At 61.3% G+C, this 57,671-nt stretch carries 54 protein-coding genes and 1 pseudogene (2 of these 55 only partly in view); 35 read left to right on the top strand and 20 right to left on the bottom strand.

Annotation, left to right across the window (positions count from 1 at the left end; genetic code table 11):
• The 8 genes in view from B5P46_RS14525 to B5P46_RS14490 are tightly spaced (at most 20 nt apart) and all read right to left on the bottom strand, a layout consistent with a single transcriptional unit that may run on beyond the window.
• Positions 1–1,700 carry the 5' portion of an ATPase, T2SS/T4P/T4SS family gene (locus B5P46_RS14525; protein ID WP_129419263.1) on the bottom strand. 199 nt of this gene lie to the left of the window's left edge, so 1,700 of the gene's 1,899 nt are visible here — the first part of the coding sequence; it begins with the start codon at positions 1,698–1,700; its stop codon lies off the left edge, out of view.
• Between the two features lie 20 nt (positions 1,701–1,720).
• Positions 1,721–2,674, bottom strand: a complete 954-nt coding sequence (cpaB, locus tag B5P46_RS14520; RefSeq protein WP_129419262.1) for a Flp pilus assembly protein CpaB — start codon at positions 2,672–2,674, stop codon at positions 1,721–1,723.
• The gene (locus B5P46_RS14515) at positions 2,671–3,591 is read right to left on the bottom strand and encodes a hypothetical protein (protein ID WP_129419261.1); all 921 of its coding nucleotides are present in this window, start codon (positions 3,589–3,591) and stop codon (positions 2,671–2,673) included. Before B5P46_RS14515 ends, cpaB begins: the two co-directional genes overlap by 4 nt.
• Positions 3,591–4,271 (bottom strand): TadE/TadG family type IV pilus assembly protein, encoded by a 681-nt coding sequence (locus B5P46_RS14510; RefSeq protein WP_129419260.1) that lies wholly within the window; start codon positions 4,269–4,271, stop codon positions 3,591–3,593. The genes B5P46_RS14515 and B5P46_RS14510 overlap by 1 nt, the downstream gene beginning before the upstream one ends.
• Positions 4,243–5,889 (bottom strand): pilus assembly protein TadG-related protein, encoded by a 1,647-nt coding sequence (locus tag B5P46_RS14505; protein WP_129419259.1) that lies wholly within the window; start codon positions 5,887–5,889, stop codon positions 4,243–4,245. Before B5P46_RS14505 ends, B5P46_RS14510 begins: the two co-directional genes overlap by 29 nt.
• Complete coding sequence (locus B5P46_RS14500; RefSeq protein ID WP_129419258.1) at positions 5,886–6,689, bottom strand: TadE/TadG family type IV pilus assembly protein; 804 nt, start codon at positions 6,687–6,689, stop codon at positions 5,886–5,888. Before B5P46_RS14500 ends, B5P46_RS14505 begins: the two co-directional genes overlap by 4 nt.
• A gap of 5 nt (positions 6,690–6,694) precedes the next feature.
• The gene (locus B5P46_RS14495; protein WP_129419257.1) at positions 6,695–7,258 is read right to left on the bottom strand and encodes an A24 family peptidase; all 564 of its coding nucleotides are present in this window, start codon (positions 7,256–7,258) and stop codon (positions 6,695–6,697) included.
• Between the two features lie 13 nt (positions 7,259–7,271).
• The gene (locus B5P46_RS14490; protein WP_129419256.1) at positions 7,272–7,475 is read right to left on the bottom strand and encodes a hypothetical protein; all 204 of its coding nucleotides are present in this window, start codon (positions 7,473–7,475) and stop codon (positions 7,272–7,274) included.
• A gap of 508 nt (positions 7,476–7,983) precedes the next feature.
• Here B5P46_RS14490 and B5P46_RS35275 point away from each other — a divergent pair.
• The 8 genes from B5P46_RS35275 (at position 7,984) to B5P46_RS14455 (ending at position 15,505) form a co-directional block, all read left to right on the top strand.
• On the top strand, positions 7,984–8,115 hold the full coding sequence (locus B5P46_RS35275; RefSeq protein WP_012763633.1) for a hypothetical protein: 132 nt from the start codon (positions 7,984–7,986) through the stop codon (positions 8,113–8,115).
• Positions 8,115–9,257: a CpaF family protein gene (locus B5P46_RS14480; protein WP_245456167.1), complete on the top strand. Its 1,143-nt coding sequence runs from the start codon at positions 8,115–8,117 to the stop codon at positions 9,255–9,257. Before B5P46_RS35275 ends, B5P46_RS14480 begins: the two co-directional genes overlap by 1 nt.
• A gap of 295 nt (positions 9,258–9,552) precedes the next feature.
• Positions 9,553–9,867, top strand: coding sequence for a response regulator transcription factor (locus tag B5P46_RS35520; RefSeq protein ID WP_129419254.1), 315 nt, complete (start codon positions 9,553–9,555; stop codon positions 9,865–9,867).
• Between the two features lie 185 nt (positions 9,868–10,052).
• The gene (locus B5P46_RS34910) at positions 10,053–11,171 is read left to right on the top strand and encodes an ABC transporter transmembrane domain-containing protein (RefSeq protein WP_245456165.1); all 1,119 of its coding nucleotides are present in this window, start codon (positions 10,053–10,055) and stop codon (positions 11,169–11,171) included.
• Between the two features lie 17 nt (positions 11,172–11,188).
• Positions 11,189–11,797, top strand: a complete 609-nt coding sequence (locus B5P46_RS34905) for an ATP-binding cassette domain-containing protein (RefSeq protein WP_245456163.1) — start codon at positions 11,189–11,191, stop codon at positions 11,795–11,797.
• A gap of 3 nt (positions 11,798–11,800) precedes the next feature.
• A complete protein-coding gene (locus tag B5P46_RS14465; RefSeq protein ID WP_129419253.1) occupies positions 11,801–13,150 on the top strand; it encodes an HlyD family type I secretion periplasmic adaptor subunit in 1,350 nt (449 codons plus the stop codon).
• A 116-nt stretch (positions 13,151–13,266) separates the two neighbouring features.
• Positions 13,267–14,322, top strand: coding sequence for a calcium-binding protein (locus B5P46_RS14460; RefSeq protein ID WP_129419252.1), 1,056 nt, complete (start codon positions 13,267–13,269; stop codon positions 14,320–14,322).
• A 184-nt stretch (positions 14,323–14,506) separates the two neighbouring features.
• Positions 14,507–15,505 carry a calcium-binding protein gene (locus B5P46_RS14455; protein ID WP_129419251.1) on the top strand — a complete coding sequence of 333 codons (999 nt, stop codon included), beginning with the start codon at positions 14,507–14,509 and terminating at the stop codon, positions 15,503–15,505.
• Between the two features lie 108 nt (positions 15,506–15,613).
• On the opposite strand, the gene B5P46_RS14450 is transcribed toward B5P46_RS14455, so the two are convergent.
• Genes B5P46_RS14450 through B5P46_RS14435 form a run of 4 tightly spaced genes read right to left on the bottom strand, consistent with a single transcriptional unit; the run spans position 15,614 to position 20,658 of the window.
• A complete protein-coding gene (locus B5P46_RS14450) occupies positions 15,614–16,168 on the bottom strand; it encodes a sarcosine oxidase subunit gamma (RefSeq protein WP_129419250.1) in 555 nt (184 codons plus the stop codon).
• Positions 16,161–19,118 (bottom strand): sarcosine oxidase subunit alpha family protein, encoded by a 2,958-nt coding sequence (locus tag B5P46_RS14445; RefSeq protein WP_129419249.1) that lies wholly within the window; start codon positions 19,116–19,118, stop codon positions 16,161–16,163. Before B5P46_RS14445 ends, B5P46_RS14450 begins: the two co-directional genes overlap by 8 nt.
• A complete protein-coding gene (locus tag B5P46_RS14440; RefSeq protein ID WP_027690120.1) occupies positions 19,115–19,396 on the bottom strand; it encodes a sarcosine oxidase subunit delta in 282 nt (93 codons plus the stop codon). The genes B5P46_RS14445 and B5P46_RS14440 overlap by 4 nt, the downstream gene beginning before the upstream one ends.
• Positions 19,397–19,407: 11 nt before the next feature.
• Complete coding sequence (locus B5P46_RS14435) at positions 19,408–20,658, bottom strand: sarcosine oxidase subunit beta family protein (protein ID WP_129419248.1); 1,251 nt, start codon at positions 20,656–20,658, stop codon at positions 19,408–19,410.
• Between the two features lie 87 nt (positions 20,659–20,745).
• Here B5P46_RS14435 and B5P46_RS14430 point away from each other — a divergent pair, with 87 nt between their 5' ends.
• The 16 genes and pseudogenes from B5P46_RS14430 to minE all read left to right on the top strand — a co-directional run bounded on the left by B5P46_RS14430 (position 20,746) and on the right by minE (position 36,134).
• Positions 20,746–21,705, top strand: coding sequence for a GlxA family transcriptional regulator (locus B5P46_RS14430; protein ID WP_129419247.1), 960 nt, complete (start codon positions 20,746–20,748; stop codon positions 21,703–21,705).
• 80 nt (positions 21,706–21,785) lie between these two features.
• Positions 21,786–22,469, top strand: a complete 684-nt coding sequence (locus tag B5P46_RS14425) for a helix-turn-helix domain-containing protein (RefSeq protein ID WP_129419246.1) — start codon at positions 21,786–21,788, stop codon at positions 22,467–22,469.
• An 88-nt stretch (positions 22,470–22,557) separates the two neighbouring features.
• The gene (locus B5P46_RS14420) at positions 22,558–23,466 is read left to right on the top strand and encodes a class II glutamine amidotransferase (RefSeq protein ID WP_129419245.1); all 909 of its coding nucleotides are present in this window, start codon (positions 22,558–22,560) and stop codon (positions 23,464–23,466) included.
• 38 nt (positions 23,467–23,504) lie between these two features.
• Positions 23,505–24,191, top strand: coding sequence for a GXGXG domain-containing protein (locus tag B5P46_RS14415; protein WP_003548139.1), 687 nt, complete (start codon positions 23,505–23,507; stop codon positions 24,189–24,191).
• Between the two features lie 14 nt (positions 24,192–24,205).
• A complete protein-coding gene (locus B5P46_RS14410) occupies positions 24,206–25,534 on the top strand; it encodes an FMN-binding glutamate synthase family protein (protein WP_003548137.1) in 1,329 nt (442 codons plus the stop codon).
• 83 nt (positions 25,535–25,617) lie between these two features.
• On the top strand, positions 25,618–26,925 hold the full coding sequence (gene glnT / locus B5P46_RS14405) for a type III glutamate--ammonia ligase (RefSeq protein ID WP_129419244.1): 1,308 nt from the start codon (positions 25,618–25,620) through the stop codon (positions 26,923–26,925).
• A gap of 192 nt (positions 26,926–27,117) precedes the next feature.
• A complete protein-coding gene (gene purU, locus B5P46_RS14400) occupies positions 27,118–28,002 on the top strand; it encodes a formyltetrahydrofolate deformylase (RefSeq protein ID WP_129419243.1) in 885 nt (294 codons plus the stop codon).
• A 172-nt stretch (positions 28,003–28,174) separates the two neighbouring features.
• Positions 28,175–29,308 (top strand): aminomethyltransferase family protein, encoded by a 1,134-nt coding sequence (locus B5P46_RS14395; RefSeq protein ID WP_129419242.1) that lies wholly within the window; start codon positions 28,175–28,177, stop codon positions 29,306–29,308.
• 11 nt (positions 29,309–29,319) lie between these two features.
• On the top strand, positions 29,320–29,925 hold the full coding sequence (locus B5P46_RS14390; protein WP_129419241.1) for a dimethylamine monooxygenase subunit DmmA family protein: 606 nt from the start codon (positions 29,320–29,322) through the stop codon (positions 29,923–29,925).
• Positions 29,922–30,887 (top strand): PDR/VanB family oxidoreductase, encoded by a 966-nt coding sequence (locus B5P46_RS14385; protein WP_129419240.1) that lies wholly within the window; start codon positions 29,922–29,924, stop codon positions 30,885–30,887. The genes B5P46_RS14390 and B5P46_RS14385 overlap by 4 nt, the downstream gene beginning before the upstream one ends.
• Positions 30,888–30,918: 31 nt before the next feature.
• On the top strand, positions 30,919–31,959 hold the full coding sequence (locus B5P46_RS14380) for a heme-dependent oxidative N-demethylase family protein (RefSeq protein WP_129419239.1): 1,041 nt from the start codon (positions 30,919–30,921) through the stop codon (positions 31,957–31,959).
• 40 nt (positions 31,960–31,999) lie between these two features.
• Positions 32,000–33,337, top strand: a complete 1,338-nt coding sequence (locus B5P46_RS14375) for an NAD(P)-binding domain-containing protein (RefSeq protein ID WP_129419238.1) — start codon at positions 32,000–32,002, stop codon at positions 33,335–33,337.
• A 112-nt stretch (positions 33,338–33,449) separates the two neighbouring features.
• A pseudogene (locus tag B5P46_RS14370) lies at positions 33,450–34,048 on the top strand (PAS domain-containing protein).
• Positions 34,049–34,256: 208 nt separating this feature from the next.
• Entirely contained in the window at positions 34,257–34,976 is a 720-nt protein-coding gene (minC, locus tag B5P46_RS14365; RefSeq protein WP_025397601.1) for a septum site-determining protein MinC, read from the top strand.
• Between the two features lie 85 nt (positions 34,977–35,061).
• Positions 35,062–35,877 carry a septum site-determining protein MinD gene (minD, locus tag B5P46_RS14360; RefSeq protein ID WP_018448670.1) on the top strand — a complete coding sequence of 272 codons (816 nt, stop codon included), beginning with the start codon at positions 35,062–35,064 and terminating at the stop codon, positions 35,875–35,877.
• A complete protein-coding gene (minE, locus tag B5P46_RS14355) occupies positions 35,874–36,134 on the top strand; it encodes a cell division topological specificity factor MinE (RefSeq protein WP_003548116.1) in 261 nt (86 codons plus the stop codon). Before minD ends, minE begins: the two co-directional genes overlap by 4 nt.
• Before the next feature lie 41 nt (positions 36,135–36,175).
• On the opposite strand, the gene B5P46_RS14350 is transcribed toward minE, so the two are convergent.
• The 4 genes from B5P46_RS14350 to B5P46_RS14335 all read right to left on the bottom strand — a co-directional run bounded on the left by B5P46_RS14350 (position 36,176) and on the right by B5P46_RS14335 (position 40,027).
• Entirely contained in the window at positions 36,176–36,556 is a 381-nt protein-coding gene (locus B5P46_RS14350; RefSeq protein WP_129419237.1) for a DUF6481 family protein, read from the bottom strand.
• 136 nt (positions 36,557–36,692) lie between these two features.
• Complete coding sequence (locus B5P46_RS14345) at positions 36,693–36,917, bottom strand: hypothetical protein (protein ID WP_129419461.1); 225 nt, start codon at positions 36,915–36,917, stop codon at positions 36,693–36,695.
• 227 nt (positions 36,918–37,144) lie between these two features.
• Complete coding sequence (locus B5P46_RS14340) at positions 37,145–37,354, bottom strand: cold-shock protein (RefSeq protein WP_003548109.1); 210 nt, start codon at positions 37,352–37,354, stop codon at positions 37,145–37,147.
• Positions 37,355–37,657: 303 nt separating this feature from the next.
• The gene (locus B5P46_RS14335; protein WP_129419236.1) at positions 37,658–40,027 is read right to left on the bottom strand and encodes a DUF1989 domain-containing protein; all 2,370 of its coding nucleotides are present in this window, start codon (positions 40,025–40,027) and stop codon (positions 37,658–37,660) included.
• A 249-nt stretch (positions 40,028–40,276) separates the two neighbouring features.
• On the opposite strand from B5P46_RS14335, the gene B5P46_RS14330 reads away from it, so the two are divergent.
• Positions 40,277–42,061 (top strand): APC family permease, encoded by a 1,785-nt coding sequence (locus B5P46_RS14330; protein ID WP_129419235.1) that lies wholly within the window; start codon positions 40,277–40,279, stop codon positions 42,059–42,061.
• Positions 42,062–42,170: 109 nt separating this feature from the next.
• On the opposite strand, the gene B5P46_RS14325 is transcribed toward B5P46_RS14330, so the two are convergent.
• The 3 genes from B5P46_RS14325 to B5P46_RS14315 form a co-directional block, all read right to left on the bottom strand.
• A complete protein-coding gene (locus B5P46_RS14325) occupies positions 42,171–43,202 on the bottom strand; it encodes an aldo/keto reductase (RefSeq protein ID WP_129419234.1) in 1,032 nt (343 codons plus the stop codon).
• A 237-nt stretch (positions 43,203–43,439) separates the two neighbouring features.
• Entirely contained in the window at positions 43,440–44,702 is a 1,263-nt protein-coding gene (locus B5P46_RS14320; RefSeq protein ID WP_129419233.1) for a flavin monoamine oxidase family protein, read from the bottom strand.
• Between the two features lie 63 nt (positions 44,703–44,765).
• A complete protein-coding gene (locus B5P46_RS14315; protein WP_129419232.1) occupies positions 44,766–45,188 on the bottom strand; it encodes a MarR family winged helix-turn-helix transcriptional regulator in 423 nt (140 codons plus the stop codon).
• A gap of 89 nt (positions 45,189–45,277) precedes the next feature.
• Between B5P46_RS14315 and B5P46_RS14310 the strand changes: the two genes are divergently transcribed.
• The 9 genes from B5P46_RS14310 (at position 45,278) to B5P46_RS14265 (ending at position 53,679) form a co-directional block, all read left to right on the top strand.
• Positions 45,278–46,168: a haloalkane dehalogenase gene (locus tag B5P46_RS14310; protein ID WP_129419231.1), complete on the top strand. Its 891-nt coding sequence runs from the start codon at positions 45,278–45,280 to the stop codon at positions 46,166–46,168.
• 85 nt (positions 46,169–46,253) lie between these two features.
• Positions 46,254–46,850 carry a class I SAM-dependent methyltransferase gene (locus B5P46_RS14305; RefSeq protein ID WP_129419230.1) on the top strand — a complete coding sequence of 199 codons (597 nt, stop codon included), beginning with the start codon at positions 46,254–46,256 and terminating at the stop codon, positions 46,848–46,850.
• 147 nt (positions 46,851–46,997) lie between these two features.
• Positions 46,998–47,672 carry a response regulator transcription factor gene (locus tag B5P46_RS14300; protein WP_129419229.1) on the top strand — a complete coding sequence of 225 codons (675 nt, stop codon included), beginning with the start codon at positions 46,998–47,000 and terminating at the stop codon, positions 47,670–47,672.
• Complete coding sequence (locus tag B5P46_RS14295) at positions 47,669–49,048, top strand: sensor histidine kinase (protein WP_129419228.1); 1,380 nt, start codon at positions 47,669–47,671, stop codon at positions 49,046–49,048. The genes B5P46_RS14300 and B5P46_RS14295 overlap by 4 nt, the downstream gene beginning before the upstream one ends.
• Positions 49,049–49,246: 198 nt before the next feature.
• Entirely contained in the window at positions 49,247–50,227 is a 981-nt protein-coding gene (locus B5P46_RS14285) for a 3'-5' exonuclease (protein WP_129419227.1), read from the top strand.
• 183 nt (positions 50,228–50,410) lie between these two features.
• On the top strand, positions 50,411–50,557 hold the full coding sequence (locus B5P46_RS14280) for a DUF1127 domain-containing protein (RefSeq protein WP_129419226.1): 147 nt from the start codon (positions 50,411–50,413) through the stop codon (positions 50,555–50,557).
• Between the two features lie 628 nt (positions 50,558–51,185).
• Positions 51,186–52,022, top strand: a complete 837-nt coding sequence (gene kduI / locus B5P46_RS14275) for a 5-dehydro-4-deoxy-D-glucuronate isomerase (RefSeq protein WP_129419225.1) — start codon at positions 51,186–51,188, stop codon at positions 52,020–52,022.
• A complete protein-coding gene (gene kduD, locus B5P46_RS14270; protein WP_281022975.1) occupies positions 52,019–52,783 on the top strand; it encodes a 2-dehydro-3-deoxy-D-gluconate 5-dehydrogenase KduD in 765 nt (254 codons plus the stop codon). Before kduI ends, kduD begins: the two co-directional genes overlap by 4 nt.
• A 155-nt stretch (positions 52,784–52,938) precedes the next feature.
• A complete protein-coding gene (locus B5P46_RS14265; protein ID WP_129419223.1) occupies positions 52,939–53,679 on the top strand; it encodes a FadR/GntR family transcriptional regulator in 741 nt (246 codons plus the stop codon).
• Between the two features lie 6 nt (positions 53,680–53,685).
• Here the strand turns inward: B5P46_RS14265 and B5P46_RS14260 are convergent, their stop codons facing one another.
• On the bottom strand, positions 53,686–56,973 hold the full coding sequence (locus B5P46_RS14260; protein ID WP_129419222.1) for a GH36-type glycosyl hydrolase domain-containing protein: 3,288 nt from the start codon (positions 56,971–56,973) through the stop codon (positions 53,686–53,688).
• Positions 56,974–57,317: 344 nt separating this feature from the next.
• On the opposite strand from B5P46_RS14260, the gene B5P46_RS14255 reads away from it, so the two are divergent.
• Positions 57,318–57,671 carry the 5' portion of a hypothetical protein gene (locus B5P46_RS14255; RefSeq protein WP_129419221.1) on the top strand. The gene runs 315 nt beyond the window's last position, so only the first 354 of its 669 coding nucleotides appear in the window; the start codon lies at positions 57,318–57,320; its stop codon lies off the right edge, out of view.

Raw genomic sequence — 57,671 nt, 5'->3', positions numbered from 1 at the left:
CGCCGGCCGTTCGCCAGGCGGTTGAGCTGCACGACGAGCTCGACGGCGGCAACGATCTGCTGGCGGATGGCCATCACCGGCAGCGAGCTCTGGCCCTGCAGCACCATCACCTCCAGGCGGGTCATCATGTCCTGAGGTGTATTGGCATGCGCCGTCGTCATCGAGCCGGCATGGCCGGTGTTCATCGCCTGCAGCATGTCGATCGCCTCCGCACCACGGCACTCGCCGACGATGATGCGGTCGGGGCGCATGCGCAGCGCGTTGCGCACGAGGTCGCGGATGGTGACGCTGGTCTCGGACTCCGCCGTCTTCGGCCGCGATTGCAGATAGACGACATGGATGCCGTCGAGCTGCAGTTCCGACGTGTCCTCGACGGCAACGACGCGCTCGCCGACCGGAATGAACTGCGACAGGCTGTTCAGCAGTGTCGTCTTGCCGGAGCCGGTGCCGCCTGACACGACAATGTTCTTGCGTGAACGGACGGCAGCCTCGAGGAAAGCGCGCATCGGCTCGCTGAGCGCGCCGGCGGTCACCAGCTTGCTGATATCGAGCCGCGACTTGCCGCCGAACTTCCGGATCGTCAGGCAGGCGCCCTTGACCGCCAGCGGCGGAATGACGGCGTTGACACGCGAGCCATCCGGCATGCGGAAGTCGGCCATCGCCTCGCTCTCGTTGATCGAGCGGTTGGAATCGACGGCGATGCGCTCGATCACCTTCATCAGCTGCCGCTCGTTGGCGAAGGCGAAAGGATACCGCTCCAGCAGGCCGAATTTTTCCACGTAGATCTCGTCATAGCGCGTCACCATGATTTCCGAGATCACGTCGAGATCCATCAGTTCGGAGATCGTCCCCCAGCGGTACATCAGCTCCTCGATATTGGAGCGCAGGTGCATATGGGCGATCTCGTAGCGGTCGCCGGCGTTGAAAAGAGCCTGCCTGGACTGGAAGGCGGCGCTGAAACGCGTGTCGAGCTGGGCGAAGTCCGAGCGGGTGGATTCGAAATTCAGCTTGAGCTGCAGGGCCGAAATCAGCGCCTTGCCGACGTCGAAAAGGCGGCGATTATCCTGCTCCTCGCGCGAGAGGCTTGCGGCATTCGACGAGGCGTCACGCCGCCCCGTGCGGGCGATACGTTTTGCCAGCCACCGATAGACGGCGTTTTTGATGACGAGGATGACGAGATCCTGCGGAGCGCCGTCGAGGGCCTCCTTGATGAACATGTCGAGGCGCTCGCGGATTCGGTTTCGCGTGTCCTCACGGCCGAAATCGGAAGATTTCACCAGCCGGTCATATTGCGTATCCTTCAGCAGCCGCTCGTGAATTTCCATCTGCAGGGCGAGCACGCGTTCCTGATCGGGAAATTGCGTGACCGCTTCGACGGCCGCGGCCGGCTCGACGAGCTCGATGGTGACGTTCGGCACCCAGATCGACATGCCCGCCGATACCGCAACCGGCGTGCCGGCCCGAAGCGGCTGGTCGTCGACGCGCGTCGGGTTGCGACCGTGATGCTGCACCGACCAGCCTTGGCCCGACTTCCGCAGCACGAATTGCGGCGAGGAGACGTGGCTGCCGCGCAGCCGCACCACGCCCGCCCCGGCGGGCAACGTCAACGTGCTGCTTTCGCCGACGAAATAGGTCTCGTTCGCCGAAAGCGGGATCACTTCCCGTCCGCTGCCGTCTTCATAGGAAATCTTCAACAGCATGGCTCATTCCCCCGCGACGGTCACATGCGCGTCCAGTTAATGCTCGGCAGGTCCTCGACGGTATTGTCGGCGGGGTTGCGCAGCACGAGATTGAGGCTGCCGTTCGACTGACCCATGGCAAAAATCAGCATTTCAGCTTCCGACGGCGTCACTTCGACGGTCACATTGTTGTAGGTGCTGTTGGCCTTGGTGACCGCGCCCTCCGCCGTCGTCGCCGCGCCGACGGCCAGCACTTTGACATTCTGCAGGAAGGTGCGGGTGACGACGCGGGTGCGCGAGCTTATGCCGAGTTTATAATCCTGCGCCTGTTTGCGGTAAGCGTTGACATCGTTCTCGTCGGCGCCTGGATACTGGGTGAGATAATTCTTCAGCATCTGCTCGACCGGCGACTGCGGCTGGGCTGGAGCCTGCGGCTGTCCGGCGGCCGGCGCCTGACCCGGGGCGGCAGGCTGACCTGGCACGGCAGCGGGCTGGCCGGGCGCTCCCGGCTGGGTCGCGGCGGCCGGCGCCACGGGCTCGACCGGTTCGTCGACCGTGCCGATTATATCGACATAGCTGCCCGGCTCGACGAAATGGCCGACGGCCGCGGCCGCGTTGACCGGAAGGGTCAGCGCCCGCTTGCCGGGCGCGATCATCGTCGTCAAACGTCCGCCGTCGGTATCGTCGAAATACTGGAAGAGCAGCACCGAGCCGGCCGGAATATCGCTCGCAGCCGTCCTGTCCTTCAGCCATTCCTGATAGGCGCTGGCGGCGGGAACCGCGAGTTTGGCGAGCGCCCCGAAGCTTTCCGGCAGCATCACCGGTTCGGCGAGCATGTCGGGCGTGATCGCCTGTCCCCGTGTGACCTTCCTGTCGGGCTGGAGCCGCATGAAGGCATAGGCCGTCTGCTCGTTCTTGACGCTCTCGGTCCAGAAATAGAGCAGAACGCCGGTGATGAGCCCGACGATGACAGCCGCGATGAGCTTCCAGTTCATGGTGTTATTCCTTCGACGAAGGGTTGCCTGATTTGAATGACTTCGACGGTCCGGCCGTCGGTTTTGCTTCTGACGTAAAGAACATTGGCCTCGACGCTGCCGCGTCGGCCATAAAGGGCAGTGACCCCGCCGCGCTGCGCCGGCGGCGTCTCGATGGAGAAGCCGTCGCGGGCAAGCAGATCGGCGCGCTGATCGGACCAGCGCGAGGCCGACAGCGTGCCTTTCGACACGACCGTGCGCGACGTGTGGCCCTTGTCGCGATCGCCGATATCGCTCAGCACCTCGACACCGGCCGGCGGACGCAGCGACTGCGGCAGCTTGCCGGCATCGGCCGGCGTCGCATAAGACGCCAGCGTTGCGGAAACATCGTCGAAGCGATTCATCAGCACTTCCGTAGAAGGCGCGCCGGCCGGACGGCGTATCATGATCGTCACGCCGGGTATCGGCCGACCGGCGGCGGGATTGGACAGATTCTTGCTGCGCAGGTAGGCAAGTGCCGCCTCGCCATCGCCGTCGAAAAACCGGACGACGATGGAAAGATCGTCGCGAACATTGCTGACCTTCGGAACAATCAGCATGTTTGCGGCAACCACTGCCGTCAGTTCGGCCTCATCGCCGCTTGCCGGAAGAGCCGGCCTCGTATTGGCGGCAAGTGTCTTCAGCCATTCATCGGTCAGTTCGGAAACGCTGCGGTCGCTCTGGTAGGGCGTGAACTGGAGCGGCTGACCGTTGACGACCAGATCGCGCGGTGACCGCTCCGGTACGCCGACGATACCGGCAAGAAGCGATTCCAGCGTCACTTTGACATTCTTGTAGACCTCGGCCTTGCCCGGTCCGGCAACAAGGGTGACGGCGAAACCCAAGGCAAGCACGGCAACGGTCAGCAGATGGGAAAGACGCTGTGAAGGCTGGCTCATCAGTTTTCCCCCGGAAAGATGCCGTCGAAAAGGTCGCCGGATTGGTCGGCAACACCGCGAATTATATCGCGAAGAGCAGGGTCATATCCCCGTTTCATCCTGTCGCCCTTGCTGGAGGCGAAGAGGGTCGAGTCGTCGACCGTGAACGTATCCTGCCACTTGACCCGCCTTATCGTATCGAAGTCATCGGAATCCCTGAACTTATAGATGCGGTCGGCGGTGGCGGTGACAAGCTGAGGCTTTTCATCCGTCAGATCGCCGACAAAGTCCCCGGGTTCGCGGTTGTCGCTGGCGGCTGTGTTCTTCACGTCTTCCCAGATAAAAGTCCGCTGCGGCTCGCCGCCGCCCTCATGAGAGGGTGTCCGCGAGCAGGTGAGGCTGTCGCGTCCAGGCAAGGCCGGCAGCGCCGGAATTGGAAAGGCACTGGAGAAATCCGACGTGCAGTCCAGCCCATTCGCCTCGGCGAAGGCGGCGTTGCGCATCGCAACCATGGTTCCGACCTTCTTGGTGGAAATCTTGTTCGCGTGGATGACGAAAATCACGATCAGCAAGATGACCGGCGCGGCGAGTACGAATTCGATCGAGGCAAGACCGCGCCTGTCGCCGTGCAGCCTCATCAGGAAGCCTCGGGCCGGAGCTCCGCCGGCATGTTCAGTGTGTGTTGACGGCAGCCCAGGCATTGGCTCCTCCCTGGTCGAAGACGCGCGTTAAGCCGGTAAAACTGTCGGCCGCCGGGCTCTGCTTGATGGTGTTCGAAACCTGGTCGATATTGTCGGCGAGTGTGGCGGGGGCAAGCGATGCGAGCCAGTCCTGCGTGTAGAGATCGAAGGCCGTGTAATTGTGAACCCAGCTCTGCGCCATGGCATAGGCGGACGCAGTCCTGTCTCTGAAGATCGCTCTCTGCAGACGGGCGCGTGGGCTACGGGACACGATGGCAAGCGAGCGATAATCCGTCATCTGGTCGCCAGGAGCGAACGGCGTGTAATTGCCAATAGTGCGACCTTTCAGCCAATAGGGACGCGGCAGCGACACCGGAGAGATACCGGAAACGGAGAGCGCGCCGCCCGTTACGCCGCAGACCTGGTCCCATATATCGTCGAAATACCGTGTGAAGGCGTTCTCATCCTTGGTCTGGGCATCCGAGTAACGCGGCGGCTCATCGATCGGAAGCTGGAACGGGTTGGTGACGCCGAGATCGATACCCAGCAGCTCGTCGACGGCCTCCACCGCGACATCGATCAGCAGCTCGGCGAAGAAGCCGAGGTCCCCCGCATTTTGCTCGATGATGGCCTTGAAGGGCACCCTGGTGAAATAGGCCGGACCGAAAGCCTCATAGAAGATATAGAAATTGACGAGCGCATCATCGATACCGCTCTCGTGATTGACGAAATCGCGGATATGGCCGCCATCTCCGCCACCGGCAGTCAAGGGGCCGGTCCCCTCGGCAAAGCCCCGATTGGCAAATTCGCCACGCACGAGCAGGCCGGGTCCGAAGGACTGCGTCCCCTTCGACATCGCCAGGCACATCTCGGCATAAGCCGAGCCGGCCGCCAGCGCACCGCGTTCGACGGGCAGATCGCCACCGGCCGCTTCCTCGGCTTGGTCACAGGTGGTGCAAGGTGGGTGGAACACGACATGGTCCGCACGGTTCATGTGCACCAGATTCAATGCTTCCTTGCCCACACGATCCGGAAAACTCTCGACCAGATAGTCGTTGAGCGCGTTCATGGCTTTGATAATGTCGTTTGATTTGCTGATCAGCCCCGGCGGATCATATTTTTCATGCGCGTTATAGATGTAGATGCCGGCTTCGAGAGCCCCTTTCATGCGCACGACCTGAAAAGCCGTGCAGGCAGCCTGGAGGATCTGTCCGATCAACGGAATCGGCACCTCGACCGGCCAGCTGGCACAATAGGGAGCGCCTGTCGGAAGCCGCCAATGCAACGGTCCATGCCCGGTCCCCATATAGCGTGTGAGCTGGCCGACGATCCAGGTGGAGCGGAAGCCAAGATCTATCATCGTCACCTCATAAGCGACAGAGGTCGCCAGGATGACGGTTGCCTGCGAAGAGGCGACGTTGTTCATCGCCATGATGTTGAGATAACGCGCTTCCCAGTCGGCATGGACGAGGGCGGCGGCATCGGCCGTGTCCTGCGTGCGCTGCTTGTCGTAGATCATCTGTCCCGTATTCAGGATCCAGACGATCATCAGGGCGAGCGCGATCGTCATGTAGAGAATGATCGGCGACAGGAAGCCGCGTTCGTCGCGGTGCAGACGCTTGATGAGGGTCGGTGTCATAGCAGGTTCACCTCCGCCGTCGAGATCGTGTAGTAGCGGCCGTCCTTCCTCTGGCCGCGGGCAAAGACCCAGCCGGCATATTCGAGCAGTAGGAAGCGCGCTTCCACCTTGGCGGTGACCGGCACATGCGGCGAGCGGTTGATGGCGGCATAGAGCGCCATCGGCGCGCGGTCGACGGTCACCGTGACGTTCTGCGGGTCGAACATGTAGCGGGCCTGGTTGCGCATCGCCCGCCAGTTCTTCGAAAGACCGGAGGCATCGGCAAGGCTTTTGAGCGCATCTTCCGGCGGCTGGCAGGCGCCGACGCATTTCAACTGGTCGTAGGGTGCGGCCGGGATCAGCGCCAGGCGGGCGGCAAGATCAGCCTTGCCGGCGGCGGCATCGTCGTCGCAGGTCTTGGCGTCGAGGCCGGCAAGGCTCCTGATGCTGATCGGCAGGGCCGGGCAGAAATAGACGCGGGCGCTGCGCGCCGCCGCATAGGCGGCATAATGGGTGAAGAGGTGGTTCTTGGCCAGGATCGTGAACTGGAAGACCACGAACATGAAGAAGACGAAGACCGGTGTCACAAGCACGAAATCCATCATCGTCGTGCTGCCGGAGATATCGCCGTGAAGCTCCGATATCCGGCGCCGGCGGGCGGAAAGCCGCGGCAGCAGCAGCATCGAGGCAAGCAGCATCATGGCGATCGCAAAGGTACCGAGGAGCGCGCCGTGATCCTCAGGGACCCAGAAGGTCCGCGAGTGCAGGATCGAACTCCAGAAGGCACCGTCGAAGATGGGGCGTTCGAGTTCAGCGCGCATTGCCGTTACCTCACGAGTGAAAGAGGGGTGAAATCGGGCATGAAAAGGCACCAGAGAAGTCCGAGAGCAGCGGCAACGCCGAAGCGGATGGTATGATGGGTTTCGCGCGGCTTCAGCACCGAAGCGGCGCCGCGGAAACCGGCGGGCAGGAGAAGCGCAAACAGTCCGACCGTTCGGGCCAGCACGTTCCACTGAACGCGCCGCGCCATCGAGAAAACGGCGATTACGCCGCCCGCCATCAGCGATGCAAGTGTGACGTCGATGGCGGGCCAGAGGCCAAGAATAGCGCCGAGCGCCGCCATCAGCTTGACGTCGCCGCCGCCGCAGCTTCCGGCTGCGAAGGCGATGATGAAGATCAGGCCGGCTGCAAAGAGGCCTGCGAAAGCAAGCCCTATCCCTGCGAGACCACCGCTGACTGCCGCCAACATGAACCCGCCAAGCAGGCAGGGATAGGTGACGGCGTTCGGGATATGACCGTGGCGATGGTCGAGCACCGCCGCGGTCATGGTGCAGGCGACGGCAAGAGCCGCCGCCGCAGGCATCAGGGTCAGATCGTAGTTCGTATCCATGGCACCGTTCCGCTTAATTGCCCGGCTCGGGAATTCTCTCGGCATCGGTAAGCGCATCGTTCTTTTCGCTGAACCATAGGGCGATCTTATTGCCGAATGCGAGCAGGATCAGCATCAGCGGAATGACGATCAGGGCGACGGCCAGGACGATCTGGGCCATGTCGCCGCGCTCGTCTTTGTGAAGTGCAATTGCGAGAGTCTTGAGTTTACCAAACATGTGATTACTCCTCATTCCCAGGTTTGTTTCGGTTCGAAGCCCTGGTGAAGGTGAACCAAGCATACGCTATCGATCCGAACGAGCATGTTGCTCGATCCAATGATATTTTCTGCTTCAGCTTATCTTCCCCGGCGGCCAACGTTTGTTGAGCAACACCATTAAGACCCAAGAGTGCGCCCAAGGCCAGCCCTCCGTCAAGCAAACGAAACGAAGGGTTCCAATTGTCTTGGAGGCATCGCCGGCACAATCGCAGTTGACGTCACATTTTCTCAACTAACCTCTTGAACAAGCTGCAGTTTTACCTGCATGGCCGAAGTTTTCATCAACCTTGCAAGGCCTCGTCTACTGCTCCATAATTGGTCAATTCTTTCAAAGCGATAGAAGAAACGGCGGGCGGCGATCATAATGACTGCCTGCGCGGGGCTCGGCCATGGCGTTGTTTGGCGATCTGGATTAAGCTTTCGTCAAATGGTGGGTATCGCCCGCCAGTCGATCCGGAGAGAGAACGATGGAAACGATGAGCAGCATCTTAATACTTGGATTGGTCCTCATTCCATTGATGATGTTCTTTCCGACTGCGGTTCAGATGATGGCGACGCTGTTCGGCATGAGCACGGTCCTGGTCGGGATGCCGCTCTGATGAAGGCCGTTTCCGACGACGCTGCCGAACAGGCGACCTTCCAGGTCCTGACCCGGGCGCTGGACAAGCTGCTCGGGCCGATCCGTTTTCTCCTCGATGATCCGAGCGTGTCCGAAATCCTGATCAACGGCACATCCGACATCTTCGTCGAAAGGCGAGGCAAGCTCGAACGCGCCGATGCGCGTTTCGCTAGCCGCGAAGACCTGGAATCGGCCGCGCGCAGCATCGCGCAGTTCTCCGGCAAGCGGCTGACGCCGGAGGAACCGAGCGTCGAGGCCCGTTTGCCGGACGGTTCGCGTGTGCAGATGATCCAGCCGCCCGCGTCCCGCACCGGGCTTTGCATCTCCATTCGCCGCTTTTTGAAAGAACATCGCAGCATCCACGATCTCGTCACCCAGGGCAGCTTGACCGACGAGTCGCTGACGCTGCTGCAGGCGGCCGTCGGGCTGCAGAAGAACGTCATTATTTCCGGCGGCACCGGCACCGGCAAGACGACGATGCTGAACGCGCTGTCGGAAGCCTTTGCCGACCACGAGCGCATCATCGTCATCGAGGACACGTCCGAACTGCAGATCCGCAAGGAGCACGTGGTCTATCTCGAAGTGACGAAGCCCGACCGTTTCGGCCGCGGCGGCGCCAGCATTCGCGACCTGTTCCGGTCGTCGTTGCGCATGCGGCCCGACCGGGTCATCGTCGGCGAATGCCGCGGCGGCGAGGCGCTGGATATGATCCAGGCGATGACGTCAGGCCACAGCGGCAGCCTTTCGACGGTGCATGCGAACACGCCCTATGACTCCCTGCACCGGCTGGAAACGCTGGCGTTGATGTCCGATATCGACATGCCGCTTCGGCCGCTGCGCGCTCAGATCGCCTCGGCGGTCGACGTCGTCGTGCAGATCGCCCGCTTCAAGCGCACCGGCCGGCGCCGGGTGATCGAGATTTCCGAGATCAAGGGCCTGAACAATGACGGCCAGTATATCGTCGAAAGCATCTACAAGCTCGAGGGCGACGGCCATTCCAATCCCGATGGCGCACTGCTGTGGACCGGTGTCGTGCCGAGCTTTGCCGCCGATGCGCTGGAAGAGCTGCAAGGCGCCGCGCGCCCCGAATGGGTCGGCGCCGCCGCGCTGCATACAGCTTAAACCTATTGGCGGACGCTACTTGAGAACTGTCTGCCCGACTTTCGAAGCTTGGTAAAACAACCAATTCCACCGGCCCCTCGTCGGTGTCCGGATGTGTCTCGTAGAGGATTATATAGGAGCCTCAACGAGCATGAATGCGGTGGGACGGACACTCAAAGTCGCTGTTCAAGCTGAGCAATAGGGAAACGCGTTTAACGGTACAATTGCAAATAGTAATCATTCAGAAGTTGAATTGCGATCCCATCCCGGCTAGTCCAAATAGAGCACCTAATCCGACGCGCCGGAGAGAAAGACGATGGATGGACTGCAAACTCTTCACGATGAAAGGCCTGCAGCTGACGGCGAACAACTAAGCCGCCAGGAGCGGAGATGCCTCCAACTTTACTTGAATGGGCTCAAGGATGCCGACATCGCAAGGAGGCTGAGCCTTTCGATACATACAGTACGCATGCATCTCACCCGTGCACGTCACCGCTTGCACGCGCAGTCGAGAGTTGAGGCTGTCGCCAAAGCCCTTAGAAGCGGAATCATTCATGCCAGCCTTCTACTTCTACTGAATTTATCGTTTGCTCTTGGCATGTTCCTTGACGAAATAAGCCCGATAATTTGATGAACGGGAGAATGAAATCCCAAATTTCGGAGAATGCCATTTTTGATGAAACACCATTTTAGGGCATAAAATCATACTATCAATCCTCAAAATACATGACTTGTCGTAGATTGCACGCAGCAAAAATTCATCCCACGATTTAATTATACCCTCGTTGGGGACGGGTATTTCGGGGACGTGCGGACATGCCAATTCACGATCGCGAAGCTCCTGGTGGAGCTCTCGGACTCCTTTCATGGCCCATTGCCGGCGCAGCGGTCTTTTCAGGAATTATCAACATTCTTGGCTTTACCGCTCCGCTTTTCATGTTGGAAGTGTACGATCGCGCCATTCCGAGCGGTAGCGTCCCCACCTTGGTCGCCTTGATGCTTCTTGCTGGCGGTCTTTATGCCTTTTCAGGTCTGCTCGATATCGTCCGGGGTCGGACGATGAATCGAATAGCTGGGACGATGGACGCGAAGCTCACCCAGCGGGTGTTCACCGTCATTGCAGGATCGCCGTTGCGTATGCGCAATGGCGGCGATGCGTTAAAACCCGCCCAGGAAGCAGATCAGGTTCGGGCCTTTCTTGCCGGGCCCGGGCCGGCCGCCCTTTTCGATCTCCCATGGATGCCCGTGTATCTCTGCGTCTGCTTTTTGTTGCATCCAATGATCGGATGGCTGGCGGCTGGCGCTATGATCGTGCTGGCAGGCCTGACCATTTTGACAGATTGGCAAACCCGCTCGTTGACGCGACAGGCCGCTGCGGCCGTCGCGCGACGCAATTGCTATGGCGAAGCCGCGCACGCCAATGCGGAGGCAATGGCGGCAATGGGAATGACGAGCCGCGCAACGGCCCGATGGGACGAGGCGCATTGGCGCTTCACAACGATCCAACGTCAGGTAGGCGATATTGCCGGCCTATTCTCGGGGATGTCAAAAACTGTACGCTACATGGTCCAATCGGGGTCATTGGCGCTCGGCGCTTTCCTCGTGATCCAGGGTGATATGTCGGCTGGCTCGATCGTAGCCGCTTCGATTATTGTTTCCCGCGCGCTGTCGCCAATCGAGCAAGTCATCAGCAACTGGAAGAATCTTTTGGCTGCGCGGCAGGCTTGGCATCGACTGAAGGAGGCGTTCGTCTTGTTTCCGGAGGAACAGCCACGGACGACACTGCCTCCCCCGTCATCATCACTCACAGTCGAAGCTGTTTTCACGTCACCGCCGGGGGAGCGCCGCATGACCGTGCAAAACGTATCGTTTCGCGCCGATCGTGGAACGGTTATCGGCATCATCGGTCCGAGTGCATCCGGCAATCGACCTTAGCACGCGCGATCACAGGCGTGTGGCCCTTGGCAAGAGGAGCCGTTCGTCTTGACAACGCAAGCCTTGATCAGTGGTCGAATGATGAACGTGGCCGACATATCGGCTATATGCCTCAAAGCTCGAATCTCCTTCCCGGCACCATTGCGGACAACATCGCTCGCCTGGAACCGGAACCGGACCATGCCGCGATCATCGCAGCAGCGCTGGCAGCCGGTGTACATGAAATGATTGTCGGGCTTCCGAACGGCTACGAAACTGAAGTTGGCGATGGCGGTCTCAACCTATCTGGCGGCCAGCGCCAGAGAATTGCCCTCGCCAGGGCGCTCTACCGCGACCCCTTCCTGATCGTGCTCGACGAACCAAATTCCAACCTTGATGGAGAAGGCGATGTTGCTCTCGCCAAGGCCATAGTAGGCGCCCGCGCCCGTGGTGCAATCGTGCTTGTCGTCGCCCATCGAAGCAATATCCTCGCCCTCGTCGACTTTCTGCTCGTCATGGAGAACGGCGTAGCAAAAGGCTTCGGACCCCGCGACGCGATTCTCAAATCTATCCAGCAACGTCAGCTAAAGCCGGCGCGTACGGCGCCCGGACCGGCTTTGACGGTCATTGATGGCGAGGGGGCATAAGAGATGAGTGGAGTTACGCGGCTCGATCCCATCGCCCATCGCTCGAAACCAGACAATGTGCAGACCCTTACGCGGTCGCTGCGCAGGCATTTGGTCGCCGGCGTCGCTGCGATCACGCTTCTATTCGGCGGGGTGGGTGGTTGGGCTGCCACGACGGAGCTTTCCGGCGCAGTGATCGCCTCGGGGCGTCTCGTTGTCGAAGGCAGCGTAAAGAAAGTCCAGCACCAGGTTGGCGGCATTGTAGCGGAACTGCTGGTGCGAGAAGGACAGGTCGTTGAGGCCAGCGAAGTCGTTGTTCGCCTCGATGCAACGGTCACGCGCTCGAACCTTGCGGCGGTCGCCACCAGCCTAAATCAGCTTCATGCGCGTAAGGCCCGTCTCAAGACCGAACTTGACGGGCTCGTGCAGGTGGAAACACCGCTGGCGTTGCACCAACGGCTTTCGCCCGAACAGGCGGAAGCCGCAATGGCGACGGAACGGAGACTGTTTCGGGATCGAACCGCCGCGCGTGACGGACAAAAGGCGCGATTGCGCGAACAGACCTCGCAACTGCGGGAACAGATCTCCGGGTTGGATGTGCAACAGCAGGCGAAGACACGGGAGATCGCGCTCATCGGCAAGGAGCTGGAGGGCCAGCATCGCCTGTTTGACATGGGGCTCACATCGATGAACCGCGTCAACAGCCTCGACCGCGATGCGACCCGGCTGGAGGGCGAGCGCGGTCAGCTGGTCGCTTCAATTGCGGCGACGAAGGGCCGTATCGCTGAAATTGAATTGCAGTTGCTTCAGGTTGATCAAACCATGCGGGCGGACGTGGCAACAGAGTTGCGGGATGTCGAAACAAAAGAATCCGAACTTGTCGAGCAAGAGGTGGCTGCCCTCGACCAGCTCAAGCATATCGAGGTCAAGGCGCCGATTGCAGGCACCGTCCATCAATTGTCGGTGCACACCATAGGCGGTGTGGTCACTCCTGCCGAGACGTTGATGGAGATCGTCCCGCGCGAAAGCCTGCTCACCGTAGAGGCTAGAATCCGGCCACAGGACATCGACCAGGTCGCACCCGGCCAACCTGCAACCCTCAAGTTTACGGCATTCAACAGGAATACGACGCCGGACCTGAACGGCTCCGTTCTGCGGGTCGCGGCCGATCTGGAGACCGACGACAGGACGGGGATCAGCTTCTACCGGGCGTCTATTTCCATTCCGGCTTCGGAACTGGGTCTCATCCAAGACCTCAAGCTCCTTCCGGGCATGCCCGTGGAGGCTTTTGTCCGAACCGATGACCGCACTGTGGTGTCGTATCTTATCAAGCCAATTCGTGATCATGCCGCGCGCGTCTTCCGCCACGACTAGTCGATCGGCTGTCCCGGCAGATGGGACAGCCCCAAAATATCTGAGCGAGGAAGTACCCCTTCGCGACGATGAGCAGGGCCATCGAGCCTACCCCAAACTTCAAGGAGTGAAATGCAATGGCGACTATCACCGGCGACAACAGTGCAAATTCTCTTCCGGGAACGAGCAGCCCGGACCTGATCTATGCCTATGACGGCAACGACACCGTCCTCGGCGGCGACGGCGGCGATTATATCAACGGCGGGCGAGGCAACGACAACCTCTACGGTGAGCTCGGCGATGATGTATTCGAAATCGGCGGTTTCGGCAGCGATATGGGCCTCAGCCCCGCAGGTGGCCTCAACAACGGTTGGGACAATTTTTTCGGGGGAGACGGATATGACACGATCCGCATCCTGCCGACGGCCGGCTACTCGTGGACGGCGATTATGATTAATTCGCTCAACAGCATCGAGGCGCTTGATAATACCAGCGGCGGACCCGGCTATGTCTTCTTCCAGGGCACGGTTGATTTCTCTTCGGTCGTTTCGATGACCAACATCACCCAGATCCAGGGTACGACCGGCAATGAGACCTTTATCGGCGGCGCCCTCGCTGAGACAGTGTTCGGTGATGCCGGCAATGACACGTTGAGCGGCAATGGCGGCAACGATCAACTCTCCGGCGATGACGGGAATGATAACCTCTACGGCGGCCTGGGGAATGATTTTCTGCTCGGCGGCACCGGAACCGACAACCTTTCTGGCGGCGTGGGAGATGATCGTCTCGAAGGCGGAGACGGAACAGATAACCTTTACGGTGATGACGGCGTTGACGTGCTGCTTGGAGGGGTGGGAACCGATAACCTTTACGGCGGCATCAACAACGACGAACTCTATGGCGGAAATGACGCAGACAAGCTTTACGGCGGCAGCGGGGATGATGTTCTGTATGGCGAGGCCGGCGCAGACCAGTTCTGGTTCCAGGTCGGCGAAGGCACTGATATCGTCTTTGACTATGTCGACGGAACCGACAAGATCGGCATCGGAGCCTCGATAGCAGGGATCAATCTGTACAACTACAACGGATCGGCACTGCTTGAATTCGTGGCGACGGGCGCGACATCAACGTATGCGTTGCTGAACGGCGTCGCCCCGACCGCCATCGACGGCACGGATTTCCTGTGGGCTTAACGTGATCGACGGGCCGCCGCCAATAAAATCTTTGGCGGCGGCCTTTATTCGCGCAAAGATTGCACACGCGCAAGACTATATTAATATTCGCATTGCAATCTAGCGGTATCCATAGATTCACGTTCGTTATGATGACGATCTCCAATAACGCCTCATGAGGATGGCGCTCAACAGAGAGGACATCATGGTTTCCGTTTCATCTTCCGCTGCTTCCGGCAATTCAACTGCGCTGACCCTTCTCAAGGGCTCTTCCCAGTCGGCCGCGGCGGCGACAAAACAGTCGGCCGCCAGCCAGATTCTGTCATCCATTTCCGGTGTCAATATTGATCCGCTGAAGCAGGCGGAAGGGCAGATCACCCGAATCCTGCTTGAAAGCGGCGGGCAGTTCATCATCGGCGGCGCGTTTTCAGACATCACCGGCACTGACAAGGACGACATTATCCGTGCAGGGCCGGGCAGCGGGGTGAACGGCGGGGACGGTGACGACATCATCAGCGGAAGCTTTCTGATGGATATCAGCGGTGGCACAGGAAACGATCAGATATCAGTCAGCACTGACAGCACGATCGACGGCGGCGGCGGCAACGACGCAATCTCTGTCGGCAATAGAAACACGGTGGCTGGCGGCGCAGGCGACGATACGATCTCTGCGGGGGGCAATAATACGATTGATGCGGGTGCCGGCAATGATACGATCTCTGCAGCATTCGAAAATACGGTGATTGGCGGTGTCGGCAACGATACAATTGGTGCCGCGCATCGCAATTCCATCGATGCCGGTGCCGGCGACGATACAATCTCTGCCGGGATCGGAAACACGATCACCGGCGGGACCGGGAATGACAAAATTACTATTAGCGGGCTCCAGGCTGAGAGTTACGGAAGCGGAAGCTCCGGATCGACCGTCAAGTTCGAGGTCGGCGATGGACAAGATTCCATAAGCCTGATCCAAAGCTCCTCCACCGTTGAGTTGGGAGAAGGCTTCACAGCTGAGAATACAAAGGTAACCATTACGGGCAACAAGGCTACGATTTCTTTCGACGGAAACGATAACGATGGAATCTCGGTGGATTTCTTCTTCGGCAGCGCGCTGACGCTCTCCTTTGCCGATGGCAATAGGCTGGAGGTCAAGCCAGGCGAAACGGCGATGCCGAGTTTCGTGTCATCATACGGACAAGTCTGACCAAGCGCCCTCGCCGAAAAGGTGGCGCGTTGCAAACCGTGCGATGCAACATTGAAGCCAGCATGGCTTTTCGGGCTCCAGCGATACGTGCTGGAACCCAGGCTCTCGTTATGATGACGATGCGCCGTCCTTTTCAGCGCTGGCCGCCATATGCGCTAGATCCTCCCAGAGGCTTTCGGCAAAGCTGCGCAGGACCGTAAGCTCGAAGCTGTCATCGCCGGTGCGGACGATCTGCACGGAGAGATGACCGATCATCGTCATTGCCGAATGGCCTTCCGGAAAGACGGAAGGATCGAGATCGACGGCAGCCCCCCTTGAGAGAAGTGCCCGCGAAGAACGGCCGGAAACGCCGATCCGCACGCGCCCGTGGCTCTGGTCCATGACGAAGGCCTTTCCCGCAAGCGCTGCCGCGAGAGCATCGAGGCTGGCGGGCACGAGCGGCTCGTCGCCGGCGACGAACCATTGCCGGAAACCCGCCCGGCGGATTGAACTTTTCGCAAAGCCTGCTTTCACCAGTTCCGCGGCGAGCGCGGACGGCTCGATTGCGCCGAGCACATGCAGGAGATGGCCCTCCGGCAAGGCTTCCAGCCGGACGCCTGACCCTGAGATGCCGTTATATGCCATGCCGGCCAGAACCGGTTTGTGTTGCGGAAGATCACGCATGGAGCTTCTCGTTTTCGGGATCGATGAAGACGGGATGGCAGAGCACTGCATCGGTGAATTCGTTGCGCAGGCCGTTCCAGACCGTCACCTTTTCACCGATGCGCTCCGGCCCACGCCTGACGAGCGCCAGGCCGATCGTATGGCCGAGCCCCGGCGAAAAGGCGCTTGATGTCACGTAGCCCTGGTCGTTTTCGAGCGTCGCCGCAACGCCGTCGGCGAGAATATGCGAGCCGGTGCGGAAACCGGTCGCCGGATTAAGCGGCTTGACGCCGACGAGGCGCGGCCGCTCGGGATCCTGCAGCCCTTCGCGGGCAAGCATTGCCTTGCCGATGAAATCCGGCTTGGTTGATGAAACCATGCGGCCGAAACCGAGGTCACCAGGCGTCACCGTGCCGTTGATTTCGGCATGGGTGACATGGCCCTTTTCGATGCGCATGACGCCGAGCGCTTCGGCGCCATAGGCGCAGATGCCATGTTTTTCGCCCGCCGCCATGACCGCATCGGCAACACCTTCGCCGTAGCCTGCCGGTACCGCCAGCTCGTAGGCGAGTTCGCCCGAGAAGGAAATCCGGAAGAGCCGGCCTTCGAGGCGGCCACCGAAGAGGGAGACCTTGCGGGCGCTCATGAAAGGGAAGGCCGCATCCGACAAATCCTCGTCGACGATCTCGGAGAGGATGGCGCGCGACTTCGGCCCCGCGACGGCCATTTGCGCCCATTGATCGGTCGAGGAGGCGAAGCAAACGTCGAGTTCCGGCCAGAGCGCCTGGGCGCAGAATTCGAGATGGGTCAGCACGCCGGCGGCAAGTGCGGTCGTCGTCGTCATGAAGAAATGCTCGTCACTGAACCGGCTGGTGGTGCCGTCATCATAGATGAAGCCGTCCTCACGCAGCATGATGCCGTAACGCGCCTTGCCGACGGCGAGCTTGGCGAAGCCGTTGCAATAGATGCGATCGAGGAAGGTCGCGGCATCCTTGCCTGATATTTCGATCTTGCCGAGGGTCGAGACGTCGCAAAGGCCGGCATTCTTCCGGATGTTCAGCACCTCGCGGTCGACGCTTTCGCGCCAGGTCGCCTCGCCGGCGCGCGGAAACCAGGACGAACGGTACCAGAGGCCGGTTTCGACGAAGACCGCGCCGTTCTTCTCGGCCCAGCCATGCAGCGGCGATTTGCGCGCCGGCTGGAAATGTTTGCCGCGCGATGTCCCGGTCAAAGCGCCGAAGGAAACCGGCGTATAAAAGGGCCGGAAGGTCGTCGTTCCCACCTCGGCGGGCGACACGCCGCGCGCCTCGGCAAGGATGCCGATGGCGTTGATGTTGGAAAGCTTGCCCTGATCGGTCGCCATGCCGCTTGTGGTGTAGCGCTTGGCGAGCTCGACATGGCCGTAGCCTTCGCGGACGGCGAGACCCAGATCTTTGAGATGCACGTCGTTCTGGTAATCGACGAAAGCCTTGCCCTTCGAGCCTTTGACCGACCAGAGCGGCTTTGCGTGGGCAGCCGTCTCGGAAGCCGCGGCAAAGGCCGGTTCCGCCGTGCCGAAACCGATCGCCTTCAACGCGGCCGCTGCCTTTGCAGCGCCATCACCGAGGCAGGTCGTCGTTTGCGCAAGGCCGGCAGCCGAACCGGCAACGGCAAGACCTTCCTGCTGGACGGGCGCCAGAAACGCCGAGGCCTCGTCCGACCATTGCGGTTTCGCGCCGCGATGGCAGGCAAGATGGATGATCGGGCTCCAGCCGCCGGACATGGCAAGCGCGTCCGCTTCGATCCGACGGGTGCCGGTTGCTGCCTCGACGCTGACGACGCGCAGGCGCTTGCCGCCGAACGCATCGATGATCCGGGCGCCCTTCAGTACTTCGGCGCGGCCCTGCCAGCTCTCGGCCGCATCCGCCCGGCTGTCGACGATCGCCGCGACTGCGAGGCCGGCGGCCTCGAGATCGGCAGCGGTGCGGTATCCGGCATCGTTGGTGGTGAAGATGACAGTGCTTCTGCCGGGCGCGACCGCCTGCCGGCTGAGATAGCTGCGCATGGCGCCTGCCATCATCACACCGGGAATATCGTTGCCGCCGAAGACGAGCGGCCGCTCTTCGGCGCCGGTCGCAAGGATCGCCTGGCGGGCGACGATGCGCCACAATCGTTCGACGGGGCGTTCCGGGTCGGGCATCGCCACATGCTTCTGCACCCGTTCGACGGCGCCGAAGACATTGTCGTCGTACCAGCCGAACACCGTCATGCGCGGCAGGCGGCGCACGTTCGGAAGTCCCGCCAGCTCGGCAAGCAGCTGTCCCAGAAGCGCGTCCGCCGGCTTGCCGTCGACAGAACCGCTGTCGGAAAGCAGGCTGCCGCCGAGTTCGGGTCCCTCGTCGGCGAGGATGACGCGCGCGCCGGCGCGGCCGGCGGTCAGCGCCGCGGCAAGACCGGTCGGGCCGGCGCCGATCACCAGCAGATCGCAATGCGCCCAGCATTTCTCGTAGCTATCGGGATCGGCCTCGTAGGAGGCCCTGCCGAGGCCCGCCGCTTTGCGGATCACCGGCTCGTAGAGCTTTTCCCAGAGGGCCGCCGGCCACATGAAGGTCTTGTAATAGAAGCCGGCGCTGAGGAAGGGCGACAGCAGCCCGTTGACCGCGCCGACATCGAAGCCGAGCGAGGGCCAGCGGTTCTGGCTCTTTGCCGTCAGCCCCTGGTAAAGCTCGATCATCGTCGCGCGCGTATTCGGCTCGGTGCGCCCGCCGCTGCCTGTCGTTACCAGCGCGTTCGGTTCGGCAGCGCCCGCCGTCAGAATGCCGCGCGGGCGATGATATTTGAAACTGCGGCCGACGAGCTGGACGCCGCTGGCAAGCAGTGCCGAGGCAAGCGTGTCGCCCGGATGGCCTTCGAGCGGCCTGCCGTCGAAGGTGAAGCCGAGCGTCGTGGCGCGATCGATGCGGCCGCCGGAGGAAAGACGGAAGCTCGTCATGCCGGTTCTCCGCCGAGCTTGGAAAGGGCGGCATCCCTGACGCCGTGGACCGCATGGGTGACGGTATCGCGTTCGACGATCAGCCAGCGGCGGCATCCGGAAGAGTGGTGCCAGTATTCGCTGTGCCGGCCCCTCGGATTGTCACGCAGATAGACATAATCGAACCAGGCCTCCGCACCGGCATCCGGCGCCGGCCGAGCAAGGCCCGCATCGCCGCGGATCGAAAATTCCTCCTTCGGTCGGGCGCCGCAATGAGGACAGGAAATCAAGCTCGCCATCTTAAATGTCCTCAGTGCAGATTGGGCTGGGCGCCGACGCCCTTTTCGTCGATCGGGTAGCCGCGCGCGAAGCGGTCGAGCCGGAAGGCGCGGGCGGTCTGATGCGGCGTATCGCGGGCGATCAGATGGGCGTAGCAGAAGCCGGAGGCGGGTGTGGCCTTGAAGCCGCCGTAACACCAGCCGGTGTTGAGATAGAGATTGTCGATATGGGTGCGGTCGATGATCGGCGAGCCGTCCATGCTCATATCCATGACGCCGCCCCAGGAGCGCAGATACCGCACCCGCGACAGCGACGGGATCATCGCCAGCCCCGCTTCGGCGACATGCTCGACCGAAGCGAGATTGCCGCGCTGAGCATAGGAATTGTAGCCGTCGATATCGCCGCCGAAAACGAGGCCGCCCTTGTCCGACTGGGACACGTAGAAATGCCCGGCGCCGAAGGTGACGACCGTGTCGATGAAGGGCTTCAGCCCTTCGGAAACGAAGGCCTGCAGCACATGGCTTTCGATCGGCAGGCGAAGGCCGGCCATATCGGCGACGACGGTGGAGTTGCCGGCGGCCGCAAGCGCCAGCTTGCCGCAGCCGATGAAGCCCCTGCTGGTCTCGACGCCGGTCACCTGGCCGTTCTCGGTGCGGATACCGGTCACCTCGCATTGGGTGATGATATCGACGCCGCGCTGATCGGCGTCGCGCGCATAACCCCAGGCCACCGCATCGTGGCGCACGGTGCCGCCGCGCGGCTGGAACAGGCCGCCCATCACCGGGAAACGGGCATTGTCGAAATCGAGGAACGGCAATTTCTTTCGCACTGCCTGCCGGTCGAGAAGCTCGGCGTCGACGCCGTGCAGCCGCATGGCGTTGCCGCGGCGCGTATAGGCGTCGCGCTGAGCGTCGGAATGGAAGAGGTTGAGCACGCCGCGCTGCGAGACCATGGCGTTGAAGTTGAAGTCCTGCTCCAACCCCTCCCAGAGTTTCATCGACAGCTCGTAGAAGGGATTGTTGCCCGGCAGCAGGTAGTTCGAGCGGATGATCGTCGTGTTCCTGCCGATATTGCCGGAGCCGAGATAGCCCTTTTCGAGGACGGCGATATTGGTGACGCCGAATTCCTTGGCGAGATAATAGGCGGTGGCAAGGCCATGGCCGCCGCCACCGACGATGATGACGTCGTAGTGCGGCTTCGGCGCCGGGTCGCGCCAGGCAGGCGCCCAGCTTTTGTTGCCACGAAGGCCGTTCAGGAAAATCGAAAGAGCGGAATAGCGCATGGGTCACCCCGGAAAGAACAGGTGCATGATGCCAGAAAGGGGAGGACGGACTTGCACAGAAGGGACATCAATCGCTAAGAAAGAGACATGTCCTCGCTTGATAGCAGAAATGTGCAGACGATCGGCTTCATCCTCATCCCGGGATTTGCACTGATGTCCTATGCCTCGGCGACGGAACCGCTGAGGGCGGCAAATCTTCTGGCCGGACGCGAGATCTATCGGCTGCAGGTCTTCTCGCCGGATGGCGCATCGGCGCTTTCCTCCTCGGGCGTCAGCGTCCCCGCCGAACCTCTGCCCGTCAGGGGCTCGGGTCTCGGAACGGCCTTCGTCTGCGCCGGCGGTTTGCCCCGCGACTGGCGCTATCCCGGCGTGCTTTCCTGCTTGCGGCAATTGTCGCGCGAAGGGGTGAGGATCGGCGGCATCTCGGGCGGGCCCTATCTGATGGCCGCTGCCGGACTGCTCGGCGGCCGCGACTTCACCATCCACTGGGAGCATGCCGCAGCCCTTCTCGAAGCCTTCCCGGACCTCACGCCGCGCCAGGCCCGCTTCATGATCGACGGCAACAGGATTACCTGCGGCGGCGGCATTGCGCCGCTCGACATGATGCATGTGCTGATCGCCGAGCGCATGGGGCCTGATTTCGCCCGCCGGGTCAGCGACTGGTATCTTCATACAGAGGTCAACGAACCCGCTGCACCCCAGCGCGCCTCGCTGGCGCAGCGTTACGGCGTCTATCATCCCGGTCTGCTCAGCGTTCTCGAACGGATGGAGGAGACGATCGAGATGCCGCTCGAGCGCGCCGCCATGGCGCGCATTGCCGGCGTCACCACCCGCCATCTCGACCGGCTCTTTTCGGCTCACCTCGGCAGTACCTACCTTGATCAATACCGCAGGATCAGGCTGCAGCATGCCCATCGGCTGCTGAAGCAGAGCCCGCTTTCCGTCTCGGAAATTGCGGTGGCCACCGGCTTTTCCAGCCTGAGCCATTTTTCCCGGATGTTCCGTATCGCCTACGGCATCGCCCCGCGCGCAGCGCGGCGGGAATAGGTTTTCTTCACGGTTGAGGAATTTTCACTATGACGATAGGGTTGCCTTTGGACAAAAGAGAAGGCGGCGGTAGAAAACCCATGAAATCCAAGCGTGCAGCGGCAGAGCAACCGGAACAGGCGCATAGTGGACGCGCTCCCTTTTCCCAGGACCCTCACGCCGTCCGCGAGCCGAAGGAAAACAACCTCGAAATGGCGATCGGCCACGAGGTGCGCGCCTACCGCAAGAAACTCGGCATCACGGTCACCGATCTGGCGGCCGCGACCGGCATTTCACTCGGCATGCTGTCGAAGATCGAGAACGGCAACATCTCGCCGTCGCTGACGACGCTGCAATCGCTGTCGCGGGCGCTCGGCGTGCCGCTGACCGCCTTCTTCCGCCGTTTCGAGGAACCGCGCAACGCCGTCTTCGTCAAGGCAGGCCAGGGCATCGAGCTCGAACGGCGCGGCACACGCGCCGGCCATCAATATAATGTGCTCGGTCATATCGACAACAATACCAGCGGCGTCATTGTCGAGCCTTACCTCATCACCCTGACGGCCGATTCCGACATCTTCCCGACCTTCCAGCACGAGGGGATGGAATTTCTCTATATGCTCGAGGGCGAAGTCGTTTACCGCCACGGCGACCAGCTTTTCCAGATGCAGCCGGGCGACAGCCTGTTCTTCGACGCCGATGCGCCGCATGGGCCGGAACAGCTGGTGAAACTGCCGAGCAAATACCTCTCGATCATCAGCTATCCACAGCAGAGTTCGAAGGGCTGACTTGCCTTAAAAGAAAAAATCTTTCTTCCAAGTTGAAAACCCAAAACAGACCTGCTAGTCCTTTCTCAACACGAACGGAGGTCTGGTCATGTGCGGAATTGTGGGTCTCTTCCTCAAGGATAAAAGTCTCGAACCGGAGCTCGGGGCACTGCTGTCCTCGATGCTGGTGACGATGACGGATCGGGGGCCGGACAGCGCCGGTATCGCGATCTATGGCGATGCCAGCGGCGACAATGCCAAGATCACCATCCAGTCGGCCAATCCGAAGAAGGATTTCGCCGGCCTCGAGGCCGAGCTCGGCCAGGCGGTCGGCGCATCGGTCGCCATCCAGGTAAAGAGCACGCATGCCGTCATCACGCTTGCGAAGGATCTGCTCGACGCGGGCAAGGCAGCCGTTTCGGAATTGCGCCCGAACATCCGCATCATGAGCAGCGGCGACGCCATCGAGATCTACAAGGAAACCGGCCTGCCGAAGGATGTCGTCTCCCGCTTCGCGGTCAATTCAATGGCCGGCACCCACGGCATCGGCCATACCCGCATGGCGACGGAATCAGCCGTCACGACGCTCGGCGCCCATCCTTTTTCCACCGGCTCCGACCAATGCCTGGTGCATAATGGCTCGCTGTCGAACCACAACAATCTCCGCCGCGAGCTGAAGCGCGAAGGCATGACCTTCGAAACCGAAAACGACACCGAGGTCGCCGCTGCCTATCTGACGGCAGAGATGGCCAAGGGCAAGAATCTCGGCCAGGCGCTGGAAGGCGCGGTGGATGACCTCGACGGCTTCTTCACCTTCGTCGTCGGCACGAAGTCAGGCTTCGGCGTCGTGCGCGACGCGATCGCCTGCAAGCCCGCTGTCATGGCCGAAACGGACCAGTATGTCGCCTTCGGTTCCGAATACCGGGCGCTCGTCAATCTGCCCGGCATCGAGAATGCCAGGGTATGGGAGCCGGAGCCTGCAACCGTCTATTTCTGGGATCACCAGAAGGTCGCTTGACCGGCGCCTCATGCGTATTCTCCAAGGGTTATCGAAACATGCCTGTCATTGATCTTGCCACTACGCCGTTACGTGAACTCAACAGCGCCCTGCACAACATCCAGAACGGTTCGAACGATCTTTCCTTCGAAGTCGTCAATCCGCGCGGCAGCCATTCGGTTGCCGTCGGCATCGATGCGCCGGTCACCGTCGATGTGAAGGGGTCGGTCGGCTATTACTGCGCCGGGATGAACGACGGCGGGACCGTCACCGTTCACGGTTCGGCAGGTCCGGGTGTTGCGGAAAACATGATGTCTGGAACCGTCGTCATCGAGGGCGATGCCAGCCAGTATGCCGGCGCAACCGGCCGCGGCGGCCTCCTTGTCATCAAGGGCAATGCGGCGTCACGCTGCGGCATCTCGATGAAGGGCATCGACATCGTCGTTCATGGCAATATAGGCCACATGTCCGCCTTCATGGGCCAGTCCGGCCACCTCGTGGTGCTCGGCGATGCCGGCGATGCGCTTGGGGATTCGCTCTACGAGGCGAAGCTCTTCGTGCGCGGTTCGGTCAAGAGCCTGGGTGCCGATTGCATCGAAAAGGAGCTGCGTCCAGAGCATCTGACGAAGCTGGCCGAACTTCTTGAAAAGGCGGGCGTGACCGAAGTGAGGCCCGAGGAATTCAAGCGTTACGGCTCCGCCCGCAAGCTCTACAATTTCAATATCGACAACGCTGACGCATATTAAGGCGAGGGACCATCATGAGCTATCACAACCCCTATACCCCGCCGCGCAAGTCCGCGACCTTCGACGATTACACGCTGGCGGAAATCCGCCGTGCAGCGGCGACCGGCATTTACGACATCCGTGGCGCCGGCACCAAACGGAAGGTTCCGCATTTCGACGACCTGCTGTTTCTCGGCGCATCGATCTCGCGCTATCCGCTCGAAGGTTACCGCGAGAAGTGCGACACGTCAGTCGTCCTCGGCGCACGCTTCGCCAAAAAGCCCATTCACCTGAAGACGCCGATCACCATTGCCGGCATGAGCTTCGGCGCCCTGTCCGGCAATGCCAAGGAGGCGCTCGGACGCGGCGCGACGATCGCCGGAACCTCCACCACGACAGGCGACGGCGGGATGACCGATGAAGAGCGCGGCCATTCACAGACGCTGGTCTACCAGTATCTGCCGTCGCGATACGGCATGAATCCCAAGGACCTGCGTCGCGCCGACGCGATCGAAGTGGTTGTCGGTCAAGGTGCCAAGCCCGGCGGCGGCGGCATGCTGCTCGGCCAGAAGATCTCCGATCGCGTCGCCAACATGCGCAATCTACCGAAGGGCATCGACCAGCGCTCGGCCTGCCGCCATCCGGATTGGACCGGCCCGGACGACCTCGAAATCAAGATCCTGGAACTGCGCGAGATCACCGATTGGGAAAAGCCGATCTATGTGAAGGTCGGCGGCGCGCGTCCCTATTACGATACGGCGCTTGCCGTGAAGGCCGGCGCCGACGTGGTGGTGCTCGATGGCATGCAGGGCGGGACCGCCGCGACGCAGGATGTCTTCATCGAGAATGTCGGCATGCCGACGCTCGCCTGCATCCGCCCCGCGGTCCAGGCGCTGCAGGACCTCGGCATGCATCGCAAGGTGCAACTGATCATCTCGGGCGGTATCCGTTCGGGCGCCGACGTGGCCAAGGCACTGGCGCTGGGCGCCGATGCGGTTGCCATCGGCACGGCAGCACTCGTTGCGATCGGCGACAACGATCCGCACTGGGAAGAAGAATACCAAAAGCTCGGCACGACGGCTGGCGCCTACGACGACTGGCACGAAGGCAAAGACCCGGCGGGCATCACGACGCAGGATCCGGAACTGATGAAGCGGCTTGATCCGATCGCCGCTGGCCGCCGCCTCGCCAACTATCTGAAGGTCATGACGCTGGAAGCCCAGACCATCGCGCGCGCCTGCGGCAAGAACCATCTGCACAACCTGGAACCGGAAGATCTTTGCGCGCTGACGATGGAGGCCGCGGCCATGGCCCAGATCCCGCTCGCCGGCACAAACTGGTATCCCGGCAAGGGAGGCTACTGATTTCTACTACCGGCCGGGCAAACGTCCCGGCCGTCTCGCATCCATAAGCGAAGTGTCTCGAAGAAATCCAAAGGGGAACGAGAATGACACTGGACCTTGCTGCTTTTGCCAAAGACAAAGGCATCAAATATTTCATGATCAGCTATACCGACCTGTTCGGCGGCCAACGCGCCAAGCTGGTCCCCGCCGAAGCCATCGCCGATATGCAGAAAGACGGCGCCGGCTTCGCGGGCTTCGCAACCTGGCTCGATTTGACGCCTGCCCATCCCGACCTGTTCGCGCTTCCCGATGCTTCTTCCGTCATCCAGCTACCCTGGAAGAAAGACGTCGCATGGGTTGCTGCCGACTGCGTCATGGACGATCAGCCTGTCGAACAGGCACCGCGTGTGGTGCTGAAAAGACTGGTCGCTGAAGCTGCGAAAGAAGGGCTCCGGGTGAAAACCGGCGTGGAGCCCGAGTTCTTTCTCATCTCCGCCGACGGCTCGGTGATTTCTGACCAGTTCGATACAGCCGAGAAGCCTTGCTACGATCAGCAGGCCGTGATGCGTCGCTATGATGTCATCGCCGAGATCTGCGACTACATGCTCGAGCTTGGCTGGAAGCCCTATCAGAACGACCACGAGGACGCGAACGGCCAGTTCGAGATGAACTGGGAATATGACGACGCTCTTCAGACGGCGGACAAGCACTCCTTCTTCAAGTTCATGGTCAAGTCGGTTGCCGAAAAGCACGGCCTTCGCGCCACGTTCATGCCGAAGCCCTTCAAGGGCCTGACCGGAAACGGCTGCCATGCCCACATCTCGGTCTGGGACGTCGATGGCAAGGTCAACGCCTTCGCGGACAAGGAAATGCCATTTGGGCTCTCCGCTCAGGGTAGGACCTTCCTCGGCGGCATCATGAAGCACGCCTCCGCGCTTGCCGCGATCACCAATCCGACGGTCAATTCCTATAAGCGCATCAACGCGCCGCGCACCACATCGGGTGCGACCTGGGCGCCGAACACCGTGACCTGGACGGGCAACAACCGCACCCACATGGTGCGCGTGCCGGGGCCGGGCCGCTTCGAGCTGCGCCTGCCTGATGGTGCGGTCAACCCGTATCTGCTGCAGGCGATCATCATCGCGGCCGGCCTCGACGGCATCCGCAGCCAGGCCGATCCCGGCCGGCACTACGATATCGACATGTATGCCGAGGGGTACCTGGTGAAGGACGCGCCGCGCCTGCCGCTCAATCTGCTCGACGCGCTGCGCGCCTATGATGCCGACGAGGGCTTGAAGCAGGCGATCGGGGCCGAGTTTTCCGCCGCCTATCTCAAGCTCAAGCATCAGGAATGGAATGCCTACTGCTCGCATTTCACCCAGTGGGAACGCGACAGTACGCTCGACATCTGAGTGGCTGGAAGCCTCCAATCACTGACGCGCCGGGGCGAACAAGCTCCGGCGTGATTACAGCGCCGCGCGTCTTTCAGACGCGCAAAGGACGCTGTAACACTTTGAATTGCTGCATAATTCCTTAAATCGATCCCGATTATAAGGAATTATGCAGTGGGCCCCTGCACTTGATATGGCGAAGAAAGTGACAGCATGAAGAACTTCGTACTCACCGTATCCTGCAAGTCGACGCGCGGCATCGTCGCGGCGATTTCGAGCTATCTGGCCGACAAGGGCTGCAACATCATCGACAGCTCGCAGTTCGACGATCTCGATACCGGCAAGTTCTTCATGCGCGTCAGCTTCATTTCGGAAGAGGGGCTTTCGGGCGCCGATATCGACACCGGTTTTGCAGCTGTCGCCGCTCCTTTCGAAATGGATTACGATTTTCACGACAGCGAGAAGCGCATGAAGGTGCTGCTGATGGTGTCGCGCTTCGGCCATTGCCTCAACGACCTGCTTTACCGCTGGAAGATCGGCGCGCTGCCGATCGATATCGTCGGCGTCGTCTCAAACCATTTCGACTACCAGAAGGTCGTGGTCAACCACGACATCCCCTTCCACCATATTCCCGTCACCAAGGCCAACAAGGCGCAGGCCGAGGCCCATATCATGGAAGTGGCCGAGCAGACCGGCACGGAACTGATCGTGCTCGCCCGCTACATGCAGATCCTGTCGGACGAGATGTGCCAGAAAATGTCCGGGAAGATCATCAATATCCACCATTCCTTCCTGCCGAGCTTCAAGGGCGCCAACCCTTATAAACAGGCCTACGGCCGCGGCGTGAAGCTGATCGGGGCGACGGCGCATTACGTCACCGCCGATCTCGACGAAGGCCCGATCATCGAGCAGGACACGGCGCGCATCACCCATGCGCAGTCACCCGACGACTATGTCTCGATCGGCCGCGACGTCGAAAGCCAGGTGCTGGCGCGCGCCATCCACGCCCATATCCATCACCGCACCTTCATCAACGGCAACCGCACCGTGGTCTTTCCGGCAAGCCCCGGCAGCTACGCCTCCGAACGCATGGGTTGAGACGGGTGGGGGAGGGCAAAGGCGTAGCCGCATGCGTTGTGCAGATGGTGAAGGTTGCAGCAAGTGCCGCCAAAAGTTTGGGAAATGCATGTCGGGCGGGGTTGCCACGGCGCGAAAGACGAATATAGTCAGGAAATAAATATTCCGTAGAGGAAACAAAAGGGAACGGACAATGGCTTTATCATGGCGTTTCTCCGTCTTGGCGGATCGGCATCGCGCTCTGGGATCGAAGCTCGAGGACTGGAGCGGCATGGGAACCGCCTGGACCTACGACAAGGACATGTCGGAAGAGCATGTCGCCGTCCGCACCAAGGCCGGCATCATGGATGTCTCGGGCCTGAAGAAGGTGCACCTGGTCGGCCCGCACGCCATCGCCGTGCTCGACCACATCACCACCCGCGACCTGACGAAGATCTACCCCGGCCGGTCGGTCTACGCGACCATGCTGAACGACCGCGGCCACTTCACCGACGACTGCATCGTCTATCGCACCGGCCCGAATTCCTGGATGCTGGTGCATGGCTCCGGCTCCGGCCACGAGGAACTCGTCAAGCAGGCTGCCGGCCGCAATTGCGCCGTGCTCTTCGACGATGACCTGCACGATCTGTCACTGCAGGGCCCGCTCGCAGTCGACTATCTCGCCAAATATGTGCCCGGCATCCGCGACCTCAAATATTTCCACCACATGCAGACGACGCTGTTCGGCGCGCCGGTGATGATCTCGCGCACCGGCTATACCGGCGAACGCGGCTACGAGATCTTCGTGCGCGGCCAGGACGCCGTCATGGTCTGGGACCGGATCGTCGAGGAAGGCAAGGAGATGGGCATCATCCCCTGCTGCTTCTCCGTTCTCGACATGCTGCGGGTCGAAAGCTACCTGCTTTTCTACCCCTACGACAATTCGCAGATGTATCCCTTCGCCGATCAGCCGCCCGGCGACAGCCTCTGGGAACTCGGCCTCGACTTCACCGTCAGCCCCGGCAAGACGGGCTTCCGTGGCGCCGAGGAACATGCTCGCCTCAAGGGTAAGGAACGTTTCAAGATCTTCGGCATGCTGATCGATGCCGACGGACCGGCCGATCTCGGCGACGAAGTCTTTGCCGACGGCAAAAAGGTCGGCGTCATTACCTGCCCGAGCTATTCGTCGCTGACGAAGAAATCCATGGCGATTGCCCGTCTGGACGTTGACAAGGCGGTGCATGGGACGAAACTCGAAGTCCGCGGCAAGACCGTGAAGGCAGGCGCCACCGCCCACACGCTTCCTTTCGACGATCCGGAGAAGAAGAAGAGGACCGCCGTAGGTTAAGGAGCACGCGAATGCTCGTTGCAGGCATCAAAAGCCGACCAGTCTACACAGGCTTGACCATCCAGCCGCGCGCCCGGCGGCACATTTTCGCGCTCGAAGGGGAGGGCGCCAAGGCTCTCCTCGATCAGCAGCCGGCGCTTGACGAAACGGCGCTTTCCCGCAGCGAAATCCTCTATGTCGCCCGCGGCTCGCAGGGTACCGGCCTGGACGAAGCGCTGCGCCGCCTCGGCGCCGACATGTTCTTCACGGCGCCGACGATCGCAACGCTGCTCTTCCGATTGAAGGGTTCGCTTGCCACTGCCCATATGGGCACGCGGCTTTATCTGTCGGGCACAGAAGGCTTCATCGGCCAGGCAATGCTGGTGGCGCTCGATTACGGCATGGATCATGCCTCCGTCATCACCGAGCATCGCGGCTCGCTGGCCAGACGCGTGCAATGTGTCCATTGCAAGGGCATCACCGACGACGTCACCACCAGCCCCTTTGCCTGCAGCCATTGCGGGCTGCCGCTTCTGGTACGCGACCATTATTCGCGCCGGCTCGCTGCCTTCCAGGGCGTCAATATCGACGCCGAAGAACCGGGCAGCGCGCCTGATCCGGAGGATTTGTTCCTTTGAGCGGTGGCACTGAAATTCCTGTCCGCGTGACGCGGATCACGCCGATCGCCGAGCGCGTCAAGCGCTTCCGTTTCGAGCGCCTTGACGGCAAACCGATGCCTTATTTCTCCGGCGGCGCCCACGTCATCGTTTTGATGAACGATGGCGGCCATATGCGCCGCAACGCTTATTCGCTGATGTCGCCGCCGCATGATTGCGCAGCCTATGAGATCAGCGTGCTGCACGTCGAGGATTCACGCGGCGGCTCCACCTTCATGCATGAGAAGGTCCGCGAAGGCGACGAGCTGAAGGTCAGCTATCCCGTCAACCTCTTTCAGCCGGACTGGCGCGGGCGCAAGCATCTTCTGATCGCCGGCGGCATCGGCATTACCCCCTTCATCGCGATGATGGAGCAGTTTTCCCGCGAGGGCGCCAATTTCGAGCTGCATTATGCCATCCGCACGCGCGACCGCGGCGCCTACTGGCGGGAACTCCAGGAGCGTTACGGCGGACATCGCATCAAGATCTATTGCGATGCCGAAGGCGGCGTCATCCCCCTGACGCGCCTGCTCGACAGCCAGCCGCTCGGCACACATCTCTATGTCTGCGGCCCGTCCGGCATGATCGACGGCGTGCTGAAGGCGGGACTGGACGCCGGCTGGCCGGAGCAGAACCTGCATTCCGAACGGTTCCTGTCGTCTCTACCAGGCAAGCCCTTCGCGATCGAGCTCCTGCGGTCCGGCAAGACCGTGAAGGTCGGCCATCACGAAAGCATGCTGGAGGCGATCGAGGCGGCGGGCGTCGACGCCCCCTTCCTCTGTCGCGGCGGCGCCTGCGGTCAATGCGAGACCGGGGTCGTCACCTGCGACGGCAAGCTGCTGCACCATGACGTCTATTTGACGAGCGAAGAAAAAGCATCCGGCCGCAAGGTGATGATCTGCGTTTCCCGCTTCGAGGGAAACACGCTGCATCTTGATCTCTAGCGGCATCGGAAGCGGAACAAGGAGACCGGACATGGCAATCGTCTTCAAGCAGGAAACCTTCCGGAACGATTTCAGCTATCGGAACAGCCCCGAAAACATCCGGCGTTTCCCGTTTCCCTTCGACCGCGACGAATACATGTATTCCGTCAATATGGAGCCGCATGTGCACGGCCGGGCGGGAACCGTCTACGAAAGCCTGATCGACGTCGACGAGCATTATGTCGCCGAGATGCACGACCGGGCGCTGGTGCTGAAGGAAGATCCGCTGCGCTACCAGGCGCTGCCGCACATGATGAGCGCGCAATGGGACACGCTCGAACTTTTGATGGAAGAGCAGGCGGCGGGTTACCCCGACCATTTCACGCTGATCCGCAACGGCGACCAGTGGCGCTGGATCAACCGCCCGCTCGGCATCGACGACAGCTTCACCTTTGGCGATGCCTCGACGCTGCCCTATGAGCCCTTCGAATATATCACCCGCCAGGCCCAGGGCGACTTCTGCATCGTCGACCAGCGCGACGCCAATCTCTGGATGGATGCCGGCATGGTGACGACTCAGGCCGACTGGTCGCTCGATTTCGATATCGGCATGAACTTCATGGAATGGCACGGGCCGGTGCCGCTCGCCCACCAGATCGGCGTCTTCGACAGGGCGCTGAAATTCCTGCTGAACCTGCAGCAGGGCAAGCCGACACGACGCTTCAACTGGACGATGACGATCAATCCGCGGCTCGACACCAGCCCGGAGAATTATCACAAATGGGGTCCTGACCGCACGACGGTGACGCCGGACAATGTCGGCGAGAAGGTGCATCTGCGTGTCGAATTGCAGAGCCTCTGGCGCTTGCCGCGCTCCAACGCCATCCTCTTCGTCATCCGCTGCTACCTGATGAACATGGAAGAGCTCGTCACCGTGCCGAAATGGGCGCGCCGCTTTCCGCGCGTGCTGAAAACGCTGCCGCCCGAGCTCATCGACTACAAGGGCCTCACCCGCTTCCGCGAGACGACGATCGACTGGCTTGCCAAATATGACGACGGGGCGCCGACCAGCCCCGGCATCTATCCGGACTGACACGCAGGACAATGCGATATAATCAAGAGGGGAATACTTCATGACAAGAGTAGCCGTCATCGGTGCCGGTCCTTCCGGGCTGGCGCAGCTGCGCGCCTTTCAATCGGCCGCCCAGAAGGGCGCCGAAATCCCGGAGATCGTCTGCTTCGAAAAGCAGTCGGATTGGGGCGGGCTTTGGAACTATACCTGGCGCACCGGCCTCGACGAATATGGCGAGCCGGTCCATGGCAGCATGTATCGTTACCTCTGGTCGAACGGCCCGAAGGAATGCCTCGAATTCGCCGATTATTCCTTCGAGGAGCATTTCGGCAAGCCGATCGCCTCCTATCCGCCGCGCGCCGTGCTCTGGGATTACATCAAGGGCCGCGTCGAGAAGGCGAACGTCCGCCACTGGGTGCGCTTCAGCACGCCGGTGCGCATGGTTCGTTTCGACGATCAGACGAAGAAATTCACGGTGACGGCGCATAACCGCGTCGAGGACCGGATGTATGACGAGGAATTCGACTATGTCGTCGTGGCATCAGGTCATTTCTCGACGCCGAACGTGCCCTATTTCGAGGGCGTCAAGACGTTCAACGGTCGCGTACTGCATGCCCATGATTTCCGCGACGCGCTTGAGTTCAAGGGCAAGGACATCCTGATCGTCGGCCGCAGCTATTCGGCCGAAGACATCGGCTCGCAATGCTGGAAATACGGCGCGAAATCGGTGACGACCAGCTATCGCTCGAAGCCGATGGGCTTCAAATGGCCGGAGAATTTCGAGGAGCGGCCGCTGCTGGTGAAGCTCGAAAACCGCACGGCGCATTTCCTCGACGGCTCGACCAAGGAGGTCGATGCCGTGATCCTCTGCACCGGCTACCAGCACCATTTCCCCTTCCTGCCCGACGATCTCCGGCTGAAGACCGCCAACCGCCTCTGGGCCGACAGCCTCTACAAGGGGGTGATCTTCGACAAGAACCCGCAGCTTTTCTATATCGGCATGCAGGACCAGTTCTATACCTTCAACATGTTCGACGTGCAGGCCTGGTGGGCACGCGACGTGATGATGGGCCGCATCACACAGCCGCCGGAAGAGGAGCTGAAAGCCAATTTCGACATGTGGCGCGCCCGCGAGGAAACACTCGAGGATGCCGAGCAGATGATCTGGTATCAGGGCGACTATGTGAAGGAACTGCTTGCCGAAACCGATTATCCGAGCTTCGACATCGAGGGCACCAACCAGACCTTCATGGAGTGGGAACATCACAAGGCCCACAACATCATGGGCTTCCGCGATCATGCCTACCGATCGCTGATGACCGGCAACATGTCGCCGACGCACCACACCCCCTGGGTCGAGGCGCTCGACGATTCCATGGAGGAATATCTACGCAACTGATGAGGCGGGCCTGCATTGCCGGAGGAGGGTGTTCGGGCACTCTCCTCCGGCATATTGTGAGCCGCGCCTTTGAGCGAGACGATTGCAACTCTTCTCTTCGGATGTGGCCTTCATGGATTTTCAAACGAGCATTCTCGGGCGCATGAACGGTTTTCTCTACCGCTGCCGTGCGGATGAAAACTACACGATGCTTGAGATGACCAACGGCATCGAGCGCATCTTCGGTTATCCAGCCGACGAAATCATCGGCAACCGCACGCGGACCTTCACCTCGATCATGTACGAGGAAGACGTGCCTCTGATGGACGAGATCGTCGGACAGGCGCTGGAGAGGCGCACAGACTGGACGATGGAATACCGCATCCGTCACGCCATGGGCCATCTCATCTGGGTCACCGAGACGGGCGGCGGCATCTGGGACGAGGAGGGTGAGCTTCTCTATCTCGAAGGCAGCATCATCAATATCGAATCACTCTATCAGCGAATCGACGAACAGACCTCCGGCATGCGCGTCACCGCCTCGAAGACCAATGAAATCCTGCAGTCGCTGCGTTACCTCAAGCTGCTCGCCGTCAATGCCGGCAGGCCGCCCGCGCCGGCACGGCCGGATCGGGCTTTGCGGTGCTTGCCGCCGAGATGCGCACGCTTGCCAACTCCTCGGAAGAGGCCGCACGCGCCATTTCCAACGCACAACGCAAGGCGGAAGGCTGAGCGTTACCCAAGCAGCGGTAGATTTGCGGCTAAGTTCAAACCCACATTATTAACCGTTCAGTGCTTCCATAGATTGCAACGCTTTTCCAATGGCTTGCGGTAATCCTGCGCTTGAAGAATCTCCTCTGATTGTGGGTAATGTTAAGGCCGCGTTAACTTTTTGTTAACCATAGCAGCGGTAGACATGGTCAACGATTTCTTCACATAGATGACCAAAGTGCTAACAGACGCTCGCTCTATCCGCATCAAGGGCCGCTCTTTCCTCGCGGTCATGCTGTCTCCGGATCTTCCGATCGATGATTGGTTGATCAGGCTGGACGATCTGGCCGCGCGTTCGGCCGGCTTCTTCCTCGGACGGCCTGTCGTGCTCGATCTGACGGACCTGCAAATCGACCGGCCGCAGCTGAAGGACCTGATCGCCGAACTTGCCAAGCGCAATGTCAGCATCATGGGCATCGAGGGCGCGCGGCCTTCGATCCTCGGATCCGGCATGCCGCCGGCACTCAAAGGCGGCCGGTCGGTTTCCGATATCGAGGTTCAGGCAAAGGAGCCTGCCGATCCGCCCGGCAAACCGGCAGTGGCAGAGACCCGCCCGGCCATGCAATCGATCGTCATCCGGGAGCCGGTGCGCTCCGGCCAATCGGTGATCTTCCCGGAAGGTGACGTCACCGTCATCGGATCGGTCGCCTCGGGTGCCGAGGTCATTGCCGGCGGGTCCGTCCATATCTATGGCGCCTTGCGTGGCCGAGCCATGGCGGGATCCATCGGAAACGCATCGGCGCGGATCTTTTGCCGCAAGCTCGAGGCCGAGCTGGTTGCAATCGACGGCATCTACAAAATGGCGGAAGACATGGCCCCCAATCTTCGCGGACAGGCTGTTCAGCTCTGGCTCGAAGACGACGCGATCATGGCAGAGAAACTGATCTGACGACAGCGCCGCGCGTCTCTTCGAGAGCCGCGAAGGACGCCTTAACACTTTGAATTACTGGGGCCACGGCAAAGGAGAGACAATGATGGGGAAAGTGATCGTCGTCACGTCAGGCAAGGGCGGGGTTGGCAAGACAACCTCGACCGCCGCATTGGGAGCGGCGCTGGCGCAACGCAATGAAAAAGTCGTCGTCGTCGATTTCGACGTCGGCTTACGCAATCTCGACCTCGTGATGGGCGCCGAACGCAGGGTCGTCTACGACCTGATCAATGTCATCCAGGGCGACGCCAAGCTTACCCAGGCGCTGATCCGCGACAAGCGGCTGGAAACGCTGTTCCTGCTGCCGGCCTCGCAGACGCGTGACAAGGACAATCTGACGGCCGAGGGCGTCGAGCGCGTCATCAACGACCTGAAGCGCTATTTCGACTGGATCATCTGCGACAGCCCCGCCGGGATCGAGCGCGGCGCAACGCTCGCCATGCGCCACGCCGATGTTGCCGTGGTCGTCACCAACCCCGAGGTCTCGTCGGTGCGCGATTCGGATCGCATCATCGGCCTGCTGGATGCCAAGACCGCCAAGGCCGAGCGCGGCGAGCGGATGGAAAAGCACCTGCTGCTTACCCGCTACGACGCCAACCGCGCCGAACGCGGCGACATGCTCAAGGTAGACGACGTCCTGGAGATCCTGTCCATCCCGCTGCTCGGCATCATACCCGAAAGCATGGATGTTCTGCGGGCATCCAACATCGGTGCGCCGGTCACGCTGGCAGACAGTCGCAGCGCGGCTGCTATGGCCTATTTCGATGCCGCTCGCCGGCTCGCCGGCGAGACGGTGCCGATCGCGATCCCAGAGGAAAAGAGGAATATTTTCGGCAAGATCTTCGGACGGAGGGCGGCATGAATATTTTCCGTCTTTTCAACAAACAGAGAACCGCACCGGCCGCCCGCGAACGGCTGCAGGTCCTTCTCGCCCATGAACGTTCCTCGGCGGGGTCGGACCTAGTTACCCTGCTGCGCGAGGAAATCCTTGCGGTGATCGCAAAGCATGTGCAGCTTGACCACGACAAGGTGCAGGTGACGATCGATCGCAACGAGTACGTCTCGACCCTTGAGATCGACGTCGAAATCCCGCTGAATGCAGCCGTGCAGGCCGCTTGAAAGAGAGCGCTGCCTGTCCTGACGACAGGCGGCGCTGACGATCAGGACTTTCTGGCTTTGCGATTGGCGTAACGCAGGTCGCGTTCGGCCTTTCGGGCAGCTTCATCTGCAATCACGCGAGCGATCCGGTCTTTGTCAGCTGCTTCGCGCGCGTCGATTTCAGCGCGCGCTGCGGCCTCGGCGGCAGCCTGACGTTCTGCTTCGGCGGCCTGAGCCCGCTCCAGCTCCTCGAGCTTGACACGTTCTCTCTGGGCGCGACGTTCTTCCCTGGCCGCGGCAATGGCTTGACGCTCCGCCTGCTTTGCCAGCCGAGTGGGTTCGGCTGTATCCTTGGCGTTGCGATACGCATTGAGGAGAGCCGCCTTGGCTTCGGCAGCTGCGCTGCGGCGATCGGAAAGCTCGTTGTTTTTGGCGTTTTTCAAATCTGTTTCCTGACTGTTGGATTTTGACCTTACGGCGCCGCGCGTCTTCAGACGCGCAAAGGACGCTGCAATACATTGAACTGCGGCATCATTTTATCCTGAAATCGAATCCGATTTAAGGAATTATGCAGCAGGGTCAGATTTTCTTTTTCCGCTTCGCGGCAGGCGCAGCCGTCGCTGTCAAGCGATCCTGCAATTCCTTGGCCTCACGGGCCTCGCGTAACCGCAAGGTTTTTTCCTCGCGAGCCCGCACTGTCGAGTCGATCTCTTCGACCGCGCGGCTTCGCTCCAAGAACTGCGATTGCACGTTTCCGAAGGCAATCTCCGCCTGCTTGCGTGATTTGCTGTGTGTCTCTGTCATATTCATCCCGGATTTTATTACAGCGCCGCGCGTCTCTCAGAAGCGCAAAGGACGCTGTAACGCTTTGAATTCCTGCATAATTCCTTAAATCGATTCCGCGTTTAAGGAATTATGCAGCAGCCCGCTGGCCGACTCAGCAAAAAGGCCAGGCAACGTGCCTGACCTCAATAGTATCATGCTTTCGACAGTGCCGGTACATCCGCGGTCAAAGGAAAGCAGATTTCAGTTTAAGCAGCTTGGAGATTGCAAGCGGACATTTTGCCCGACTTGTTATCGCGCTCAAGCTCGTAGCCGATCTTCTGGCCTTCGACGATTTCGCGCATTCCAGCGCGTTCGACGGCGGAGATGTGGACGAAGGCGTCAGCGCCGCCGTCATCAGGCTGAATGAAGCCGAAGCCCTTGGTGGAATTGAACCATTTAACTGTGCCAGTGGTCATAACAAACCCTTTCATAGCAATTGAACGACCGCACGTGCGGAAGCACGACGGATGATGATCTCGATTTTGAAGAGGGAAGTTCGTCCAGGGCACGTTGCCAGCGCGCGATAACAAAAGTCAAACAAGCAATATCGACATCCGAGATATAATCATTCAATCCAAATTTGTCAACTTTTAGTTTTTCAGGGTCACGCACTCAATATAAGGTTGCATGTCGGTCACCTTGCATGCCGCCGCTAAAACGTGCGGCTTCATCAACAGCGCAAGAAGCCGATCGCCGTCTCCCGACCTCCAAAGCAGGCATTACGAGCGCGGCCGCGTCTTCTGCGGGTCGTAATGCGAAAGGGGCACGATCGTCGCCGGCAGGCGCTTCTGATGGCCGTCGAGCTTGCCGATTTCGACCTCGGTACCGGGGCTCGCGTGCATCACGTCGATGCGGGCGAGCGCGATCGTCTTGCCGAGGATCGGCGAGCGCGTGGCGCTAGTAACGACGCCCACCTGGGCCCGGCCGATATGAATGCAATCGCCATGGCCGACGGCCTCGTTGGCCTTGATGTCGAGGCCGACGAGCAGATGGCGCGGATGCTCCTTGCGCCGGATGAGCGCCTCGCGGCCGATGAATTCGTCCTGCTTGGATTTCAGCGGCACCGTGAAGCCGATCCCGGCCTCGAACGGGTCGGTCTGATCAGTGAATTCGTGATGGGCGAAGATCAGGCCCGCCTCGATGCGGACCATGTCGAGCGCCTCCAGCCCCATCGGCTTCAACCCGTGCGGCTGCCCGGCCTCCCAGACGGCGTCGAACACCGTCAGCGCATCCTTCGGATGGCAGAAGATCTCGTAGCCGAGTTCGCCGGTATAACCCGTGCGCGAGACGACGACGGGGGCACCCTCGAAGCCGCCGATACGGCCGACGGTGAAGCGGAACCATTCAAGCTCGCTGATATCAGGCTGGCGCGGCGCCGTCCAGATGATCTCCTTCAGGATTTCGCGGCTTTTCGGACCCTGCAGGGCGATATTGTGCATCTGATCGGTCGAGGAGCGGACCCAGGCCTTGAAGCCTTTCTTCTCGGCCTGCTGGCGCAGCCATATGCCGCTGAAATCGTCGCCGCCGATCCAGCGGAAATTCTTGTCGCCGAGCCGGAAGAGCGTGCCGTCATCGATCATGCCGCCGTTTTCGTAGCACATGGCAGAATAGACGACCTGGCCGGTCGACAGTTTGCGCACGTCGCGTGTCAGGCAATATTGCAGCAGTTCCTCGGCATCCGGCCCCGTCACCTCGAATTTCCGCAAGGGCGAGAGGTCGATGACGGCGGCGCGCTCGCGGCAGGCCCAGTATTCCTCGACCGGCCCTTCGCTGGAAAAGCGGTTCGGCAGCCAGTAGCCGCGATATTCGGTGTAGTCCCGTGTCAACGCAGAGAGGCGGGGATGGAAGGCGGTTTCGCGCGTCAGTTCGGCGTCGGCATCTGGGGTCATGCGATAGGCCACCGCTCGTGAGAATTTCTCTTTTCCGGAAAAGGTGCGGACGTGGATATCCGTCGGATCCCAGCCGTTCGCAGCGTCGATATCGTCAGGGCAAGACGAGGAGACACAGACGAGATCGGTCAGCGCTCGCATCAGCACGTAATCGCCGGGACGCGACCAGGGCTCGTCGAGATAGAGCTGGTTGTTGTGGTCGATATTGGTGTTGTAGAAATAGTTCAGCGCTTCCCAGCCCTTGCGGCCGGCAATGCCGTAAGGCGCCAGCGCGGCGTTGAAATTGTCCGTGCAGTTGACGTGGCCGGGATAACCCATGTCGTCGTAATAGCGCGAATTGCAGGCGGTCGCGAAAGCGTCATGACGCCCGACCGTATCCTGGACGATCTCGACCAGCGGCTCGAAGTCGCGGTCGAAGGCCTTGGAGGGGAGACCCGGCATCGGATAGCTGCGGCCGAGCAGCGTGCGGGTGACGGTGGAATCGAGCGCGAGGTCGAGACCCTTGTCAACCTTGCGCGCGGCGAAGGCCTGGAAATCGGTACACTGGCGTCCATAAATGTCGATGATCTGGATGAATTCGCCGGCACGCACGAAGTAGGCTGCGGCGGTCGCCGCCCGGATGCGGATATCCTCGACCGGATCGGCGGCCGGTTCCGGCAGAGCGGAGGCATAATCGCGGATCAGCAGGCTGCGCTTGATCCTGACCTCGATCGGCGTCGCCGTATCCTGCGCCTCCGGCGACATGGCGCTGGCGGGCGCCGCGACGATCAGCAGGCCCTTCATGGAAATCGTGAAATCGGCGCGACTGCCCGGCGTCGATCCTGGCCCGAAGATGCTGAGCGCGCCGGCCACGGCCAGATCGGCGCCGCGACGCTGAAGCGCTGCACGCGTGCGAACAGCACTCTCATCCTCCGCTTGAAGAATGGCCTTCAAGCCCTCGGCTGAATTGCTGAAAGCCGTTCCGAGACCGGCGGCCAGGAAGCGCCCTTTCTCGTCGAGGAAGGAGATCTCGCAGACCTGTCCGCCCTCGCTGTCGACGGCGCTGACGCGATCGCCCGGCTCGACGCGTACGACGATCGATCCGCCGCCCTTTGCCCTGTAGCGCTCGGTTCCCTCCGGCAGCGTGGAAATGCCGGGATAGTGCACGAGGCTCGCAGCCGCCGGCCGCAGGCCCGTCATAGCAGGATGAAGTTCTCGCATGCTGCCCTCATGGGAGGATCGGCGTCCTCGGACACCCCACCATGCAGGTTACAAAATGCCCCAGGAAAGTAAAGTCGAGTTGACTAAAAAGAAAATATCTTCACTATGCATAAAGAGTTGAGACTCGGGGAATCCGTCGGGAACACGGATCGCCAAAACCATCCGGGCGGGCTTGAGACTGTCAGGGAGACACGTTCAGGGAGACGTACAAAGATACGTCCGGAACAAATAGAATGGGGAATTTCACCGATGACAGACGTTGTGGAGGCCGGGATTGCATCCGGCACCGAAGGTAAGCTTGTACGCGCGCTCGACTGGAAGGGCGCATTCTGGGTGGCTGCGGGCGTGCCGCCGCTCGTTCTTTTCTCTATCGGCGGCATCGCAGGCACGACGGGCAAGCTCGCCTTCGTCGTCTGGATCATCTCGATGGTGATGGGTTTCCTGCAGTCCTTCACCTATGCCGAGATCGCCGGCATGTTCGCCAACAAGTCCGGCGGCGCTTCGGTCTATGGCGCCACCGCCTGGCTGCGTTATTCTAAATTCATCGCGCCGCTGTCCGTCTGGTGCAACTGGTTTGCCTGGTCGCCGGTGCTGTCGCTCGGCTGCGCCATCGCCGCCGGTTATATCCTCAACGCGTTCTTCCCGATTCCGGCAGCGGATTCGCAGATGGTCCTCGACTGGATCTCAGCGCATGCCGCTTCCATCACGGCCGACAGCCCCCGCGTCGCCGAATATATCGCAGCCCATGCCGGCACCACGCCGGATGACGCCGTCAAGGCATTGCTCGGCACCGATGGCGTCGCTGCTCTAACGCCGGCGATCCGCAGCTGGTCGCTCTTGAGCTTCAACATTCCCTTCCTTGCCACCGCCAATATCAACGCCACCTTCTTCATCGGCGGCATCCTGATGCTGATCATCTTCGCCATCCAGCATCGCGGCATTTCGGAAACGGCAAGCGTGCAGAAGTGGCTGGCCATCATCGTGCTGGTGCCGCTGTTGATCATCGGCCTTTACCCGATCGTCAGCGGCCAGATCCTTGCCACCAACGTCACCGGCCTCGTGCCGCCGACAGCCGCCTATGCCGCTACCGACGGCACCTGGAGCAACGGCGGCTGGACGCTCTTCCTCGGCGGCCTCTATATCGCCGCCTGGTCGACCTACGGCTTCGAGACGGCTGTCTGCTACACCCGCGAGCTCAAGAACCCGAAGACCGACACCTTCAAGGCGATCTTCTATTCCGGCCTTGCCTGCTGCCTGTTTTTCTTCCTCGTGCCCTTCGCCTTCCAGGGCGTTCTCGGCCATGCAGGCATGCTGGCCCCCGGCATCGTCGACGGCACCGGCGTTGCCGAAGCGCTCGGCGGCCTGATCGGCGCCGGCCGGATCGTCACCCAGCTGCTCGTCGTGTTGATGATCATGGCACTCTTCCTCGCCATCATGACGGCGATGGCCGGCTCCTCGCGCACGCTCTACCAGGGCTCGAAGGATGGCTGGCTGCCGAAATATCTCGACCACGTCAACGAGCACGGCGCGCCGACGCGGGCGATGTGGACCGATTTCGCCTTCAATCTCTTCCTGCTGGCGATCGCCTCGGATGTCGGCGGCTACTTCTTCGTGCTCGCCGTCTCGAATGTCGGCTACATCATCTTCAACTTCCTGAACCTCAATTCCGGCTGGATCCACCGGATGGATTCCGGCCATATCGAACGCCCCTGGAAGGCGCCGACCTGGCTGATCGGCCTCAACACCGTCCTTGCCTTCGTCAACGCGCTCTTCCTCGGCGCTGGCGCCAAGGTCTGGGGTTATTCCAACGCGCTCTGGGTCGGTTTCATCTTCGCCGCCCTGATCCTGCCGGTCTTCGCCTATCGCCACTATGTGCGTGACGGGGGCAAATTCCCGGCCGGCGCGATGGAGGATCTCGGCCTGGTCGGCCAGGATCTCGGCGTCAAGAAAGCCGGCATCCTGCCCTATCTGGCACTCGCCGGCGGCCTGGCGATCGTCCTGATCGCCAACGTGATCTTCCAGCTTCCGGCCTAAAATCGCCTCCCAAGCAGAAGGGCCGAAAAGCCGCCATGGAAACATGGCGGCTTTTTTCGTTGGTAGTTGCAGACCGGGCGAGACGGCTCATCCGGCTATAGACGGAAGCTCAGCGGCCGCCCTCGATCTTGCGGTGGCGTTGGTTGATGCCGCCCTTGCCATAGGGATAGTCGAACGGTTGAGGGGCGCTCACATCGTTCAATCTCGCCATCTCGTCATCTGAAAGCTTGAGCTTCATGGCGCCGAGATTGTCGGCGAGCTGTTCGGGCGTGCGCGCACCGAGGATGACGGATGTGATCGCCGGCTGCGCCGCCGTCCAGGCGAGCGCCACCTGCGCCATGCTGACGCCATGCGCCTTGGCGATCTCCTCGACGACAGCGATAATCGCCCAGGTTCTCTCCATCGCATTGCGCGGCGCATAGGATTCGCCGCCGCGATTGGGATTTTCACCGAGGCGGGTGGCGCCCGTCGGCATCTCGTCGCGCTTGTACTTGCCGGTCAGCCAGCCGCCGCCGAGCGGCGACCACGGCAACAGACCCATGCCGGCATCCTGGCAGGCCGCGACGATCTCGAGCTCGATGTCGCGCACCAGCAGGTTATATTGCGGCTGCAGCGTCACCGGGCGGGTATAACCGCGCGCCTTGGCGATCTCCGAGGCCTTGGCGATGTGCCAGCCGACATAATTGGAGAAGCCGTAATAGCCGATCTTGCCGGAAGAAACCGCATCGTCGAGGAAGCGCAGCGTCTCTTCGATCGGAGTCAACGCGTCCCAGGCATGCATCTGGTAGAGGTCGATCTGTTCAACGTCGAGACGGCGGAGCGAATCGTCGAGCGCCTGACCGAGATGCCGGCGCGACAGGCCGATATCGTTGGGTCCGTTGCCCATCGGAAAACGCCCTTTGGTGGCGACGATCGCCTGGCGCGCCTCAGTCGGGCGCGCCTTCAGCCAGCGTCCGATGATCTCTTCCGACTTGCCGGCGCTATAGACATCGGCGGTATCGATGAAATTGCCGCCCCAGGCGAAATAATCGTCGAGCAGCTTGTGCGAGGCGGCCTCGTCGGCCTCCGCGCCGAACGTCATGGTGCCGAGGCAATAGGCGGTGACGACGGTCCCGCTGGGACCGAGCTTGCGATAATCCATTTCTTCCTCCTCATGCGGATACCCGCAGCCGACGTGCAAACGTCGGGGTAGAAGCCGGGGCTCCTGCAATCAATGACAATGACAATATTGTGCTTGAGGCGGCCGCTTGCCGCCGGATGACGTATGGCGCCCCAGGCTGGGAGCACAGGGCCGGGGGAGCATAACCAATCCCGCCCGCGCGACAAGTGAGAAAAAAATATTCCTGCCTGCGGTCGCAGCCGGCGACGATCACGGATTTTACGAAAACGAGCCGGCGATCCGATCGGCTGCGGCGGCGCCGGTCTCGTAGGCGCCGTGCGCCGTCGAATAACGCGATGTCGAACAGGCTTCGCCGGCAAAGAAGATCCGCTCGTCATGCGACGCGGCGAGATGGCCGCGTTGGTCGGAGGCACCGGGTTCGGCGTAGGAATAGGAGCCGCCGATATGGGGCGCTGCGGCCCAGGCCGACATTGCGGCGACTGACAGCTCCTTGCGGATATCCGCGCCGAAATGTGCCGCCAGTTCGTCTCCAGCGAAGGAGAAGGCAGCCTGTCTGCCTTGCCCCTCCAGATCATGCGCGAGGTCGCCGGCGAAATAGGCCTCGACGACGGGCGCGCCGAACGGCCGCAGTTGATAGGTGCCGGTCGCACCGCGACGGGGAGAGCCCAACATATGCGTGTCCGCCGGCAGCGCCTCCCGGTTTGCGAGCCTCAAGAAGAGCTTGTCGGCGAGCCCGAGCGGCAAACGGGCTGCTGCCTCGATCTTGTCAGGCAAAGGCGGGTCGAAGACGATCTTGCCGGCGGCAAGCACATTCGTCGAAACCGTCACCAGCACCGCTCGGGCATTGAGCACACCCCGGTTCGTCTCGATGCCGATACGGCCGGCATGACGATGGTCAATGCGCGTTACCTCCGTGCCGAGCCTTGCCCGAACCGGCTTGCCGTAAAGCGAGACCAGCGTTCCATAGCCCTCGCGCACCCGCCAGTCAGGGCCAGCGCCGGGATCGTATCTGTTGTAATCGACGACCGACGACCGCTCCAGTTCGGCGCCGGTGATGTAGGTGCCGACCGCCCGGATCTGGCCGTTCCAGGGATTGCCGGGTTCGAGCATATCGGCCATGGCTGCATCATTCCCCGCGTGGCTCTCGAGGCGCTCGAAGTAGGCGCCGATCGCCTGCCTTGCGGCACGCGCCTCCGCGTCATCCCGCTGAAGCCGCCGTCCGCCATCGTTCCAGGGCGCAGGCGTGCGGTCGACCGTCAGTCCGACCTCGCCAGCGATCGCAGTCCAGGCATTGGTCCGCGCGCCATGCAGCCAGCCGCAGCCGAGATCGAGCCCGATATCGGCAGCTTCCGGCAGGCTGACCGTCCAGGCGCGACCGCCGAGACGATCGCCAGCTTCAAGCAGGAGGATGGAAAGGTCCGGGCGGATTGCCTGCAGACGACGGGCGGCGGCAATGCCGGCTGCACCGGCGCCGATGATGACGACATCCTCCTCGGCATCCTTGCTGTTGTCACCAGGCATGTATTTTCCTTTGGTCGTGCGACGGTTAAGTGGAAAGGGTCGTCTCAAGCAAGCCCTGCTTCGCTATTGCAACTGCTCCAGCAGCCGCCGAAGTGCTGTACGCAGATCGTCCATTTGCTGCTGGCTGGTCAAGGCCGCCCAGCTTTCATCGACGTGCCGGCCCGCCGCCATCGCTATCGGCCTGACCCCCTGGCCCTTTTCCGTCAGAAACACCAGCCTGCCGCGCCGATCGTTCGGATCTGGCCGGCGCTCGACATAACCCAGGCGCTCGAGTTCTTCCACGGCCTGCGTCATCGTCTGCTTACGCACACGGGCGAGCTTGGTCAGCTCGCTAACCTGGATGCCCTCGGGCCGCGCGAAGGTGAAGACGTTGGCATGCGGCGGGCGGATATCGCCGTAGCCGGCCTCATCGAGTGCCGCTTCGACGGCCTGTGTCCAATGCTGATGGACCAGACGCAACAACAGGCCAAGGGACGAAGACGACATGAAACCCCGCGCAGAATATAGACAGGTACCTGTCTATATGATAAATGGACAGTCACCTGCCTATATAACACGAAAGCGCGGAGCTCCATATGCCGACCATCGATATTCTCACCTCGTTCATCTCCTACGAGGAACTGGGAGAGGGCGACCCGATCGTCTTCCTTCACGGCAATCCCACCTCATCGCATCTCTGGCGGAACATCATGCCCGGTATAGGGCCTGGCCGCTGCCTGGCGCCCGATCTGATCGGCATGGGACGCTCCGGCAAACCGGACATCGGCTATCGCTATACCGATCACATCGCCTATCTCGACGCCTGGTTCGATGCGCTTGACCTCGACGACGTCGTGCTCGTCGGCCACGACTGGGGCGGCGCACTGGCGTTCGACTGGGCTTCACGCCACGCCAAGCGGGTGCGCGGCATCGCCTTCATGGAAACCATCCTGCGGCCGATGAGCTGGGAGGATCTCCCAGGCGGCGGAAAGGCGCGTTATGAACTGTTGCGGGGTGCGGGAACCGGCGAAGCCAAGGTCCTCGACGAAAATTTCTTCATCGAACAGGCCTTGCATGCCACCACGCTGAAAGGGCTCAGCGAGGTCAATTGGGATGTCTACCGCGCCCCCTATCCGGACCGCGACAGCCGGCGCCCGCTTTTGGAATGGCCGCGCGCCATGCCGATCAACGGCGAGCCGGCCGATGTGGTCGGCAGGATCGAGGCCAATGACCGCTGGCTTTCCGCCAGTCCTCAAACTCCCAAGCTGTTGCTGACCTTCGACGGTCCCTCCGAAACGCTGTTGATCGGCAGCGCGATGATCTCGTGGTGTCGCGACAACATCGCCGGCCTGGATATCAGGGCTTGCGGGCCGGCACGCCACATTGCCCCCGAGGACCAGCCTGAGGCGATTGCCGCCGAAATCAAAAGCTGGATCGACCGAAAGGGGCTCAGAACAGCGCAGCGGAAGGTCGCGTCTCAGGCATGAAGAACTGCGTCGGCGGCGATTTGACAGACTGTTGCAATGTTGGGCGGGTTCATAGGTGGGATCAATCTGCCAATGTGAAGGTCCCATGCCACGTTTCGATCGACGACGCTTTCTTCTTGCCTGGCTTCGCGCGCCGCTGCGCATCGCCTCGATCACGCCGTCAGGCCCTCGCCTTGCGGGCCTGATGACCAAGGAAATTTCTGCGCTGACGGGGCCGGTTCTCGAACTCGGCCCGGGCACTGGCGTTTTCACCGCGGCCCTTTTGGAACGCGGCATTGCCGAACGCGATCTGACTCTGATCAAATACGAGCGGGATTTCGCCACGCTGCTTCAGGGCCGCTTTCCCGATGCCAGGGTGCTGCGGGCGGATGTGCGGCAGATGTGGAAGACGCTTTCCGGAAGCTTCTTCGGCGGCGTCGTCAGCGGGCTTCCGCTTCTTGCCATGCGGCCGGAGGACGTGCGGGCGCTCCTCGATGGCTGCTTTTCCAACCTCAGACCGCACGGTGCCTTCTATCAGTTCACCTACGGGCCGAAATGCCCGGTGCCCGTGGAAATCCTCGACTCCCTCGGCCTTGTCGCCACGAGGATCGGCTGGACGTTGCGCAATATCCCGCCGGCGGCGGTCTACCGGATCAGCCGCAGGTACCAGCCAATGATATTGATCGAGCAACGCCGCGCATGATGGCGGATACGATCCTTTGCTACGAGGCGGCGATCCGGCATTCGATGCGCGACAGGCATCGCAGACTTGCTCGAGGGTGATATGGTTTCCACCTATGGACCGACGGCCCCGATTGGCTCCCGATAGGCCCTCCGATAGGAATGTGAGATGCGCATATTACTGATCGAGGATGAACCTCAAATGGCCGTGGCGCTCCGGGGGGCGCTCACCAGGCACGACATGGTGATGGACCACGTCTCGACTCTATATGACGCCGAACTGGTGATCGGCGACGGCGCTTACGACGCCGTCCTCCTGGATCGGCAACTGCCTGACGGCGATGGCCTCGAACTCATTCCGAAGATCCGCAAAAGGGGGCTGACGCTGCCAATCATCGTCATCACCGCCAAGGGAGAGGTTCCAGACAGAATCACCGGCCTTGAGACCGGCGCCGACGATTACCTTGCCAAGCCCTTCGTCTTCGACGAACTTCTGGCGCGGCTGCGTGCCGTGATGCGCCGCTCCGAAACCTTGCGCCCGGCGCTGATCTCGATCGGCCGTCTTTCGTTCGATCCGACCTATTGCGACATCATCGTCTCCGGCCTGCGTCTGGAAATGCCGCGCCGGGAGGCGCTGGTGCTCGAATGCCTCATGCGCCGTGCCGGTCGCATGGTGCCGCGACCGGCCTTGATGGAAGCAGTCTTCGGCTTCGACGACGAGATCCAGTCGAACGCGCTCGATTCCCACATATCGCGGCTACGGCGCAAGCTGGCAGCATCGCAGGCAGGCGTGGTCATCAACGTTATCCGGGGCGTGGGTTATCTCCTGCGTGAAGCATCATGAGCAAACGATGCTCCTATTCGCTGCGCAAGCGCCTGTTCTGGCGGCTTCTTGCCGTGCAATCGGTCGTGCTCATCCTGGTGATGATCGTGCTGATTTCGGTTGGCAAGATATCCGAATTCAGATCGACGGAGGGCACGATCGAGATCCTGCGCCAGGCCGTCTTCCGCCAGCCCACCGGAGAGTTGAGCCTGAGGGAGACCGAGGATCTTCGACAGCTGCGGAAGGAGGCGCCCGATCTCTGGTACACCATACGCGACATGCAGGGACATGTTTTGACCGAGGGCCGGATTCCGGAAGAATATGCCGCAATCGGCAACACGCTCGATCATATCGGCCAGGCCAAGTTCGGCTCGAACCTCGGCGACCACGACCGTCCGGCCGCCCGGATGATGTGGATTGCGACGGATTGGGGACAGGTGCAGTTTCTGACGGGCACCGACGGCCCCAACTCGTCCACCTCCATCCTGCTCAAACTTTCGCTGGTCCTTGCGAAAATTGTTATTCCGATCGTCGCGGTGATGGCGTTGGGTGCGTTGATCGCGACGCCGCTCGTCGTGCGAAGGTCGCTGGTCGGGATCGACCAGGCCGCGCTCCAGGCCGATACGATCGATATCGACCAGCGTGGCGGCCGGCTGTCGGAAAACGATATTCCCGAAGAGATCGCGCCGCTGGTGCACGCCGTCAACCGCGCCCTCGGCCGTCTCGACGAGGGTTATGAGCGGCAAGAGCGGTTTCTGACCGACGCCGCCCATGAGCTGCGCACGCCGATCGCCATTCTGAATACGAGAATTGGATCCCTGCCGCACAGTTCGATCAAGACCGACCTCTTGGAAGATGCCGCAAGGCTTGCCGTACTCACCGAGCAGATGCTCGATCTTCAGCGACTGAAACAGGGCAAGGTCCAATTCTGCAATGTCGACCTCGGCCAACTGGCGAGGAAGGTCATCATCGAGATGGCGCCACTGGCCTTTGCCGCCGGTTATACGGTGCAGTTCGATGTCGACGGCGCCGGCGAGATCGAGGGCGATCCTCTGGCGCTGCAGCGCGCCCTGATGAACATCCTGCAGAACGCGATCAACCACGGCGGCAGGAAAGGCATCATCTCGCTGACTTCAGGCTGCAACTGGATCGAGGTCAAAGACGAGGGACCGGGCATCCCCGCCGATATGCGGGAGCGCATATTCGAGCCGTTCTTCAAGCGCCATCACGACGGACGCGGCGCCGGCCTCGGCCTCAATCTCGTTCGCGACATCCTGCGCATGCACGGCGGCGAGGTGACGATCGACAACCGCAGTCCCGGCGCGGTCTGCCGGCTGAGCTTCCCGCCGGACAAAACGGCAGACGCTGACACGCCGCCGCGCCTGGTTACTGCGTAATTCAAGGTGCTAAAGCGCGTCGCGATCTTTCAGATTCGCTTGCCACGCTTTAGGTCTTTGGTTTTGCGCATGTCGTTGTCGCAAAACCGCTCCACACTTTTGCGCGACATGCTTTGGAGCGTCCTTTGCGCCTCTCGAAAAGACGCGCGGCGTTGTCGCGCGATGGATTAAATCGCGTCTCCGTGACATATAGATTCGATGAGCGTGCACAGAGATTCGCAACTCGACATGTTTGCCAAGGCATCGCCTGCGATGGTCAAGGGGCGCGGTCCATCGCACCGGCGTCCATCGCAGCCGGTCGTTCACTCCGATGAAGACATGGCGCGGGCGCTCGAAGAGAGCGGCAACTATCGCATCTTGAGAAAACTGGAGGCCCGGCCGATTGCGCCAGCTAGGCGGCCCGGGTTTTCGCGGCTCGGCGTCATTCTCGATACGGAGACCACAGGTCTCAACCATCGCAGCGACGAGATCATCGAAATCGGCGCCGTCGCCTTTACCTTCGACGATGACGGCGCGATCGGCGATATCGTGGGCATTTACGGCGGCCTGCAACAGCCGTCCCGGCCGATCCCGCCCGAGATCACCCGGCTGACGGGCATCACCGATGCGATGGTCGAAGGACAGCTCATCGATATCCCATCGCTGAGAACTCTGATCGAGCCGGCGGATCTGATCATTGCCCACAATGCCGGGTTCGACCGGCCGTTCTGCGAAGCCTTCTCGAAGATTTTCACCGGCAAGGCCTGGGCATGCTCGATTTCGGAGATCGACTGGAGCGCCCGCGGCTTCGAGGGCACGAAGCTCGGTTATCTCGTCGGCCAGGCCGGTTATTTCCACGAAGGACATCGCGCCGTGGACGACTGCCATGCGCTCCTCGAAATCCTCGATCGAGAGCAACGCGACGGTGAAAGCCCCTTCACCGAGCTTTACCGCGCCAGCCAGCGCTCGCGCATCCGTATCTTTGCCGAACACAGCCCGTTCGAGATGAAGGACCACTTGAAGGCGAGGGGTTATCGCTGGTCGGACGGCAGCGACGGCCGCCTGAAGTCCTGGTGGATCGAAGTCGGCGAAGAGGATCTCGACGACGAGCTATCCTATCTGCGCTCGGATATTTACCGATGGGCCGAGGCGGAGCCGCCGATCGTGCGGCTGACGGCCTTCGATCGCTTCAAACTCTGACCGCGAAGCGGTTCGGATCCTGATTAGCTACTAGATATGGCGACCCATGCAAGCGCCGCATAGGTGCAGTGATGCATTGGCGCTGCAATAATCAGATGTCTCATACTATATACAACTCATCGAAGCGAACGAAGCGCCAAGGACTGGCAGCTAAGCTTCGAAAGCCCACGAAAGGGGATCATCATGAACGTAGCACGCTCTTTTAACAACTGGCGCAAGTACCGTCAGACGGTCGCTGAACTGGGTCGTATGTCCGCACGCGAACTGGACGACCTCGGCATCGGCCGCAGCGACATCCGCAACGTCGCCCGCGCAGCCATCGCCCGCTAACGGCAGCTTAGACCAAGCATCTTCAAAGACTATGCCAGCGCCTGCTTCCTCCCGAGCGGGCGCTTTGCTTTTGTGCTTCCGGCAGATGGACCAGGTGATCGAGCCTCCCGCTTTTCGCATAACGCATAGCTGCCCTGCAAAAAAATGCCTATCAACTGGGCAGGAAATAAGTATGATTATTTCTATCGAAGCGATGCACCTCCTCCCGCATCCCTTCGATGTACAGGCGCCCCATCCTCCTCCCGGGGTCGTCTGTGGAATGACAGCACTCCTCCTCCCAGCTGTCGTTCGGTTTTTTTCGAAAGCCTGCCGCACCTCCTCCCGCGGCAGGCTTTTTCGTTTTGGCCGATAGCACCGCTGGATCGCGCCAAGAACGACCGCTTGCGATCCATTGCTTGGATGATGGCGTCATCATCTCCGGAAATTTTCCTGTCTATCCCAAATCTGCTTCGTGCTCTTGCGGGCCTTACGTCTCCTCAAGCGCGCACGGACAAACATGTTGACTCCAAACTTGTCGTACAACTATGTAACCGGATGGATACCGCCGCCGCAGCGGAACAGGCCGGACAAGACCGGCTCCCGCAATAGCGACGACCCGTAGCGACAATGAAGCGGAAGGAAAATTGACATGCAGATCGACGTGAGGCACGCCTCCCATCCCGAGGCCGTGCGTGATTTCGACACGGAGACGCTGCGGCGTCACTTTCTGGTGGAAACCGTCTTCGCGAGCGGCGAGATCCGGCTCACATATTCGCATTACGACCGAATGGTCATCGGCGGCGCGACGCCGCTCGGCCCCGGGCTGACGCTGACGGCGCCGACGGCGATCGGACAGGAAACCTTCCTTGCCGAGCGTGAACTCGGCGCCCTGAACATCGGCGGTGCCGGCCGCATCATCGTCGACGGCACGAACTACGATCTTGCCAAATATGATTGCCTCTATGTCGGCAAGGGTGCCAAGGACATCAGGTTCGAGAGCGCGGATGTGGCCAATCCGGCAAAGTTCTATCTGGTCTCGACGCCAGCGCATCAAGCACACCCGACCGTATTGCTCACCCGCGAAAAGGCCCGTCACCTGACGCCGGGCGAAGCCGCGACGGCCAACAAGCGGTCGATCTATCAGTTCATCCATCCGGACGTCTGCCAGTCGTGCCAACTCACGCTGGGCTTCACCATGATCGAGCCGGGCAGCGTCTGGAACACCATGCCGGCCCATACGCATGACCGCCGCATGGAAGCCTATCTCTATTTCGATCTGGAAGCGGAGCAGCGTGTCTTCCACTTCATGGGCGAGCCGCAGCAGACCCGGCATATGCTTGTCGCCAACGAACAGGCGGTCATCTCGCCGCCCTGGTCGATCCATTCGGGCGCCGGCACCAAGAACTACAGCTTCATCTGGGCGATGGCCGGCGACAATAAGAGCTTCACCGACATGGACCATATCGCCATTGCAGATCTGAGGTGAGCATCGTGGCAAATCCCTTCGACCTTTCCGGCCGGGTTGCCGTCGTCACCGGCGCCAATACAGGACTCGGCCAGGCCATCGCGGCAGCGTTGGCGCAGGCCGGTGCGTCGATCGTCGCCGTCGGGCGCTCCTCGATGGACGAAACCGGAGCGCTGGTGAAAGAAGCGGGAAGCCGCTTCCATGTCGTCAAGGCCGATCTTGCCAGCATCGAACCGGTCAAGGGGATCGTCACTGAGACCATCCAGACCTTCGGCGGCCTCGACATTCTCGTCAACAATGCCGGCATCATCCGCCGTGCCGATGCGCTCGACTTCACCGAGGAAGACTGGGACGCGGTGATCGACGTCAACCTGAAGACCGTTTTCTTCCTGTCGCAGGCCGCCGGCCGCCACATGGTCGACAAGGGCAGGGGCAAGATCATCAACATCGCCTCGCTGCTCTCCTTCCAGGGCGGCATCCGGATTCCGTCTTATACCGCCTCGAAAAGTGGCCTCGCCGGACTGACCAAGCTGCTTGCCTGCGAATGGGCCGGCAAGGGCGTCAACGTCAACGCCATCGCCCCCGGCTATTTCGTCACCAACAACACCACGGCGCTACGCGAGGATGCCGACCGCAATGCCGCCATCCTTGCTCGCATCCCGGCCGGGCGCTGGGGAACGCCGTCCGAACTCGGCGGCGCCGCCGTATTCCTGGCATCGTCGGCGTCCGACTATGTGCACGGAACGGTGCTGCCCGTCGATGGCGGTTGGCTGGCTCGGTGATCGGTTTCACCAACCGATCGGGCCAGAAGCCCGAAGAGCGAATCTGATCGGCCCGACGCGCTTTGGGCCGCTGCCTACCGCATCGGCGTGGATGCGGAATGCGAACAGGAAACGGGGTCGGCACAGCCGCCTCGACACCAGGATTTCGAAACAGGATGGCAGATAAGGACAACGCGGTCTTCCATACCATTCAGCAGGCGCCGAACCTGCGCAGCAATCTTGCCGATATGTTGACGGCGCAAATCGAGTCCGGCGACCTGAAGCCCGGCCAGCGCCTGCCGACCGAACAGGCAATCATGACGGCGACGGGCGTCAGCCGGACGATCGTTCGCGAAGCGCTCGCCGCGCTGCGTGCGAAGGGGTTGATCACCACGCGGCAAGGCCTCGGGGCTTTCGTCTCGAACGATCCGACGCCCAGATCTTTCTCCATCATTCCCAACGACCTGCAGTCGATCGACGAGGTTCTGCGCGTGCTGGAGCTGCGCATGGGGGTCGAATACGAAGCCGCGGGTCTTGCCGCGTTGCGGCGCACGCAGGAGGATATCGAGCGTATGCAGGATCGTCTCGACGCCCTCGACAAGGCGCTCGAGGAGGGTGGATACGGCGCGCAAGAGGATTACGCCTTCCACAGATCCATTCTGGTCGCGACGCAGAATTCCTATTACGGCCGCCTCTTCGACACGTTCGGCAACATCATGGTGCCGCGGCAATGGGCGCGCTTGGACAAGATGACATCAGCCGAGCGCAAGCGCCATGCGGCACGCATGCGCAGGGAACACCACGCCATATTCGCGGCGATCCGCGACCGCGACGAGCTTGCTGCGCGCCGCGCCATTCGAAGCCACCTGTCGAAAAGTGCCGCACGCTTTGAAGAGCTGCGTGATGCTACGGCATAATCCTTTTCACATCTCAGGCTTCGGCTTCATCAGCCGCCGCCAGGCGGCGTGGTCAGTTTGCAGATCGGCGGAGGCGTGGATCGCGGGCAGAAGCGGTTTGCGTTTGCGCCGGCCGAAGCGCCGTTTGAAGCCGAGGATATTTTCGACGAAGCTCCGGGTGTAAAGGCCGGGGCCGCTTGAATAGATGCGCCATCCACCGTCGACGGCGATCTTTCCCGCCTTGACTCGCTGCCATTCGGCCGTTGCCTGATAACGATCATGGAAAGCCGCATCGCTGCTGCTGAAATAGGTGTTGCGCTGGCGCAGTGAAGCATGCGGCAGCGCTGATGTGACTGAAATCGGATTGACGACGGCGATCGCCTTCCAGAGTTCGTCCACTTCTGCCTCCAGCGCAAGTGTTTCGCAATAGCGCAGATGCGCATGCACATACATCAACCCGATCTCGCGGCCGAAGAAGGAGGAGGATTCGGCGCGGCGAAACAGCGTCTCAGGCCCGCCGGCATAGGTCGCGGGCTTTTCCATCAGCCGCACCCCGTCGGGGAAGAGCAGATGCTCTTTAATCAGCTTCATATGATCGCGTCTCTGAACCGGCGTGAAGAGGCCGCCGAGCATCGCCTGCGTCATCGAGATCAGCGAGTAATGCAGGCCGGTGCGCCGGTCGCTCGGGTGCAGCAGCAATTCGGCGCCGTCATGGCTGGGATCGAAGATACCGTAGCCGGCAACGACGCCCTCACGCACGAGATGGCGGTTGAAATCCCGGCGCATCGCCGTTGCGATCTTCCTCAAACCCTTGGCCTTGTCGCCGTGGCCGAGGCGGCGCAGGATCGCCGAATAACGGACGATCTGCTCGTAGAGCAGGGCAACGGTCCAACTGCTGACCATCCAGTCGCGCAGATGCGGATCGGCCGGCTGCAGGGAATCGTTCCAGTCTCCCTCGCCATAGCGGATCAGATGCGTTCCAGGGATGAAAGCTTCGCGAACGGTATCAAGCAGCTTCTCGACATGGATCGCAATGGTGTCGGGCTCCGGCGCCCGGGCCATCGTCTTTTCATCGCGCCAGGAGACTTTCTCGTCGAGGATGGCGAGATCGCCGGTCGCTTCGATATAATCGCAGAGCGCCTTCAGCGGCCAGACGACGATATCGCCGTGACTATCGCCCGCCCGGATGTTGGCATAGGGCTCCAGCATGAACCATTGCGGCCAGTCGCCTTTTTCCAGGTATTGTTCGCTGAAGACGGTCTTCAGCACCTCCTTGGCTTCCCGGTCATGCTCATAGGCGAGCAGGAATTCGATCGGGCCCTGGCATGCGTCGCGTGTGCCCCAGGCCGCACCCGTATATTGCTCGAGGCCGTGCGGTACGCTGAGATGCACGATCGCATCATGCGCGAGCCAGGGCAGCAGCGTCGCCTGCGCGGCAAGGTCGGGCGCGGTGCTGCCGATCGTCAGGCCGCGCACGGCGTTCCGCCAGAATTTTGATGCCGGCGCAAGCATGGCTTCATCGGTGACGCCGGCCTCATAACGCTGCGCCAGCCGTTCGGCTTCCGCCGCATCGGTCATCGAGCCGACGACAGCGAAAGAGAGCACCTGCGTCGCCCGGGATCGGAGCGCGACGAAAGCGCCGTTGCGTGTTACCCCGTCACTGTAGAGCAGTTCGTCGCCACCGATCTCCTCGATCGCATCGGGCGTCGAACTCACCAGCCAATAGGCGGCATCGGGATAACGCTCGCCCCAGAGCCAGGCCGGGTCCGGCCGGAAAAGAATGCGTTTGCCTGCCGTATCGAATTCGATCTGCCCGCCCGCGTCATATTCGCGCTCGCCGAGCACGATATGACCAAACACCAGGAAGCGGCACGGCTTGCCCTCGACGGAGACGGTCCACTGCATCGCCGCATCCTCGCCGGAGGCGACCGCCGACACGATGATTGTGCATTCGGGGAGGCGATAGATCCAGCGGCAATCGCTGAGCCCCATTTCGAAAGCCGACGGCACCGCCAGAAGCTGCCAGCCGGCGCCGACATCCGCCATGATGCGCAGCCCGCTGGCGCGGGTCAGATTGTAGGGGTCGCGGGAGACGGAAAAGAGCTTGTGAAAAGACGTATTGCCGATCGTCAGCTGGGCCGCGAAAATGCCCTGCATCCAGCAGGTCGCGGCAAGCGTCGCATCGTCGAGCAGCATGTTCTCACCGCTGCGGACGATCGCGCCGTGATGGCGCGCCACCATAAGCTCCTTGTCACGCAGGACCACATGGCGGTTCAAAACACCGTCCGACACGAAAAACGAAAGAAGCTTTCCGTCGACCCGCTCTTCCAGGCTCCGCTCCGGATAGAGCTTGCCGATCGCCTTTTTGTCCAGCGCCTCGGCCTTCAGCAGGGCAGCATCCTGCAGCAGGCTGCGGACCGGCGCTGCCTCCTCGATATCGGCGGCCGCACTGTCGGCCGCCGCGAGCTCGTCAAGCCGTGAAAGGGCGGCATCGCTCGACGACTCGGGATGATCGGCGGCAAACACGGCAAAGAAGGTCGCGGTCGCCCCGTTTGCCGAAGCGGAGAACGGTTTCGACTGGATGGCGGGGCACGCCGTCTCCTGCTGGCGCCGTTTGCTCGGCAGGCTGGTGCCGAAGGGGCCGACCAGCCGGTCGTCGAGGCGGTCGCTCGCCTGCACCAGCTGGATCGCATCGGTGGCATAGGCAGCCGCCCCATCGAGGCAGCCCTGCACGAGCCAGGGGTTGCGGGCACCCGACTGCTTGAGATTTTGCCGGTTCATCACAACGTGGCCGAATGTCTCGTGATCGGCGATATGGTGATCGACATATTGCGATGCATAGGCTTCGCTGTTCATCAGGAAACCGCGATCGCCGAGACCAACGTCCTGGATCAGCACCAGATCGACCGGCAGCGTCCCATCCTTGAGATGCCGGATGGAGGCACGCCAGAACCAGGCCGTTTCGGAGGGATGAAGCTCGAGGCGGACGTTGTAGCCGATATCGCCCGTTTTGCCGCTCCAGCAGAGGCTCGTCGCATCGTGCCCGAAGCTGCCATTAGCGCGTGGCCCGACAAGCTCCACCACCTCGGGCGCGGCCCCGCCGATGCGCAGATAAAGGCGACCGACGCCGCCGGCGAGCGGCGAGCCCTGGATCTGGTTGATCTGCACCGATCCCTTGTCGTCGGCGTATTCGATGGCAAACAGGGTGCCGTTCGGCAGGGCCGATATCGACAGGCCGGAACCGTTGCTGATCGCAAAGAGGCCAAGCTCGTCGCGTCGGGGCATTTGAAAACTGCGCGTAAGGTCCGTGGCCATTGAGATCTCGTCGATTGGCTTCAGAAGGGAACTGGAGGATGACGCAAAATGGTTGAGAGAAATCTTACCACTATCGCCGGTTCTCGATTAGGTCCTTGAAAGACAGGCCAGCCGATATCACTTGATGTTTCAATTCGAAAGTTGCACCGAGAGGTCATTGCCAAGGCGTCAAAGGAACTGAGGTCGACGGTGACGATGATGCCGTCAGGTTGCTCAATGGCGCCATAAGGCGGGAACGGAGTTCCCTATCATTTAACTTCAAGGCAAACTGGGACGGAAAGCGCTGATTCCGTCTGTGCGTGCTTCTTGACGCAACTCGCAGCTCCCATTCAACGAGGTGACTATTGACGCAGTTCTTCGAAACCACCCAAGGGATCATGGCAATGGGAGCGTTCATCGGCGCTGGCGGTTTAGCCGCTGGCTCCTTGCTTCCCATCGTCATCCGACTTGCGAAGTCTGGGATCAACCGGCGCCCGAAAGCCGAGGTTAGAAACCTGGCGATGCTGACGGTGCTGGCCCTGGACGATTTTGTCGGAGCCAGCTATGCGGCCGTTCACGACATGCCCGAATTCAATCCTATGGATGAAGGCGAATTCGCGTTTCACGTTCGCGATCCAACCCTTGCACTTCCGCACGACGCGAACTGGGGGCTTTTTAGTACCGAGCTTTCAGAAGAAATTTTGTGGTTGTCGAACCGA

The organism is Rhizobium leguminosarum, from assembly GCF_004123835.1.
In the GTDB taxonomy this organism is placed as follows: Bacteria; Pseudomonadota; Alphaproteobacteria; order Rhizobiales; family Rhizobiaceae; genus Rhizobium; species Rhizobium leguminosarum_M.
The sequence above is the reverse complement of the archived record's forward strand: the minus strand, read 5'-3'. Positions and strand labels throughout refer to the sequence as shown.

Coding starts and splice junctions, on each gene's coding strand:
- cpaB (WP_129419262.1), bottom strand. CDS start 2,674: ATGAACTGGAAGCTCATCGCGGCTGTCATCGTCGGGCTCATCACCGGC.
- B5P46_RS14515 (WP_129419261.1), bottom strand. CDS start 3,591: ATGAGCCAGCCTTCACAGCGTCTTTCCCATCTGCTGACCGTTGCCGTG.
- B5P46_RS14510 (WP_129419260.1), bottom strand. CDS start 4,271: ATGCCTGGGCTGCCGTCAACACACACTGAACATGCCGGCGGAGCTCCG.
- B5P46_RS14505 (WP_129419259.1), bottom strand. CDS start 5,889: ATGACACCGACCCTCATCAAGCGTCTGCACCGCGACGAACGCGGCTTC.
- B5P46_RS14500 (WP_129419258.1), bottom strand. CDS start 6,689: ATGCGCGCTGAACTCGAACGCCCCATCTTCGACGGTGCCTTCTGGAGT.
- B5P46_RS14495 (WP_129419257.1), bottom strand. CDS start 7,258: ATGGATACGAACTACGATCTGACCCTGATGCCTGCGGCGGCGGCTCTT.
- B5P46_RS14490 (WP_129419256.1), bottom strand. CDS start 7,475: ATGTTTGGTAAACTCAAGACTCTCGCAATTGCACTTCACAAAGACGAG.
- B5P46_RS35275 (WP_012763633.1), top strand. CDS start 7,984: ATGGAAACGATGAGCAGCATCTTAATACTTGGATTGGTCCTCATTCCA.
- B5P46_RS14480 (WP_245456167.1), top strand. CDS start 8,115: ATGAAGGCCGTTTCCGACGACGCTGCCGAACAGGCGACCTTCCAGGTC.
- B5P46_RS35520 (WP_129419254.1), top strand. CDS start 9,553: ATGGATGGACTGCAAACTCTTCACGATGAAAGGCCTGCAGCTGACGGC.
- B5P46_RS34910 (WP_245456165.1), top strand. CDS start 10,053: ATGCCAATTCACGATCGCGAAGCTCCTGGTGGAGCTCTCGGACTCCTT.
- B5P46_RS14465 (WP_129419253.1), top strand. CDS start 11,801: ATGAGTGGAGTTACGCGGCTCGATCCCATCGCCCATCGCTCGAAACCA.
- B5P46_RS14460 (WP_129419252.1), top strand. CDS start 13,267: ATGGCGACTATCACCGGCGACAACAGTGCAAATTCTCTTCCGGGAACG.
- B5P46_RS14455 (WP_129419251.1), top strand. CDS start 14,507: ATGGTTTCCGTTTCATCTTCCGCTGCTTCCGGCAATTCAACTGCGCTG.
- B5P46_RS14450 (WP_129419250.1), bottom strand. CDS start 16,168: ATGCGTGATCTTCCGCAACACAAACCGGTTCTGGCCGGCATGGCATAT.
- B5P46_RS14445 (WP_129419249.1), bottom strand. CDS start 19,118: ATGACGAGCTTCCGTCTTTCCTCCGGCGGCCGCATCGATCGCGCCACG.
- B5P46_RS14440 (WP_027690120.1), bottom strand. CDS start 19,396: ATGGCGAGCTTGATTTCCTGTCCTCATTGCGGCGCCCGACCGAAGGAG.
- B5P46_RS14435 (WP_129419248.1), bottom strand. CDS start 20,658: ATGCGCTATTCCGCTCTTTCGATTTTCCTGAACGGCCTTCGTGGCAAC.
- B5P46_RS14430 (WP_129419247.1), top strand. CDS start 20,746: ATGTCCTCGCTTGATAGCAGAAATGTGCAGACGATCGGCTTCATCCTC.
- B5P46_RS14425 (WP_129419246.1), top strand. CDS start 21,786: ATGAAATCCAAGCGTGCAGCGGCAGAGCAACCGGAACAGGCGCATAGT.
- B5P46_RS14420 (WP_129419245.1), top strand. CDS start 22,558: ATGTGCGGAATTGTGGGTCTCTTCCTCAAGGATAAAAGTCTCGAACCG.
- B5P46_RS14415 (WP_003548139.1), top strand. CDS start 23,505: ATGCCTGTCATTGATCTTGCCACTACGCCGTTACGTGAACTCAACAGC.
- B5P46_RS14410 (WP_003548137.1), top strand. CDS start 24,206: ATGAGCTATCACAACCCCTATACCCCGCCGCGCAAGTCCGCGACCTTC.
- glnT (WP_129419244.1), top strand. CDS start 25,618: ATGACACTGGACCTTGCTGCTTTTGCCAAAGACAAAGGCATCAAATAT.
- purU (WP_129419243.1), top strand. CDS start 27,118: ATGAAGAACTTCGTACTCACCGTATCCTGCAAGTCGACGCGCGGCATC.
- B5P46_RS14395 (WP_129419242.1), top strand. CDS start 28,175: ATGGCTTTATCATGGCGTTTCTCCGTCTTGGCGGATCGGCATCGCGCT.
- B5P46_RS14390 (WP_129419241.1), top strand. CDS start 29,320: ATGCTCGTTGCAGGCATCAAAAGCCGACCAGTCTACACAGGCTTGACC.
- B5P46_RS14380 (WP_129419239.1), top strand. CDS start 30,919: ATGGCAATCGTCTTCAAGCAGGAAACCTTCCGGAACGATTTCAGCTAT.
- B5P46_RS14375 (WP_129419238.1), top strand. CDS start 32,000: ATGACAAGAGTAGCCGTCATCGGTGCCGGTCCTTCCGGGCTGGCGCAG.
- minC (WP_025397601.1), top strand. CDS start 34,257: ATGACCAAAGTGCTAACAGACGCTCGCTCTATCCGCATCAAGGGCCGC.
- minD (WP_018448670.1), top strand. CDS start 35,062: ATGGGGAAAGTGATCGTCGTCACGTCAGGCAAGGGCGGGGTTGGCAAG.
- minE (WP_003548116.1), top strand. CDS start 35,874: ATGAATATTTTCCGTCTTTTCAACAAACAGAGAACCGCACCGGCCGCC.
- B5P46_RS14345 (WP_129419461.1), bottom strand. CDS start 36,917: ATGACAGAGACACACAGCAAATCACGCAAGCAGGCGGAGATTGCCTTC.
- B5P46_RS14340 (WP_003548109.1), bottom strand. CDS start 37,354: ATGACCACTGGCACAGTTAAATGGTTCAATTCCACCAAGGGCTTCGGC.
- B5P46_RS14335 (WP_129419236.1), bottom strand. CDS start 40,027: ATGCGAGAACTTCATCCTGCTATGACGGGCCTGCGGCCGGCGGCTGCG.
- B5P46_RS14330 (WP_129419235.1), top strand. CDS start 40,277: ATGACAGACGTTGTGGAGGCCGGGATTGCATCCGGCACCGAAGGTAAG.
- B5P46_RS14325 (WP_129419234.1), bottom strand. CDS start 43,202: ATGGATTATCGCAAGCTCGGTCCCAGCGGGACCGTCGTCACCGCCTAT.
- B5P46_RS14320 (WP_129419233.1), bottom strand. CDS start 44,702: ATGCCTGGTGACAACAGCAAGGATGCCGAGGAGGATGTCGTCATCATC.
- B5P46_RS14315 (WP_129419232.1), bottom strand. CDS start 45,188: ATGTCGTCTTCGTCCCTTGGCCTGTTGTTGCGTCTGGTCCATCAGCAT.
- B5P46_RS14310 (WP_129419231.1), top strand. CDS start 45,278: ATGCCGACCATCGATATTCTCACCTCGTTCATCTCCTACGAGGAACTG.
- B5P46_RS14305 (WP_129419230.1), top strand. CDS start 46,254: ATGCCACGTTTCGATCGACGACGCTTTCTTCTTGCCTGGCTTCGCGCG.
- B5P46_RS14300 (WP_129419229.1), top strand. CDS start 46,998: ATGCGCATATTACTGATCGAGGATGAACCTCAAATGGCCGTGGCGCTC.
- B5P46_RS14295 (WP_129419228.1), top strand. CDS start 47,669: ATGAGCAAACGATGCTCCTATTCGCTGCGCAAGCGCCTGTTCTGGCGG.
- B5P46_RS14285 (WP_129419227.1), top strand. CDS start 49,247: ATGAGCGTGCACAGAGATTCGCAACTCGACATGTTTGCCAAGGCATCG.
- B5P46_RS14280 (WP_129419226.1), top strand. CDS start 50,411: ATGAACGTAGCACGCTCTTTTAACAACTGGCGCAAGTACCGTCAGACG.
- kduI (WP_129419225.1), top strand. CDS start 51,186: ATGCAGATCGACGTGAGGCACGCCTCCCATCCCGAGGCCGTGCGTGAT.
- B5P46_RS14265 (WP_129419223.1), top strand. CDS start 52,939: ATGGCAGATAAGGACAACGCGGTCTTCCATACCATTCAGCAGGCGCCG.
- B5P46_RS14260 (WP_129419222.1), bottom strand. CDS start 56,973: ATGGCCACGGACCTTACGCGCAGTTTTCAAATGCCCCGACGCGACGAG.